At 54.7% G+C, this 57,671-nt stretch carries 51 protein-coding genes and 1 tRNA gene (2 of these 52 cut by a window edge); 23 read left to right on the top strand and 29 right to left on the bottom strand.

All coding sequences use genetic code 11. The annotated features are described in order from the left end of the window. The 4 genes from ACRZ95_RS12275 to ACRZ95_RS12260 form a co-directional block, all read left to right on the top strand. A protein-coding gene (locus tag ACRZ95_RS12275) for a chromosome segregation ATPase-like protein (protein WP_170486087.1) crosses the window boundary here: on the top strand, positions 1-1,776 show its 3' portion. The gene continues 225 nt to the left of window position 1, outside the view; the window shows 1,776 of its 2,001 coding nt (coding positions 226-2,001); its start codon lies beyond the left edge, outside the window; it ends in the stop codon at positions 1,774-1,776. Next, positions 1,773-3,272, top strand: coding sequence for a DUF2357 domain-containing protein (locus ACRZ95_RS12270; RefSeq protein WP_170486086.1), 1,500 nt, complete (start codon positions 1,773-1,775; stop codon positions 3,270-3,272). The genes ACRZ95_RS12275 and ACRZ95_RS12270 overlap by 4 nt, the downstream gene beginning before the upstream one ends. Positions 3,273-3,529: 257 nt before the next feature. Continuing rightward, positions 3,530-5,623, top strand: a complete 2,094-nt coding sequence (locus ACRZ95_RS12265) for a hypothetical protein (protein ID WP_170541099.1) — start codon at positions 3,530-3,532, stop codon at positions 5,621-5,623. Positions 5,624-5,722: 99 nt separating this feature from the next. After that, positions 5,723-6,172 (top strand): hypothetical protein, encoded by a 450-nt coding sequence (locus tag ACRZ95_RS12260; protein ID WP_170486084.1) that lies wholly within the window; start codon positions 5,723-5,725, stop codon positions 6,170-6,172. A gap of 54 nt (positions 6,173-6,226) precedes the next feature. Here the strand turns inward: ACRZ95_RS12260 and ACRZ95_RS12255 are convergent, their stop codons facing one another. Genes ACRZ95_RS12255 through ACRZ95_RS12245 form a run of 3 tightly spaced genes read right to left on the bottom strand, consistent with a single transcriptional unit; the run spans position 6,227 to position 10,680 of the window. Beyond that, positions 6,227-7,528: an McrC family protein gene (locus ACRZ95_RS12255; protein ID WP_170541096.1), complete on the bottom strand. Its 1,302-nt coding sequence runs from the start codon at positions 7,526-7,528 to the stop codon at positions 6,227-6,229. A gap of 6 nt (positions 7,529-7,534) precedes the next feature. Then, positions 7,535-9,958 carry an AAA family ATPase gene (locus ACRZ95_RS12250; protein WP_254435589.1) on the bottom strand — a complete coding sequence of 808 codons (2,424 nt, stop codon included), beginning with the start codon at positions 9,956-9,958 and terminating at the stop codon, positions 7,535-7,537. A 53-nt stretch (positions 9,959-10,011) separates the two neighbouring features. Continuing rightward, positions 10,012-10,680 carry a HEPN domain-containing protein gene (locus ACRZ95_RS12245; protein WP_170679160.1) on the bottom strand — a complete coding sequence of 223 codons (669 nt, stop codon included), beginning with the start codon at positions 10,678-10,680 and terminating at the stop codon, positions 10,012-10,014. Between the two features lie 1,362 nt (positions 10,681-12,042). On the opposite strand from ACRZ95_RS12245, the gene ACRZ95_RS12240 reads away from it, so the two are divergent. The 8 genes from ACRZ95_RS12240 (at position 12,043) to ACRZ95_RS12205 (ending at position 20,942) form a co-directional block, all read left to right on the top strand. Then, positions 12,043-13,656 (top strand): COG3904 family protein, encoded by a 1,614-nt coding sequence (locus ACRZ95_RS12240; protein WP_170679162.1) that lies wholly within the window; start codon positions 12,043-12,045, stop codon positions 13,654-13,656. Between the two features lie 118 nt (positions 13,657-13,774). Beyond that, positions 13,775-14,173, top strand: a complete 399-nt coding sequence (locus tag ACRZ95_RS12235) for a hypothetical protein (RefSeq protein ID WP_170679164.1) — start codon at positions 13,775-13,777, stop codon at positions 14,171-14,173. 165 nt (positions 14,174-14,338) lie between these two features. Continuing rightward, positions 14,339-15,340 (top strand): AraC family transcriptional regulator, encoded by a 1,002-nt coding sequence (locus ACRZ95_RS12230; RefSeq protein WP_170679166.1) that lies wholly within the window; start codon positions 14,339-14,341, stop codon positions 15,338-15,340. 412 nt (positions 15,341-15,752) lie between these two features. Next, complete coding sequence (locus ACRZ95_RS12225; protein WP_170494867.1) at positions 15,753-16,145, top strand: thermonuclease family protein; 393 nt, start codon at positions 15,753-15,755, stop codon at positions 16,143-16,145. A gap of 92 nt (positions 16,146-16,237) precedes the next feature. Continuing rightward, complete coding sequence (locus ACRZ95_RS12220) at positions 16,238-17,755, top strand: coiled-coil domain-containing protein (RefSeq protein ID WP_170679168.1); 1,518 nt, start codon at positions 16,238-16,240, stop codon at positions 17,753-17,755. Further along, on the top strand, positions 17,739-18,878 hold the full coding sequence (locus tag ACRZ95_RS12215; protein WP_170679170.1) for a Clp protease/crotonase-like domain-containing protein: 1,140 nt from the start codon (positions 17,739-17,741) through the stop codon (positions 18,876-18,878). The genes ACRZ95_RS12220 and ACRZ95_RS12215 overlap by 17 nt, the downstream gene beginning before the upstream one ends. Continuing rightward, complete coding sequence (locus ACRZ95_RS12210; RefSeq protein ID WP_170679172.1) at positions 18,875-19,627, top strand: helix-turn-helix domain-containing protein; 753 nt, start codon at positions 18,875-18,877, stop codon at positions 19,625-19,627. The genes ACRZ95_RS12215 and ACRZ95_RS12210 overlap by 4 nt, the downstream gene beginning before the upstream one ends. Beyond that, positions 19,620-20,942 carry a vWA domain-containing protein gene (locus ACRZ95_RS12205; RefSeq protein ID WP_170679174.1) on the top strand — a complete coding sequence of 441 codons (1,323 nt, stop codon included), beginning with the start codon at positions 19,620-19,622 and terminating at the stop codon, positions 20,940-20,942. The genes ACRZ95_RS12210 and ACRZ95_RS12205 overlap by 8 nt, the downstream gene beginning before the upstream one ends. A 236-nt stretch (positions 20,943-21,178) precedes the next feature. Here ACRZ95_RS12205 and ACRZ95_RS12200 read toward each other — a convergent pair whose 3' ends face one another. The 9 genes from ACRZ95_RS12200 to ACRZ95_RS12160 all read right to left on the bottom strand — a co-directional run bounded on the left by ACRZ95_RS12200 (position 21,179) and on the right by ACRZ95_RS12160 (position 24,444). After that, entirely contained in the window at positions 21,179-21,775 is a 597-nt protein-coding gene (locus ACRZ95_RS12200) for a hypothetical protein (RefSeq protein WP_170679176.1), read from the bottom strand. Between the two features lie 4 nt (positions 21,776-21,779). Continuing rightward, positions 21,780-21,968 carry a hypothetical protein gene (locus tag ACRZ95_RS12195; RefSeq protein WP_170679179.1) on the bottom strand — a complete coding sequence of 63 codons (189 nt, stop codon included), beginning with the start codon at positions 21,966-21,968 and terminating at the stop codon, positions 21,780-21,782. Further along, complete coding sequence (locus ACRZ95_RS12190; protein ID WP_170679181.1) at positions 21,968-22,282, bottom strand: hypothetical protein; 315 nt, start codon at positions 22,280-22,282, stop codon at positions 21,968-21,970. Before ACRZ95_RS12190 ends, ACRZ95_RS12195 begins: the two co-directional genes overlap by 1 nt. After that, positions 22,282-22,434, bottom strand: a complete 153-nt coding sequence (locus ACRZ95_RS12185; RefSeq protein ID WP_209940275.1) for a hypothetical protein — start codon at positions 22,432-22,434, stop codon at positions 22,282-22,284. Before ACRZ95_RS12185 ends, ACRZ95_RS12190 begins: the two co-directional genes overlap by 1 nt. Then, the gene (locus ACRZ95_RS12180) at positions 22,427-22,591 is read right to left on the bottom strand and encodes a hypothetical protein (protein WP_170334772.1); all 165 of its coding nucleotides are present in this window, start codon (positions 22,589-22,591) and stop codon (positions 22,427-22,429) included. Before ACRZ95_RS12180 ends, ACRZ95_RS12185 begins: the two co-directional genes overlap by 8 nt. Continuing rightward, the gene (locus ACRZ95_RS12175) at positions 22,584-23,642 is read right to left on the bottom strand and encodes a hypothetical protein (RefSeq protein ID WP_170679183.1); all 1,059 of its coding nucleotides are present in this window, start codon (positions 23,640-23,642) and stop codon (positions 22,584-22,586) included. The genes ACRZ95_RS12180 and ACRZ95_RS12175 overlap by 8 nt, the downstream gene beginning before the upstream one ends. Before the next feature lie 3 nt (positions 23,643-23,645). Next, positions 23,646-23,825, bottom strand: a complete 180-nt coding sequence (locus ACRZ95_RS12170) for a hypothetical protein (protein ID WP_170679185.1) — start codon at positions 23,823-23,825, stop codon at positions 23,646-23,648. Then, the gene (locus tag ACRZ95_RS12165) at positions 23,825-24,331 is read right to left on the bottom strand and encodes a hypothetical protein (RefSeq protein ID WP_170679187.1); all 507 of its coding nucleotides are present in this window, start codon (positions 24,329-24,331) and stop codon (positions 23,825-23,827) included. Before ACRZ95_RS12165 ends, ACRZ95_RS12170 begins: the two co-directional genes overlap by 1 nt. Before the next feature lie 19 nt (positions 24,332-24,350). Continuing rightward, a tRNA-OTHER gene (locus ACRZ95_RS12160) sits at positions 24,351-24,444 on the bottom strand. 462 nt (positions 24,445-24,906) lie between these two features. Here ACRZ95_RS12160 and ACRZ95_RS12155 point away from each other — a divergent pair. Continuing rightward, positions 24,907-25,884, top strand: coding sequence for an adenylate/guanylate cyclase domain-containing protein (locus tag ACRZ95_RS12155; RefSeq protein ID WP_348540132.1), 978 nt, complete (start codon positions 24,907-24,909; stop codon positions 25,882-25,884). 85 nt (positions 25,885-25,969) lie between these two features. On the opposite strand, the gene ACRZ95_RS12150 is transcribed toward ACRZ95_RS12155, so the two are convergent. From ACRZ95_RS12150 to ACRZ95_RS12135, 4 genes are all read right to left on the bottom strand, one after another. Further along, the gene (locus tag ACRZ95_RS12150; protein ID WP_170585298.1) at positions 25,970-27,442 is read right to left on the bottom strand and encodes a DUF2779 domain-containing protein; all 1,473 of its coding nucleotides are present in this window, start codon (positions 27,440-27,442) and stop codon (positions 25,970-25,972) included. A gap of 108 nt (positions 27,443-27,550) precedes the next feature. Then, positions 27,551-28,405 carry a fumarylacetoacetate hydrolase family protein gene (locus ACRZ95_RS12145; protein ID WP_170679191.1) on the bottom strand — a complete coding sequence of 285 codons (855 nt, stop codon included), beginning with the start codon at positions 28,403-28,405 and terminating at the stop codon, positions 27,551-27,553. A 226-nt stretch (positions 28,406-28,631) separates the two neighbouring features. After that, positions 28,632-29,423, bottom strand: coding sequence for a class I SAM-dependent methyltransferase (locus ACRZ95_RS12140; RefSeq protein ID WP_170458396.1), 792 nt, complete (start codon positions 29,421-29,423; stop codon positions 28,632-28,634). Between the two features lie 283 nt (positions 29,424-29,706). Further along, entirely contained in the window at positions 29,707-30,513 is an 807-nt protein-coding gene (locus tag ACRZ95_RS12135) for a class I SAM-dependent methyltransferase (RefSeq protein ID WP_170486082.1), read from the bottom strand. A 143-nt stretch (positions 30,514-30,656) separates the two neighbouring features. Here ACRZ95_RS12135 and ACRZ95_RS12130 point away from each other — a divergent pair, with 143 nt between their 5' ends. Beyond that, positions 30,657-31,364 carry a winged helix-turn-helix transcriptional regulator gene (locus ACRZ95_RS12130; protein ID WP_170486081.1) on the top strand — a complete coding sequence of 236 codons (708 nt, stop codon included), beginning with the start codon at positions 30,657-30,659 and terminating at the stop codon, positions 31,362-31,364. 723 nt (positions 31,365-32,087) lie between these two features. Here the strand turns inward: ACRZ95_RS12130 and gyrB are convergent. Together gyrB and ACRZ95_RS12120 are read right to left on the bottom strand one after the other, a co-directional pair. After that, on the bottom strand, positions 32,088-34,505 hold the full coding sequence (gyrB, locus tag ACRZ95_RS12125; protein WP_170643552.1) for a DNA topoisomerase (ATP-hydrolyzing) subunit B: 2,418 nt from the start codon (positions 34,503-34,505) through the stop codon (positions 32,088-32,090). A 102-nt stretch (positions 34,506-34,607) separates the two neighbouring features. Beyond that, positions 34,608-35,180, bottom strand: a complete 573-nt coding sequence (locus tag ACRZ95_RS12120; protein WP_170679194.1) for a TetR/AcrR family transcriptional regulator — start codon at positions 35,178-35,180, stop codon at positions 34,608-34,610. 100 nt (positions 35,181-35,280) lie between these two features. Between ACRZ95_RS12120 and ACRZ95_RS12115 the strand changes: the two genes are divergently transcribed. Further along, positions 35,281-35,847, top strand: a complete 567-nt coding sequence (locus tag ACRZ95_RS12115; RefSeq protein ID WP_170679196.1) for a carboxymuconolactone decarboxylase family protein — start codon at positions 35,281-35,283, stop codon at positions 35,845-35,847. Here the strand turns inward: ACRZ95_RS12115 and recF are convergent. The 6 genes from recF to mutM form a co-directional block, all read right to left on the bottom strand. Next, positions 35,844-36,941, bottom strand: coding sequence for a DNA replication/repair protein RecF (gene recF, locus ACRZ95_RS12110; protein ID WP_170679198.1), 1,098 nt, complete (start codon positions 36,939-36,941; stop codon positions 35,844-35,846). The two genes, ACRZ95_RS12115 and recF, sit on opposite strands and share 4 nt — an antisense overlap. 59 nt (positions 36,942-37,000) lie before the next feature. After that, a complete protein-coding gene (gene dnaN, locus ACRZ95_RS12105; RefSeq protein WP_170679200.1) occupies positions 37,001-38,122 on the bottom strand; it encodes a DNA polymerase III subunit beta in 1,122 nt (373 codons plus the stop codon). A 225-nt stretch (positions 38,123-38,347) separates the two neighbouring features. After that, positions 38,348-39,724, bottom strand: coding sequence for a chromosomal replication initiator protein DnaA (gene dnaA / locus ACRZ95_RS12100; RefSeq protein WP_425084193.1), 1,377 nt, complete (start codon positions 39,722-39,724; stop codon positions 38,348-38,350). Between the two features lie 530 nt (positions 39,725-40,254). After that, positions 40,255-40,518: a 30S ribosomal protein S20 gene (gene rpsT, locus ACRZ95_RS12095; protein ID WP_142638226.1), complete on the bottom strand. Its 264-nt coding sequence runs from the start codon at positions 40,516-40,518 to the stop codon at positions 40,255-40,257. A 227-nt stretch (positions 40,519-40,745) separates the two neighbouring features. Further along, the gene (locus ACRZ95_RS12090) at positions 40,746-41,522 is read right to left on the bottom strand and encodes an enoyl-CoA hydratase (RefSeq protein WP_170379984.1); all 777 of its coding nucleotides are present in this window, start codon (positions 41,520-41,522) and stop codon (positions 40,746-40,748) included. Between the two features lie 66 nt (positions 41,523-41,588). Then, complete coding sequence (gene mutM, locus ACRZ95_RS12085) at positions 41,589-42,440, bottom strand: bifunctional DNA-formamidopyrimidine glycosylase/DNA-(apurinic or apyrimidinic site) lyase (protein ID WP_170679202.1); 852 nt, start codon at positions 42,438-42,440, stop codon at positions 41,589-41,591. 86 nt (positions 42,441-42,526) lie between these two features. Here mutM and ubiE point away from each other — a divergent pair, with 86 nt between their 5' ends. Together ubiE and ubiB are read left to right on the top strand one after the other, a co-directional pair. Beyond that, positions 42,527-43,279, top strand: coding sequence for a bifunctional demethylmenaquinone methyltransferase/2-methoxy-6-polyprenyl-1,4-benzoquinol methylase UbiE (gene ubiE / locus ACRZ95_RS12080; protein ID WP_170679204.1), 753 nt, complete (start codon positions 42,527-42,529; stop codon positions 43,277-43,279). Then, positions 43,280-44,809 carry a 2-polyprenylphenol 6-hydroxylase gene (ubiB, locus tag ACRZ95_RS12075; RefSeq protein WP_170679206.1) on the top strand — a complete coding sequence of 510 codons (1,530 nt, stop codon included), beginning with the start codon at positions 43,280-43,282 and terminating at the stop codon, positions 44,807-44,809. A 97-nt stretch (positions 44,810-44,906) separates the two neighbouring features. On the opposite strand, the gene ACRZ95_RS12070 is transcribed toward ubiB, so the two are convergent. Beyond that, positions 44,907-46,082, bottom strand: a complete 1,176-nt coding sequence (locus ACRZ95_RS12070) for an acetyl-CoA C-acyltransferase family protein (RefSeq protein ID WP_170679208.1) — start codon at positions 46,080-46,082, stop codon at positions 44,907-44,909. 118 nt (positions 46,083-46,200) lie between these two features. Between ACRZ95_RS12070 and ACRZ95_RS12065 the strand changes: the two genes are divergently transcribed. The 6 genes from ACRZ95_RS12065 (at position 46,201) to ACRZ95_RS12040 (ending at position 51,973) form a co-directional block, all read left to right on the top strand. Then, positions 46,201-46,764, top strand: coding sequence for an XRE family transcriptional regulator (locus tag ACRZ95_RS12065; RefSeq protein ID WP_170550269.1), 564 nt, complete (start codon positions 46,201-46,203; stop codon positions 46,762-46,764). 259 nt (positions 46,765-47,023) lie between these two features. After that, positions 47,024-48,211: a glycine C-acetyltransferase gene (locus ACRZ95_RS12060; RefSeq protein WP_170679210.1), complete on the top strand. Its 1,188-nt coding sequence runs from the start codon at positions 47,024-47,026 to the stop codon at positions 48,209-48,211. Beyond that, entirely contained in the window at positions 48,208-49,158 is a 951-nt protein-coding gene (locus ACRZ95_RS12055) for a cysteine synthase family protein (protein WP_170679212.1), read from the top strand. The genes ACRZ95_RS12060 and ACRZ95_RS12055 overlap by 4 nt, the downstream gene beginning before the upstream one ends. A gap of 19 nt (positions 49,159-49,177) precedes the next feature. Then, positions 49,178-50,206, top strand: a complete 1,029-nt coding sequence (gene tdh / locus ACRZ95_RS12050; protein ID WP_170679330.1) for an L-threonine 3-dehydrogenase — start codon at positions 49,178-49,180, stop codon at positions 50,204-50,206. A 64-nt stretch (positions 50,207-50,270) separates the two neighbouring features. Continuing rightward, positions 50,271-51,146, top strand: coding sequence for a tryptophan 2,3-dioxygenase (locus tag ACRZ95_RS12045; RefSeq protein WP_170679213.1), 876 nt, complete (start codon positions 50,271-50,273; stop codon positions 51,144-51,146). Continuing rightward, a complete protein-coding gene (locus tag ACRZ95_RS12040) occupies positions 51,146-51,973 on the top strand; it encodes an alpha/beta hydrolase (protein WP_170679214.1) in 828 nt (275 codons plus the stop codon). Before ACRZ95_RS12045 ends, ACRZ95_RS12040 begins: the two co-directional genes overlap by 1 nt. A gap of 40 nt (positions 51,974-52,013) precedes the next feature. Here ACRZ95_RS12040 and ACRZ95_RS12035 read toward each other — a convergent pair whose 3' ends face one another. The 4 genes from ACRZ95_RS12035 to nusA all read right to left on the bottom strand — a co-directional run. Further along, on the bottom strand, positions 52,014-52,778 hold the full coding sequence (locus ACRZ95_RS12035) for a caspase family protein (RefSeq protein ID WP_170679217.1): 765 nt from the start codon (positions 52,776-52,778) through the stop codon (positions 52,014-52,016). A 260-nt stretch (positions 52,779-53,038) separates the two neighbouring features. Continuing rightward, the gene (gene infB / locus ACRZ95_RS12030; protein ID WP_170470980.1) at positions 53,039-55,513 is read right to left on the bottom strand and encodes a translation initiation factor IF-2; all 2,475 of its coding nucleotides are present in this window, start codon (positions 55,511-55,513) and stop codon (positions 53,039-53,041) included. 8 nt (positions 55,514-55,521) lie between these two features. After that, complete coding sequence (locus ACRZ95_RS12025; RefSeq protein WP_170679219.1) at positions 55,522-56,145, bottom strand: RNA-binding protein; 624 nt, start codon at positions 56,143-56,145, stop codon at positions 55,522-55,524. A gap of 23 nt (positions 56,146-56,168) precedes the next feature. After that, positions 56,169-57,671, bottom strand: partial view of a transcription termination factor NusA gene (nusA, locus tag ACRZ95_RS12020; RefSeq protein WP_170679221.1) — the 3' portion only. It continues 108 nt past the right edge of the window; 1,503 of the gene's 1,611 nt are visible here — the last part of the coding sequence; its start codon lies off the right edge, out of view; its stop codon occupies positions 56,169-56,171.

Raw genomic sequence — 57,671 nt, 5'->3', positions numbered from 1 at the left:
ATCCAAGCTGAAGTGGACAGTCTTTTACGTCAAAAGGACGAACTTCTTGCGGAATGGCAGCAGCTCGAAGAGCGACGCCAGGAAGTGCTCGCGATGCGGCAGGAAACTGAGGACGCCCAGTCTGCACTTGCAGAAGTGACTCGAGATTTATCCGAAAAGTCCAGTGAGCTTGAAAAGGTCGAGGCTAGGCTAAAACGAGCGGAAGAGCTGGTTGGTCAAATTTCGCAACTAGAAGAAGATCACAATCGCTTGGAGCAAACAGTTTCGAAGCTGCGAGAAGAGCTGGCCAATCTCCAAACACTCAAGGCCCGTGAAGAAGAGCTACGCGACAAAATTGAGAAATTGGAGCGAGATATTACACGCGTCGAGGCGGAAATTGAGGGCTTTGATCGGCGACGGGAAGAGGCTGAAGAGGCCGCTCGTATTGCAGAGTCGAGATTGGAAGAACTTAAAGCAGACTATACGGACGAGGCAGCTCGAGTTGCGTCGACTCAAACCGAATTGTCGCGAATGGAAGCGCAGCGTGCTGAACTTCTGGCACAAATTGAAACATACAAAGACAAAGCGGGAATTTCCGGAAGCAAAAAGGCTGCTGATCCGCTTTCTGAACTTAACGCACTGCCTCCTGTTCTGAAGGACTTGAATACTTGGGAAACGCATGCCCAAGAGCAAGAGAACGAAGCTCTGCATCGGGTTTCAAACCACATGAAAGCGCATGGGCTGGATTACCATACAAGGGTCATTCGGGCCTTCCACACAGCGATGAAAGTCAACGAGACTACGCAAATGGCAGTTTTGGCTGGGATTTCCGGGACCGGTAAAAGCCAATTGCCTCGTCGATATGCCCAAGCAATGGGCATTGGGTTTTTGCAAGTGCCAGTCCAACCGCGTTGGGATAGTCCGCAGGATCTAATGGGCTTCTACAACTACATCGAAGGTCAATTCCGACCTACCGATTTGGCGCGCGCTTTGTACCATCTGGATGCGTTTAACGGTCCAGCGGAGAGCAGTGACTTACAAGATCGGATGATGCTCGTTCTTTTGGATGAAATGAACCTAGCAAGGGTCGAGTACTACTTCTCAGACTTTTTGAGCCGGCTGGAAAGCCGACCCGGCATTGATGAGACATATAAGTCAGAGGCCCGGAAGGATGCCGAGCTTGAGCTAGACATTCCAATGCCCGAAGGTCAAACGACCCCAAGAATATTCCCTGGTTATAATGTTCTGTTTGCCGGAACGATGAACGAAGACGAGAGTACACAATCTCTGTCCGACAAAGTCGTGGACCGAGCAAATGTCATGCGATTTGCGGCCCCTAAATCGATTAAAGCAGGAACACCTCAGGGAAAACCGGCTGACTCTAAAGCTCTCACACGCACACAGTGGCGAAAGTGGGTGCGTGGTATCAACGCCCTTGCGGAGGACCAATCGCGGGTTGAAATGCATGTAGAGAAAATGGTCGAATACATGACTAAACTTGGTCGTCCGTTTGGCCATCGTCTGGGCCGCTCAATTATGGCTTATGCGGCGAATTACCCGGAGGACAACGGTAGAAGAGACATCCAAACAGCGCTGGCCGATCAGGTCGAAATGCGCCTTCTGCCCAAGTTGCGCGGCATAGAGATGGAAAATGCCAGCACAGAACTTCAAGAGCTATCCAACTATGTTGAGAGAGAACTAAGCGACCCAGTTTTGGCAGATGCAATCCGTCACTCGGCGGAAGTCGCAGAAGATGGGACGGGTCAGTTTACTTGGCGTGGGGTAACACGAGGATGAACCTTCTTCGCCGACCATGGTCATTGAAAGCAACTGATGCGCAAGAGGCTGTCCTCGGGCCGAGCGACTGTTTGCTTGGCGACGCAAAGGTCGGCGAAGGCGGACGTTCCCTACACGCTCCCTTGTTAAGTTGGGATGATAGAGAGCTTCGTCTATTTCCCTATCCAAAATCCGGAACAGCTGAAAATCCGGTGAAAGTCACCGGATTACCAGCCCGGCCAAAGATTGGGCTTGAGCCAAAAACACCGGCGGAGGAAATCTCCGTTGCTGCGTCAGAACGCATGCACAGGGTGCTAGCAAGGATTGAAGAATTAGAGGCGGCGCTCGATGATCCCGAAAACCTGTGGACCCGTTTGCAAGAAGCCTGGAATCGCGCGGAAGACGAAAGTGACCCTAGGATGGCCGAGATCGTCCGGCAATCCATCGGGGTGAAGCCTTACTTGCTGGAACTAGAAAAGAAGATACGGCGAGTACTGAGACGAAATCGTGAGTTGACTCCGTTGGACCGCGTCCAAGAGATGGATCGAGCTTCAATGCTCTGGATGGTTAGGCAGCCCGGAACAACGACCGCAGAAAGAGCGGGCGCAGATCAACGCATTCTGGCTATTGCACGCCACGAAAACTTCGACACTCTGGAAAATCGCGTTTTGCACGCGTACCTGCGTTTGGCTTCCCACTTTGCGAGGCAATGGATGCGGGAGCATCGTCGCGCCGAAAATAGTAAACGCTATAGGGATGTTGAAGCATACTCGAGGTTGTGCCGGCGTTTGTCGCGCGAATTAAACCAGCTTGGTGTCAGTGTCGCAGAACCAGGTGTTACGGCGAATTATGTTTTGCTGGAAAATCGAGCCTACAGAGCAGTGAACGAGGCGCGGCTTCGACTTCTCAGGCAAGACAAAGCCGAAGATGAACTGTGGGCCTGGCAAGCGCAAAGCTGGACAGACTTCTGTGTTCTTGCCGTGACACTGGCGCTGCACGGATTGAAGGAAACTAAGCTTCTCGCTCAAGCGCCCCTTGTGTGGTTGGATGAAGCAATACAGGGTCGTCGATTTCTACATGACAGACCTTTGGCGGTTTTCTGGCTGCAAGAAAGCGGGTTGATCGTGGAGGTCCAAGCCCGGCCCGAGGCTGTAACATCCATTCAATTTGGAGCTAAGGCGCACGTTTGGTTGAGAATTACCGATCTTAAATCAGATGAATTCGAGCGGCGCGTCCCCGTTTGGACGCCAAACCCATTTGAACGGATGTCACCAGGCGACGAGGCGAGGAATGCTGCAATTTTGATTGAAGCACTTCGAAAGAAAGCCAGCCAGGAGGTCATCCGGGAAGGCTTAATTTTGATGCCAGCCCATGGAGAGTTTGAGAACTCAGAAATCTCAATTGGTGCAAGCAGGGTCTGCGCGATTGCTCTCGACGCCCGTGGTGAAACACTGAAGGAAGGAAAAGCGGCTCTTGCTGACTTTGTCCGCTCGTGTTTTCAGGAGTCGCCAAATTGAGAAAGTTAGTCGGATATGACCTCAATGGGTGGAATGACTTCGGTGCTAAAAACTGGTTGGAAGTGCCGGGTCAAGAGACGATTGTAAACACAGAACAACTGGTTCGCGGCGGCGTCGGTGGTGTCGTCGTCAGGGTCGATGATGCGTCACCTGGAGCAGAAATTATCGGTGGTATGCAGGCTCTCAGATCGCCTCATGGACGTGGACCTGGTTGGGGAAAAGTCGGAAGTGCGGATCGGCGCCTCTCAGTAAGATCCATGATCGACAATGCACCAGAATTTGAGCTTGAATTGGCTGGGTCTTTGTCGGCCATGGCTTCCGCTCGAAAAGCTACGGTAGTTCTCGCAATTCCCGACCTGCCAAATCTCGACGAAGAAAAACAAGAAGCGCTTTTGTCCAGCCTTCGGAAGTTGAGACCGGGGCGCAGACTGTTGGTTTGGCGATCTGTCCTGGCCGTAATTGCTGGCTTAAGCGATGAGACGTCTCAAAGATGGACAGAAGGGCAAACCATTGGAGTGATTGGGCACCATGCAAAGGGCCTGTCAGTGCAAGTTTTAAAGTTAAGACGAGAGGAAAAATTTGCGCCAGAGCGTAAACGCGTTGGTGAGCTAATCGAGTGTGACTTAGGATTGGACTCACTGCTGGATCAAGCTTCCGCGTCCTTAACGGAAAAATGTGAGAACCCTCGCCGCTCGGATCATGTCGTTGCGTCCAACTTGCCATGTCAGCTTGCTGTTGAGGGAACTTGCGACGTTGAGCCCTTGAGGCTTTGGAACGGAAGATGGGAAATCATTGAACCTCCAAAGAGCTTTTTGCCAGCTACGGGAGACGTTCCTTCAAAACTGGTCCAAGCGCTGGCTGGATGCGATCACTTGTTGTTCGAAACTCCAACAACAGGACAAATTCGCAATCTTATTATTGGCAAAATACAAGACGCGTTAGGGCGCGAAGTCCAAGCTTTGAAACCCGAAGCGGTGGCTTTGGGAGCATTGGAAGCTGCCCGACGGTTGTCGGAAAACGACCCGGTTTATTACGACTTCCTGCCTCAGATTTCCACCATTGTTCAAAACGCGGATGGCGCAGCGAATTATGATCTCATTCCTCCGGATGCTCTGTTGCCGGCGGGGCAGTCATACCAAAGCGACAGGCCAGCTCGCCTTGGCTTAGTTGCAGGCACCGACGAGATCAAAGTACATTTGAAGAAACAAACGGATTCAACACCTCGTAGAGCCGTTGTTCCTCTTGCGATTCCACCACAGACAAACACACCTGTTGAGCTTCATTTGCAGCAAACGCCCGCTGCTGGCCGCGCAAGACTCACATTGGTCTCCGAGGCGTTTGCAAGCCCCTTGGTTGTTGACTGGGCGCATGCTCAGCAGCTTGATCAAACATGGGAGGAGGTTATCGAAAGCTTGGAGCCAGAGAAACCGTCGGTGCCCAACCGGCTGGTCCTACCGTGCGGTTCTGACAATTGGTTTGAGACTGAGCGTAGCTACGGCTTGATTGAGCTCCTTGAAGACAATTTGGATAAACGAATACCTGACTGGGAAACGCTAGCCAACAAAGTGTCGATGCGACCTTTCGGAAAGTATTCTGTTTCAAGCGACGGTGACCTTCCAAAGGGCATCCCCGACACAGCTCCAACTCTTCTCGACAAGGCTATAGAGCGTGCGGAACAAGATGTGCGTGCGCGTCTAAATGGCGACGGAACCGACGAAAACCAATCTCTGCGCTTTCTGACCTGGCTGTTCAAAAGATGCCCAGATTGGGTTGTTCCAAACTTACTAGAAGCTTTGGATTCTCCAGTTAGACAACACCCATTTATTCTTGCTCCCGGAAGCAGATCACTGATGCTTCAAGGAATTGGGCGAACTGCTACCAATCCTTTACATCAGCGGCAGGCTTTTGATTTTTTGCTATCACTTCCCAAGGAACGTTGGAAAAAAGACCAAATGGCCTGCGCTGCATTTTTACTGTCGAGAAATGACAACGCACCCATGCTTCTTGCTCGCAAAGAAGTGGACTTCATTGCGTCGGTTGCTGAGGCCAAGGTTCGTGAGGCCGTTGGTAAAGACTTTTCAACGGCTTATTCTTATGGTCCATTCCTGTTGGTCGGTCTGTTAAGATGGCGTCTGAAAGATCCATGGGCTTTGGTAGCAGGACGTGATCCGGTGGCCGATAACCTTCTTGCCGCAACGGAATTGCTCGCAGCGCATCTTAGCCAGCTCAAGAAAAGCGATCCACGCTTGGAAAAATACTTCGTAATTCTCACTCAAGTCTGTGAAGAACTGGAAGGCAAAGGCAGCAACCCAGACATTCTCGTTGATTTGCAGAGTTTCGCAGGAAGCTAGTTCGTACCGGGTCATTGGCAGCGTCTACCAAAAGAGTGTCAGCCATTAACAAACAGTCTGGCCATGTTGTTCCCATCTAGATGACAGGAGGAACAAATCATGTCGAAAACTTATTTTTCAATCTCAGTGGCACAACAGCGAGCGGAAGCGCGTGAACGTTACCTGCCCAATGCTGGTATGCCCTATGCACGCGCTATTATGGCCGACGCTTCTGAGCAATGCCTGCGAGAACATGGCGTGCTGATACCTTCTCGAAACTCTCGTGCCTACGAAGCTGTGCGGGAATGTTTGAAGATATTGGGGGAATATGAGCTTTCCGTGACTGAAAGTGGATTTGCTTCATACACTTGGCGGATGTTCATGTCCGGTGATTATGCTTCGGCCATTGATGTAATTGCTCATCAGGTTCAATTCGGAGGCTTCGACCCTGACGGAAAACTGTTCAACCTGAATACAATCTGGGAAACTGTCGTTGTTCGCTTTCCGGACGTATTTGACAGCAATGCGGTTGCATCCGCCCAAAGTCGACTTGGGAAATTGATACAGTAGAACAAGATCCAATGGGCAAAGACTTACAATGAAGCCAGGATCTAAATAGTCGTTTCAAATCGCCATCGTCTGCGTCTTGGAAGCTTCAGCAGGTGCGATTTTGCGAAAAAAATCTCGCCATTCAGTGGGAGAGCGACGTCGAGAGACGTCAACACTACAAATTGAGAGTGGCAACCCTGAGCCCGACAAAATCCAGTTTTTTAGAATTCCTTCATTTGTCCCCAGGTCGGAAGGATGTGGATACAACAAAACAAGTCGAGGCTTCGCACTGTCGTTCGAATAACCATGGCCATAGGCCAGCATTTGGTAAACATCAGATTGGGCAACACCGAGCTTCTTTTGATCTGTGATGTCCAAGCTTTTCCACTTTGTATCAACTATGACGGGCCCCGATGGATAGTCAAAAACCAGGTCCGGGATCATCCGAAAGAGCTTGTTCACAAGCACATGATGCTTCGCGTGCTGCTTGCGTACGATTTCGCTACCAATTGTTTGCTGAGCTCGTCGAGCAACGTATCTCTCAAAAAGTTCATTCATAGGAAACAAGAGAGATGTACCGGTTGTTTCGCCGGAAGTAGTACTCTGCCAATTCCCTGTCAAAAGGAGTCGTGCCAAAGGAACCAGGTCTTTGAATGCAGCCGTGCTTCGATCCAATTGCACAGGCTCATTCAGAGCATTTTCTGATTTTCCAACGTATCGAAGACCGTCCAATATTTGGTGCAGTTCTCTTTGAGTTTCTTGAGTTCTCGAAATCCCAAGTACAGCCGTTGAGGCAGCTTTTAATAGGCGATTCAGAGGTGTGTCCTCAGAAAGATCGTCGAATTGGCAGTACAGTTGCGTCGGCGCTACAGGTCTTTTCGTGAGCTGCTGCACAACTTTTAGTGTTCCGCGGACAAAAGGAAGCTCCTCGTCATTTGTCCGATACTGTCTTTGTAAACCTGCCTGCATAGCCTTTTTAAGTCGACGCACAAAGATCTGGATCAGTAACTCTAGCAAGTCATGTCTTTGGGTTGCGAGAAATGCGCTTTCGCTATCCGAAACATTCAGATCGTGAGCGACTGAAAGCATTCGAATTAGGGCGTGTTTACTTTCGGCACCAGATAGCCCTTCGATCTTCGGCAAGATTTCAACCGCTCGATCTTGCGTGCTGACTACACCGCAAACCTGTCCGGCTTTTAGACCATTCACAACCCTCGTGAGGACTGCACCTTCATGTAAGTGCAGACACCCGGCCGCTTTTTCAGCAGTTTTCTGCAAGCGGTCGACTTGCTCCTCGGAAAGTCCGTTTTCGCCAAGCCTGATCAAACCCCATTCTTTTGTAGTTAGGGTTTTTTGACGATAGCTAACACTATGCATCCAGCGTCATCCCTCTTGTTCTGTGGAGATACCCAAGAGTTCGTCATACGCCTCGGGGCCGTACTCGCCCAGCTCAAGATAGTTGTCTAAAAACCGATACCTGGGCTCTTCATAATCCACCTGCATTCCTGGTGGGGTTTGGATTCGTTCACGACGCAAAAAGCTGTCGCCGCCCCCCAAAATTGCGCGAACTCGCCCAAGATCTTCGTGGAAATATTCACGCAGTAAGGGAACCACCTTATTCCCAATTACACCGTCAAGGTCAGAGAGATCTTGGACATTTGTAAAATAGCCGTGGCCAATTAAATGATCGGCCCCCAAGAACCACTCCAGTCTTTGATTGATCGCTTTTAGCACTTGATCCAAGGGTATACCTTCGACGACCATGCCCTCTAGAACTTCGTATTTGGGAGGCAACTCTTCGAAGACAAAACGGCGCCTAAGTGCTGTGTCGAGCAAAGCAATAGATCTGTCAGCGGTGTTCATCGTACCAACGATGTGTAGATTAGATGGCAAGGAGAAGGCTTCACCTGAATATGGAAGCGAAACAGTCAATTCATTAAGAGCACCGATACGCTTGTCTTCTTCCAAAAGAGTAATGAGTTCTCCCAGCACCTTGGAGATATTAGCGCGATTGATCTCATCAATAATCAGTACGTGAGCAGGATGAAGATCAGAAGTTGCGTCGGGTTCAAGATAAGCCAACAAAGTTGGCCAGTTTATTCGCTTTGGATAGAGTTGATAAATCGATTGCTGTGAAAAGTTACTTTCATAGATGTCGCCAACTTCAAGCCCAATCTCGTCTTCTGACTGCCATCGCCACTCGACCTTTCTACGATGTGGGTAGCGTGCGTCTATTTCGAATTCATATTCGCCAGTTACTACACCGACGGCTCGAAAACGCCGATTTCCCTGACTGGCAACAACTATATCCCCCACCCGCAATTCGTTTCGTAGTTGGTTGATGAACTCTATGTTTGGGTTTTTACCTGTCGCTTCTGCTTCACCGGGTTCTTCTCGCCAGCGTTCAGCAATTGCGCGAAAGCTGCCGTAGGCGGCGTCAGACCAGTCTATTTCTCCTCCGTAGCCTAAAGAAATAATACCTTCCTCATAGGCTTCGGCGCGAATGTTGTCATCTTCCGGGTTCCAGGCCCGACCCAATGAAATCTTGAAAATCTTCTTGTCAGAATAGTCGCTTTGACTTGTCAACCTCGCGGGCCTTTGCTTCGCGCGTTCCGCGATCCGTTTTAGTACACCTGATCGAGGTGTCAGACGGAACCCCGCCGATTGAACCGCGTCGCTGTCTTCATCGCCAGTTTCCGGACGCAAACCTTCGACAAATTCTTCATAGCTGTAGTTTTGATGAAAAGTTACAAATTCAACGCGCTTTTCTGCCTGAAGCTCAGCATACCTTTTCATAAGCTTTGAACGTGTTGCCGGAACTTGTCCGTCGCATATGGCTACGGCCCGTCGTGCTGTTTCGTAGGTTTTGCCTGTACCCGGAGGGCCATAGAGGATTGTGTTCAGAGATTGCCGTTTATTACGAGCAACTGGCTCGACCGGCTCGTCATTCGATTCAACTGATACCGATGAACCTTGGAACGCTTGTGCAGTTTTTGATTTTTTTGTCTTTGTAGGTCGCCATTGCGCTACAAACTCATCCAAATAGAAATCCAATGGATCTGTTCGTTGTTTTTCGATCTCTTCCCGAAGCTCCAATAATTCATGATCCACACGTGATAGCTCCCACTTGTTGACTTCCCTTATCGGAACATCTCGGAGCGTAGAAACAATCATCTTTTTGTCTTTGAAGCTGCTAATGCGCTCGAAACTATCTGGGAAAACTAGGTGCGTCAGAATATGACGAAGCTGACGGTTTTCCCCATCTGCTACACTCAACAACCAGTCGTTAAATTTCCACGGTTCATTTGCAAGCTCACTTTTTTCTACTTGCGACTTTGATTTGAAATCACGCATTGCGTTGATGAAAAATACATACTCACGCCATCTGTGCGTGTTGTATGCCGTTCCTGTGTGACCGATTCCCCCCAGACACTCTTTGGTCAACAGGTGATGGCTCTCGTCCAAATCTTCATCCGACCAAGACCAGATTAGTTGGATATCTGATCTCTTCTTTTCAGGCGTGATCCGTGAAGCAAACAACAGCAGCAACCAAGTCACCTCAGCCATCAGCTGTTTGCCTTGCGATGAGCATCGCGAGAGTTGATCTTCAAGTTTCTCGTAGAAGTTTCCTTCTCCTTCGTCCAAGTTTTGCACAAAGTACAGATCAAGCTCGTCGAACAGTTCTTTTGTCCAACGGCTTTCGCCTGCCAAAAACAAGGACCCGTCCGTCTCAAGACAGTTCTGAACCCAAACACTTGCAGCTTCGTACACAGGCGCTGCGTGCTCATGCGGATTATATCGAGACATGCTACCTGGCTCCTCCGAGGACATTTTTGTTTTTCACACTGGTGGTAATGGGCCTAATTCTCAACCACAGGATAATATGGTTGTCCCCAATTCTCCCCGGGATGATCCATCATGATGTCAATGAATACAGGAACTAAAAAGGACAAGATGACCGCTCCGTCTCGGACTTGTTCCCGGTTTGCAGAACTTTTCCACGTAGATCCACCGTGAATCAGTTGGTTGCGTAAGACATAAAGCCGCTCAAACAACTTGCTTAAGACCTGAGCGCTGTCTTGCGCTTGTATTGCGTTCGTGAATGCGCGCGAGGACGTCACAAAGCGCCGCTCCCAATCTTCAAAACCTGGCTTACCGTTAAAGTGATGCCAAAAAGCGCTGAAGATGAATCTGTTGCTCATCAGGCTTCGTATTGGCCCTGAGAATTTTTTCCAGATCGCATCATAGATTCGCTGCTCATCATCCAGTGAAACCAGCTTTGAAAAAAATTCAGTGTATACCGTCCGCTCAGTGGCCGCATACTCATGGAACGCGTCTTCTCTAGCGTATGCGGCATTGAAAGCGATCCAAAGAAAAACAAACTGAGCATCGTTATCGTCGCTAAGCGTTTCGGCTCTCCCAAGCCAGCTTAGGGCTCTATGAACTCGCAAACCAAGGCCCTCAGGAAACCCATTTCGAATTTCCCTCTGCTTTGACTTCAAGTTGGTATGAGATAGATCCAAAGTCATTTTCCGACCTTTCGACACTTCGCTCGCACAGCAAGTCTGGCATTTAGCTCAGCATTTTTGTCACACTAATCAGCGTGCTGATACCTGGCGACTGCTAATTCAAAATGTACCAAAGTGACGAATTATTGTTCATGTATAGGCAGAAATTTGAAATTCCGCGATCTGGGCAAGATCCACTTTCTCATCGGTGTAGACTGGTGTGAATTGGAATACAATTACAGCACCGATAATACCTAGAACAAACTGTGTCAGAGCTTTATTCGCAAACATTTATTCATCCCTTATTTGGTTGACGAATGGTTCGAGTACCTTGATGGCTCGAACAGCAAGTCTTCACGTCTTCAAGTTGTGTTGCTCTTGAGATAAAACATTATATTGTGTGCCAGATTTTTTTTCCGTGCTGCCACTATTTGTGGCTCAGTTCATCTGATTTTTTGTAAATATATGAAAAAATGTCATATTTTAGGGGTTAAGGTGTTGATAAGACTTGCCGCAGAAAGCCAGCGGCTTTTTTGTGCAATTTAATATGTGCCAATCGTAATGATAGCGGTGGTATAAAATACATGCGAGCAGGCCATGAAATTTAGTCTCCGAACTCGAAGAGGCTTTGACCAAAGCGCAAATGCTCGCGCGGAAACATGAGAAAACTTCCAAGATTCACATCAATGAAATCAATGTTGAAAACGCAAGTTTGTAAGCGCCCCTACAACCTCGTAGGAATCCCCGCAAAATAGATTGAGCCCAATCATTTGGCAGCACTTTCACGTTCTCTGGCGTAGATTAAAAAGTTCGGTTGTGTCCCCATGACTAACTCAGCCTTGAAACAAGATAATTGATCGGAGGAAAAGATCGTGAAGAATTTGGTATTGATAGCAGCGGCACTGCCTTTAGTTGCGGCGTGTACAAATGTAGACGGAACTGCCGCGATTACGCGCATTGAAAGCCCGATTTGGCACAGCGCGACGCCTATGGAAACCAAACGCGCACATTTCACCAAGAAGTGCCAAAATTTTGGTTTTGTTCCGGGCACCCAAGAAATGACGCAGTGTGTAATGACCACTTGGCAGCAGTCAGAGGCAAATTCTGGGGCCGCTCAAACGGGTGCTGCTCTTATTGCGCTTGGCGCTGAAACATTGAATAGCCCGGCACCGGCCCCCCAAAGATCACATTGCACAGTGACTTCTACAGGCGCACGCTCAGGCGTTGTCGGGCACGTGAGTTGCTAGAAACGCCGCTACTCACCCACTGAGTTTATGTCCCTTCCTAGAAACTAACCGATGCTCAAAATATGACGCAATTCAGGGTTTACTTTGAGCAACGGTCTCTGCTCGAATTTAGGTGAAGTCGGCATAGGACAACTTGATGAAGCTAACTACTCGAATAGGGTTTCCAGCGGTGACCAGATCTGGTCGAGACGCAGGATTCGAGCAAATCAGCACGAAAGGGCCAAAGGTGCAGATCAAAGATCTTCTGGGGGTCCTAGCGCTGCTTGTGCTGCTTGTTCAGCCGGCTTGGTCAAAGGAAATGACCTTTGACATAATCTACGCGAACCACAGCAACTACGTGGTAGCTGATGGTGAGATAACTTCAGATACCCCTAATGTATTTCGAGAGTTTCTCAACTCAGAGCCATTTGATGGTTTCACCTTTTATATCGATTTGAACTCACGGGGTGGCAGCCTTTTTGGGGGCATGGCGCTCGGGAAAATGATACGGGAACAGGGGTTGATCGCGCGCGTTGTCTCGTATCGCCAGAGAACAGAAGGCGATGACTATTGGCGCCCCAAGGAAGAGCCCGGGATATGTATGTCGGCTTGTGCTCTCGCCTTCCTTGGAGGGGAAAGCAGGGAGTTAAGGGACGATTCAATTCTCGGTTTCCACCAGTTCAGCAGCGCGGCCAACGCAGCAGGCCAAGTAGCTGATGTCTATGAAACTGAAGTTATGACACAAACCCTTTCTGGAATTGTTCACAGCTACATTTCGTCTATGGGAATATCGCCAGACCTTTTCTCAAGAATGAGCATGACAATACCTGAGGAGATGTACATTCCGACATTTGAGGAGTTAACGTCGTTCAACATTCTGCCTGCCGATGCATTCAGCAATTTCACTTTGGAACCTTATGGTGAAGGTGTTTTTGCATACGCAACCTTCCCGGGAAATGTAGAAGGCAGAAATATCATCGGAAAAGTCTCTGTGTTCTGCCGAGCTGAAGTCCCATTTTTGCTTCTTTCGCTGCTTGAAGATCAGAAACAGATTGATGAACGCACAATGGGCCTCGCTCAAGAGATGGTTAGCGGTTTTTCCCTGTGGGCACCGCCCGGAAAACCAAAATTAGAGTATCCACCGCAGAACGTGCGTTTTTATAGTAACAGTCACGCCGTGGCGGAAATCCAAATTGACTCTCGCGGTGTAGATTTGCTGTCAGGTGAGGCGAAAGGCGTGGTTCGGTTACCCGGTGCACTTGGCATTAGCATGTATTTCCATCTTCGTCCGAATGAGTCGGACAAGCGCCTGATGAGGAGTGCGTTTCAGCTCTGCATTAGTGGAGAGCAACCCGAAGACGAGGGCCGTAGCAGCGTAAAAGATGATCTCGTCGACCGCTATAATGCGGAAGGAATTTACAAAAATTACCTCGCGGGTTGGTCGCTTCCTAACACGTCGGCGATGAGAGCAATGGAGAATGCCTACAGCTCAAAAATCGAATTTTACGGTAGTATGTTGAGTAAAACAGCGTTGTTAAAAGAAAAGCAAAAATTCGCTGAGCGTTGGCCAAATAGAGATTACACTGCCAGGGACGGAAGCTTCGATATTTCTTGTTCAGGGGACTTGTGCGTTGTCGCCGCAATGATCGACTGGTTTGCACATAGCCCTGACAGAGGGAAAACGGCGCGCGGTGTGGCTTGGTACGAATTAGGGTTCGACACAAAAACGGGGCAAATAGTCTTCGAGAACGGTGAAAGCAGGAAAGAGTAACGTTCAGGAAGCGAGTTTCATTTTGACGCCTGGAGTTAACTTTTTGGCAGAATCTATAAAGAAACCTTTCTCTCAAACCTTCATTTTATCAGAGGGTTAAAGAGGAAGGTTACTTGAAATGAATTATGAAACTCACATGGCGATTTCGAATTCTGTGCAAGGGGCAATGCTCCTGACATGGCTGGGATTTTTGATTTTTGGCATGACACGGAAAGCGTACGCACCAATTGATGGTTTGACGTTCTTTGGTTTTACTTTTGGTGTTCCACTTGTCTGGAAGGTGCTTGTTTCGTACGGAATTCCGTCGACCTTCAATACTTGGACCGAGGCGCATGCAGTCAACGCTCTGATGTTGATTGGGCAGGGCTATCTAGCCTACTTCGTCGGAACAGTCTTGGCGCGACGCGCTTCGATGCTAAACCGTGATTGGACCTGGGGCTTGTGGATTTTTTTGCCCTTCGCGGTGTTCATGCTGCCGTTCGTTGGTCCCAAGACACCAAACGTCAAATTTGCCTAATTCAAATTGGCCGGTTTGCTTTTCCAAGAGGGCGTGTTGATCAGCGTCCTCTGTTGCCTATACGCCAGTGCAAACCTGTAAATTCTGGACGCAGCCGACTAACATTTTGAAATCTGATCCCTCAGCAATAGGATTTTGGAAAATCGAATTCAAACTGGTGTGTTCATGGAAGTCGATGCCTCTAGGCTCACGCATTTAATCGGCGAGTTAGAAAAACTTTCTGGTGACAAAGGAATAGCTGAACGAGTGCTCAAGAAGAGTGGTTTGACGCGCAAGGACGCAGCGCCAAACGCCAAGCACTATGAGTACAAAAAAGAAGCTTTGTTTGTGAGGGAGGCCTGCGACGCTTTAGGCGACGTAACATTTGGAGCTCGGGCGGGTGCGACCTGGCGAGTTTCAAATAGCTTAACAGGCTACATCAGTAAGTATTCTAAGGACCTGCGAGCTGCTGTAGAAAACACCGCAAGGTTTCATGAGATCATCGATCCGGCTGTCCAATACATTCTGAAAGTATCCGGAAACGCTGCGTCTTTCGAAGTGACATGGAAGGATCCAAGCTACTCTAAATTCCATAGGCATACTGAATTTTTGTTGTTTGGAGTGTTGTCCAGAATGCGGGCGATTACGCAAACCAATTTCTTTCCGATAGAAATGCGGTTCGACCACGAGGTTAGAAAATCAGCTGAGAAGTTTCAAAAATTGGCGGGTTTCCCCGTCGTCTTTGGGTCGGAAAGTCTTGAAATCATTTTGCCGCTTTCCGCGCTAGACTTGGCGATACCGACCTATGATTTGAGACTGAGAGAGCATCTTTCTGAATATGGAGAGCGCCTACTGCGAGAGCAGGTTAACGGACATCAAACACTTCGATCCCGAATAGAAGGTTTGTTGACGACCTCACTCCCGGCGCGAATTCTGTCGGCAGATGAGGTTGCAGCCAGCCTCGGAATGAGCCCTAGGACTTTTGCGCGTCGTCTCAAAGAGGAGAGGCTCACATTCCGTTTAATTGTGGACGAACTTAGGTTTGATCTCGCAAAGACTTTTATGAAAGATGATATGGCGTTTTCTGAGATCGCATTTGCGCTCGGCTATGCCGACCAAGCCGCATTCTCCACAGCTTTCAAACGTTGGACCGGCGTTGCACCAAGGGGCTACTCACTGCTCAACTGATCCAGCTCTTTGATTGCGAGCTTAAATGGCGCGCGCAGGGGATGCTCGTTAGCACATCCTAAGAAGCCGAGTGCATCAACAGGCAAATTAGCCGATTGTGTTTCTGAAAACCCTTCTGTTGATTTCCTGTCTGAAGTCGTTGATGGCGCAGAAGTTCCTAGCTTTCAGTGAAAGTAGGAATTTGCCCGGAACTGGCATGACAAAAAAAGCTTTTGGCCGCATCTCGCAATTAATTCGGGAGAGAGTGGGTCAAATGCAGACCAGTTCCGCTGTATCGTCGAACAGGCGAAGCTCGACGGCGAGGAGTGCGGCGGGATCAGGGGGCGTGGCACGCAACAGAACACAAATGTCTGCGTAGCCCCCCCGCCGATCACCTGTGGTGTGCATTGTTCAACAAATGGAGAAGAAATAGATGCTGCGATTGGCATTCATAATTTGCTTCTTTTCGGCGAGTTCGCTTTCTGCGGGGAGCTTACAGGTTCGCGACGCTGATACCATCGTAGTGAACGGTACACCTGTCCGACTACAAGGTGTCGATGCACCCGAACTCGGCAGCGTCGCTGGTAGGGATGCGAAACGTTGGATGGTGATGTTTTTGAATGGCAAGACTGTTGAGTGCAAACTCAACGGAGAACGAACGTACGACCGGTATGTGGGCGTCTGTTATGCGGATGGGCAAGACGTTGGCGCCGCGGTTATATCTGCCGGCCATGCATTGGATTGCGCACGATACTCTGGTGGTCGCTACCGTCATCTGGAAACATCCGCGGCAAAATCTCGACTAAGACGCGCAAAGTACTGTTGAACGGCACAATTCCTCAAGCCTCTGGCAGGAAGTAAAAAGTCAATTCCTAGAGCGGACTTATGTAAATCAAAGGTTTACGTGAGGTCGCTGTTATGAAGGAAGAAGTAGAAAACTCTGGAACCGAAAACGTAGGCGGGCTCGCCTCGGATTTCGTGGGTCAATCTGACGTCAAAAGTCAAAACCTCGGGTACGCGCGGAAGCTCATCCGGCTTGCCTGGGGAATTGAGCTTATTCTAGTGTCTGTCGGTTTGGGAATTGCATTCGCACAGGCTTCAAGCATGCCAGAGGGCAGTGGATTTGCGCAGACGTTTCCAGTCTTCGGCGTTTTTGTTGTTCTTGCTGCCGTAGAGTTGGCGAAGATTCCGGCAGCGACTGTTGTTTTTCATTCAAGACGCTGGGCGCGTTTGTTCGCATCCGTTGGGCTATTGGTGGCTGCACTGATTTCTTTCGAGACAATTTTCAACGGATTCGAGAGGTTTGTTCACGTCACAACCACGCCAGTAGCAGAAGCCAAAGCGGAACTAAGGGAAATCAAAGGCGAAATCAAAGCTTTGTCGGAAGCCGCCTTGCAGGATGAACTTGATGGAACAAAGATCAAGGAAGCTGATGCTGAACAATTGGAGAGTCTTCGCACCTCGTTGGCCCTGCGAGAAGAGGCACTTCAGCGTGCAAAGCAAAGTCTTGAGAGCTTAGAGACAAGAGAACTTCGTTCTCAGCTAGAGCGCGTGATCCACCAGCAAACAGAAGCTGGCGATGCGGCCGCAGACGCATGGCAAAGCGAACAAGACAGCATCATGTCTCGCCTTAACGGATCAGCAATCGACCAGCAAACTCGGGCTCAATTGAATGCCCGTATGAGAAGCATGCCGGCCAAGCAGACAGTTATCGCAGAAGCCCGCGCACCATTTGATGCCGAGATCCAAAAGCTAAACACGGAAATCGAAGCGTCCATTACAGAACCTGATCCGCAGGCGCTGGCAGCGTTGAATGATGCTCAGACCGCAAGGAACCAAGCAGCCGAGCGGTTGTCAGAGCACGAAGCCGAAAGTGCAGTGCGGGCTGCGGAGCGAGTTGAAGCGCTTGCGAAAACTCAGATGCATGCTGCCGAACGTGGTGCCAAAATTGAGGTGTTGGAGGAAAAAGCGGTTACGAAATCCGCCGATGTCGAGGAGCTCTCCAACCAGTCTCAAATGCACCGTTGGGCGTCGTTTGTCTTTGGTGTTGAGCCGTACGAAGTTTCCGAAGACCAGGCCAAACAGATTGGTGCCGCGTTTGGGGTATTGCTTGGGGTCGTGGGCGCTTTGACCGGAGCAAGTGTTGCCCTCTATGCCGAGTGGTTTCGCGTACGTGGCGTGAAACCTGTCGTGCAACGCGTCGAGGTGCCGGTTGAAGTCACTGTGGAAAAAGAAATTGAAAAGCCAGTCGAAATCGAGGTGCCCGTAACGAAGTTTACCTACGTACCTGTTCCTGTCGGAGAAAACGTACAGGGCGCCTTGGATGCCATCCTCGAAGCCCTTCCTGAAGAAGCCGCAAACGAACTAAAAACTCAGCTCGCGGCTTCCCAAAAAGATTCTGATAGTGAGGAGATTAGCTATGCGCACGCTGCATGATACGCAGATGCTGGAATCCGTTGTTCGGTCCATGTCAGACAAGATCGCTGAACCAGCAAGACAAGTTCGCGAAGCATCTGCTCGTCTCACCAGAACAGTTGAAGCCGAAGCTCAAGTTAAAATCGAGCACGCCGCCGCACAGTCCAAGCGTCGTGTCCTTATTGCAGAGGGAATTCGGTCCTCACTGATTATGATTGCTGCCGCAGTTTTAGTTTTAGCGATTGGTTTTGCTGTCAGTTGGATAATGCAGTCAGAGTCCGAAGTCCAAGTAACAGAGGCCTCCGATGCGACTGCCACTGAAGTCAGCCCTTGGCCCGCTGTTGGAACTAATGAGAAGTCCGTTGATGGAGGAGTAATCACAACCGACTTTACTATTTTCAGGGAAACATCAGTCATGTTGGGAGGTACAGAATTTCCTGTGACCGCCGGGCATTCCTTCAAGCACGAAGAAGACAAGAACTTCGATACAGCCTGGTGCTATTCGAACATCTATGCGGACGGGTTGAATCTAAAAATTAGCCTCGGGAATCTCGATCCAGGTGGAACGCCGCAACAAGCTTTTGTGTCGAATGCTACCCTGTCAAAAGCCGGGATTTCCAAAGGTGAAGCAGAAAAGCTCTTCCGAAATTGTCCTTGGCTGAACGGCAATCCTAATACGGCTCAAATACCTGAAAGGGGCAAGAAATACAGTTTTTCCGGAGAGGTCACTGCGGAAAGCGTGGACGCTTTGATCAATGCAATTGGTCAAGGCGCGAACGTCATAGAGTTCTCATCTCCTGGAGGTTTAGTAGACGAGGCTATCCGCGGACATACGGTTCTTCGCGACGCAGACGTAAAAACCATTGCGACTGGTCCGTGTGCTAGCTCGTGCACTTTGCTTTTTCTGGGAGGCGCAGAAAGGGATGTGGTTGGAAGCGGTTCAATTGAAGTTCACCAATGGCGGACAGAAGTTGGTGTGTCGGATGAGGCCGACTCCCAACTAACCTCAGCCATTCTCGTTCACCTGTTTTCAGCGGCAGGGGTTTCAGAGGAGTTTTTTGTGGCTGGAGCGTCTACACCGGCCGACCAACTTTACAGGTTATCCCGAGCTGAGCTGGTAAATTGGGGCGTCGTGACACAGTGATCAACAGTAAAACGCAAGAAGTCGTCAACTTGACATGTCGAGATGTCAATATTATTCAGCTCGTCATGACAAATGGAATCACACTTGAAGAACTGAGCGAAAGAACTGGGGTGGAACCTCGAACATTGCGCTCATGGATAAGCGAAGGACTACTTTCCTCGCCAAGCAAATCGGGGAGAGGGGCAACCTACCCTGCAACAAATGTAGAGCGAGCCAAGGCAGTTTTGACGTTAAAAAACTTATACGGCATGACGCTGGCAGACATTGGACTCCGGTTCATGACGGCAACGGAAGAACAGATAGAAGAATGGGCCGAGGAGTTGCCGACCGCAACCAGATCGCGAGGTTCGGCGCGGGAATATCTCAGGAACATTGAGACACAAAAGGAGGTTCCGCTCGCGTACAAAATGGCACCGATGCCGCGCGCAAGATCTGATGGCCAGCACAGCGAAGAAAGCCGCGATCTGTTCGGTGACAAGAAACCGCGTTTCAGTGAACGGCGGGAAGCAAAGCGCCTTGAGAGAGAAGAGAGCCTTGCCAGTATCGAGCAACTGATCGTCAGTTTGGAAGAGCTTTTCGAGGGCCCAGCACCTCGGCGTGCCCGAGGCATGATCTGGAACCGGATCTCCATCACTCCAGACCTGGAGCTTTCGATCAGAGGAAAGCTTGAACCAAGAGAGCGCGCATTATTCGAACAACTCGCGGACCATCTCCGCGCAATACTAATAGGAGGCAAGAAACGTGACTGATAATAATATTGAACTGAAGTGCCAATTTGACCGTGAGCAGTTTTGGGAACGCGGCGACTCCGTTCGCTACTTGGTGGCCAAGGTAAGAGCCTCGGATTGCAACTCGTCTTCTAGACGCGAACGGGAACCCATGAACATTGCTTTGGCAATTGACGTCAGTGGCTCGATGTCAGGTGGAAAGCTTGAGGCAGCAAAACAGGCAGCGTTGGGCCTTGTGCCGAAGCTGTCAAGCCAAGATCGTTTGACGCTTGTTTCCTTTGGTTCGGACGTTGTTACTCACCTGGATGCTGTTTCGGTCGACAACAAAAATTTGCCAGAAATCGAGTTTGAGATTTCGCGCTTGCGGACGCGTGGATGTACAAACTTGAGCGGTGGGTGGTTCCAAGCTGTTGACCGTGCCGCCACCGTTTACGAGGCGGACTCCAGACTGCCGCCACGGGTCATTATCCTAAGCGATGGGCACGCCAACGAAGGCGTTACGGATCCTTTTGAACTCCGCCGGCATGCGAGCGAACTGCGCAAAAGAGGCGTAACAACTTCAGCACTCGGTATTGGAAATGGATACGATGAACAGCTGCTGCGGGGCATCTCTGAAAATGGAGGTGGAAGACTGCATGATGCCGAATTTGACACCGAGATTTCATCGGTTTTGCTCGGGGAGCTAGAAGACATCTTCTCTACCGTGGCCGACAACGTCGAAGTTTCAATTCAGTATCCAGCTGGGTTTCACGTAGAAATCCTCGGCAAATCCTCATCTCTTGGACACGCGGGACGCTTGAATGTCGATTTGGGGCCCCTTCAAAACGAAGTAGAACGCGCGGTGGTAGCAAAAGTAACTTGTCCGACGTCTGCTCATAAACAGCGATTTGAATTCACAGCGAGCGTTTCTGCCAGATCAGTGGGAGGCGGCGAGCCATTTCAACCGCAATTCAGTACAGCCCTACTTATGGCTGCGGACAGAGGAGAAAACGCAAGGTGTCCAAAATCATCGGAAATTGCGTCGATAGTCGCAACACATTGGCAGGCTCACGTATTGAACCGCGCGGGGCAAATGAACCGAGATCGAGCGTTTCGGGAGGCGGCCAACTACGTTGAAAGAGAGTTACGGTATTTTGAGGCATATGTTCGCGAATTGCCGGGAAGCCGGGAACTGGTGCGTGGCCTAAAAGTACTCGCACGGCACGTAGACCGTGATATTTCTCCAAGAATGCACAAAGAAATGACGCTCAGTTCAGAGCTTGCGTTTCATCGCCGTGCAGACCACCGTGGAACCGCAAAAAAATCCTGGGTGGATCGCATGGTCGGTGGTGATTAAAAAACTCTCTGAAAACCAGATATTCCGAGCTTTTTGCGCGTTGTTTATTGGCGCGCAAACTCGGCAGCATCGACGGCGAAATCCAAATGTGAGGCTTGCCATCGGTCACCCTCAAAACCTCGATCTCAATATAGAAAGATTGCCTTGGAAGGCGACGTTCCTCAGGTCGCAGATTAGGAAGTTGACGATGGGTTTCGGTAACTTGACGTATTCAAAAACGTCGACGGTAAGCTGTACTAGCAGTCTGGGTCTGTATCGAGTTTGCCCCAGAGATCATCAACCAGATCTGAGAATCCATCATTAGAGGCCTCCTTGGGCAGTAGACCAGCTCTTCGCCGGCATTCGACCTCGGCCATTAGTTCCTCCTCTGTTGCTGTCTCAACCACATCACATCGAAGAGCTCCAATCTCGTCCGCTGTCCACGACTCAAATTTGTCAGCGTAGAAGCCCAGGGAATACGGTTCGTCATCAGATATCTGCTTGATCACAGCATTCCAATCTTCGCTCTGGTTCGATTCCTTTTCGACCCTCTCATCTAGTTCGCGGACAGACTTGCGGATCATCGGCGGCAGCTCTGCCTCAACGCCTTCTTCGCCCGCGCCAGTCCCCGCAAGCCAAAGGTCTGCGATCTTGCGGACGAGCGCCCAGGCCGTCTGATTTCGAGGGTGGCCTTTAATCCGGCCGCCAAGGCCTTTTTCCTGAATGCCCAGCTGTTCAGCGGCCCGTTCGCTCATTCGAATATTGTAATCAGACACGTCCGCGAGCTCTGAATCGTTCTCAGCTACAGCTCGAGCAACTTCTTGATCACCGACGTAAACAACCACCTTCAACATCCCGCTAGCCCTTCCTTCGCAGGTTCATCACCCGGTCCACGTGGCTGCAGTCCAGATCTCGCATGATCTTCTTCACTCGCTCTGGATCGACTTCGCGATCTTTTCCAGCAGTGTGGACGATGTGTCTGACGTAGATCGTCAAAGCGACAATGATCACGGCGGATAAGATCAAGCTGAAATGCTCGGCCCCCATCACCAAGTCTTCTTCCTTGGGTCTTCGATCCCGAGGTCGTCGAACACGTTGCCGCTACCATCAGTGATCTCGACATCATGGTCGTCAGTCACTAGATCCCAGGTGTTCTCTTTGACCCATTCATCCCGCCATTTGGGCGCATCGGCCGGACGCTGTGCAAAATCGGCGATTTGCTCGAAAATCATTTTGCGCAATGCAAGCCAGACCTCCGGACCCTCTCTGCGACGAGCTTGCAACTCTGCGATCAAGGCATCCAGAGGAACATCCTGCAACGGGCGCCCGAAGATCTCTTCTTCTGAAAAATCATCTGTCATCACTCAACATCCTCGACACTGATCGCCAAGACTAAGATCTTGTTTGGTTTTACAGTGGTTTCTTTTCCTTCAATCGCTCGGAGTTGGCCGTTCACCAAAGTCTCGCAGATTACGAAAATTGGGATTTCCTCTCCTGAAGTCTCGTCACTCATCTGGCTTACCCTTCGGATCAGGCACCTTTCGCGACCGGATCTCATCCGAGGTAATCGGCTTGGTAAGTTTTGCTCGACCGGCCGCAATTTCAGCCTCCCGAAGCCTAAGCAAACGCAAGGTTTGTTCATCCAGCTCAACGTCGTCATCATCACCCATCAGACTTCTCCCGAGTACAGTAACAGTGAGAACAGAGCACTTGAGACCTGTCGGCTGTCCGAACGATGTCACCAACGTGGCCACACTCTTCACACGTCACACCGCATCGAAACTCCATCCAGTCAGCGTACTCCTGAATGAGATCGTGGTATCGACTGAAACCGATGGAAATCTGGCCATCCTGGCCTTTCTTAATATCCGAGATCTGAATAGTTCCAGGGTCCAGTGCCCTGAATTCCTGACTGAAGGAAAGCTTGTGGAGTGCTTGCGAAATCATGACGAGCCAGCCCTTTCCGACAGCAGGAACAAGAGATGCGCAATCCGGGGAAACGAGGTCCGGATAGTTTTCCACAACGTCCAGCCTCAGGCTGTCGGGCCAGGATTCTTCGGCGCCCTCAAAACGCCGCCTCAGAGCATCATTGTAGCACCAGCTGCAAAGCGTCGTCACAAACCCAACGATGTTCTGGCGTTGAGCAGAATTAGAACAACCTTCACAGGTTTGCTCAATCTGATCGACACGCCATTGAATCTCTTCACTCGTAGCCTGGTTGCAGCCCGGGCCCTCATAGACGCGCAAGCCTCCCCATTTCTGTTTGATCTGAACGATGGACGGGTGTTCATCACCAAACAGGTCGGGCTGCTCGTCGATCAACCTCTTCACTTTCTCAAGTGCAAGCGTAAGCTGCTCCGCCCACCCGGCACGATACTCACCAAGCTGCTTGAAGACGCTTCCATGAATATCATTCCAGTCGACAACACTGCTCATCACTGACCTCCGGGCGCGCGCCTCTTTGAGATCGTGTGAAACCTGCGCCATAGCAGTCATCATATGGTCGACCACTTCGCGGTCATCACACTCGACATGCAGACCCTCGGTCGACCATGTGACGTCAGGGACGTGCGGAGCTGGGTAGTTGTGCGCCATCACCAAACGCATCTCTTCGGCGTACCAGGCGTCAAATGAGCGGAGATCAGCCGGCGCTCCATGGTCCTCGATCACACCTCGGACCTTTTCCCGGAATTCCTTCCAGCTCTTTTCGACATCACCCATCAGTTACACTCTCCAGAACTTGGTCTTGTTGAGATGGAAGACCCCTCTCGAGATCTGGCAAAGGGCAATCGGCGGGACATGACCGGTGGCCAGCGAGCTCGTATTCATGAGCTTCCGGGGGTAGTCCTCATCATCGTAGTCTTCCATAATCTTATTGAAGATCACTTGTTGTTCGGCGGTCATCACCAGTCCTTCTTCACGCACGCGGGGCACCGATTACGGTCATCCGTTCGGTCAATCTGGCCGTAATATCCGCAGACACCGCAGGTCATTCGATCTCGAACACGCTTTTTTCGAACGCCAAATAGCCGGTGCCGTTTCGGATGGCGCTTGGTCGCGACATCATGCGCGCACCAACAACACAATGTCGTGTACCAGCCGTCCAACAGCTGGGTCTCGGCAGCGTTTGAGCAGCGCTCACAGGTACGATTTGCTCGTGCAATCGTGGCGATGATCATCGACTGGATGTGTCGATCATCACACCTGTGGTAGATGCGGAGCTCTCCCAGCTTCCCCTTGATCTGGAGGACAAAGGGGTAGGTGGCACCCTTCAGATCGCAGTATTCCTTAACCTCTGTGAAGAGCGCGGTGACCAAGCCGGACCAGCCTTCGGGTGTGCGTCCGAGGCTCTCCTCGACCGATTGCTTGATATCGTTGAAATCAATTGTGTTCGTGACGTCGTCCGCCATGTCGGACACCTCCTAAGGATGGTAGGAGGCGTCGGAATCGAACCGACTCGTGCACTCTAATCTGGAGCAATTACAAGGATATAAGCCTCGCCCGCATACCAATGCTGCCTCCCGCGGATTTCGCGTGGGTTATCGACTTCAGGCCGATATTCGATGGCAGTGGATGCGTGTGAACGTCATGACCGCAAGCTGAACCAGTTCGCATAACCATGTCAAGACGGAGCGTGCTGCACTTCGAAATTCACCGCGTAGTTCTGGGAACCTTCTAGCTTAGCGTGTGCCAAAAAGAATGAAGCATCCTATTTTGCGGGCCAGTACAGCGTCGAGTAGTTCTCAGACAGCGAAGCGATTCGATGCCCTGTGATCCAGACTCGAGCTCAGAAACTCCGTCGATAGTTCGCTCTGAACCGACGCGCGTCTTTTGATCTGCGTCTGACGCGCTGTGTTCTGGAGAAATACAAAAGTCTTGATCTGACCAAACGTCAGCGGCAGCATTGACCTGCATCTTTCGAAAAATGGAGATCCCGGTTGCAAGACCTTGTAAGCCTCATTCCATTTAGCGTCTCGAGTCATTTGTGACGATACGTTCCTCACCTGAGCTGCTGGCGGTTTCGAGGCGTTGGTATGAAATACTCAGAACCAAAAAGAATACTGACGAGTTGCAGGATTTTCTGTCGCAAGCAGATGAACTAAGGTTCGTTGGCACAGGCGAAGGTGAGTTTTGGAGCGGGCAAGCAGTTCGCGATGGGGTTAGCGGATTTTTTGCGGAGATCCCGGCACCCGTCGTTTTCGAAGAAGTTGAAGCTGAGGCCTTCGAAAACGGAGAAACGGGATGGTCATCCTTCGTCCATAAGATTCAGTTTGTCGGCTTTGATGAAGCCGTCTTTTACCGCACCGTTCTGATTTTTGTCTTGGAGGGTGCGGCCTGGAAGATCATCAATCGCCACGCTTCAGTACCCACTCCAAATATTGAACTCGTGGGTAAAGAACAGCTGGCCATCCAAAAACTGGTGGATGCTGCGCGTGAAGATGGACCCGAGCTGGTCCAAACCGAAGGTTTGGCTTCGGTACTTTTCACTGATGTGGAGGGCAGCACAACGTTGGCGGAGGCGTTGGGCGATCAGCGTTGGTCGGTGCTGATCGAAAACCACTTCCAAGTCTTGGCGGCGATCATCGAAAAGTATCATGGCCAGTTCGTGAAATCCCTTGGAGACGGAACGTTGTCCGTCTTTCCGTCCGCGAAAGAAGCACTAACGGCCGCTATCAAGATTCAGGGGGCCATTGCATCGGCTTCCGAGGAGCCATCTTTCGGTGTCCGGATTGGGATTCATACTGGTGATGTCGTGCAATCTCGTGGAGATTTTTTTGGCACTGTGGTCAACAAAGCGTCACGCATAACGACCGTTGGTGCGGCGGGCGAGATACTCGTTTCAGATGCGACTCGTGCCATGGTCGGAGGACGAACCGATTTCTCTTTTTCTGAAATAGAACCCAGACTCCTTAAAGGTCTACGCGGTCACCACGTCTTGTATCGGTTGGAGTGGCAAGATTAAGTCTTGGGGGCGCCGTAACTCCGGTAATTCGCCTAGTCTCCTTGGGGAGCAGCACCGCAAGTTGTTTTGAGGTTCGCAGCACACCTCACATCGCCAGCAGTTCCCGGTGAATTGCGACCATCGCCCAGGTGTCGCGCGTGCAATACGCCACAAGATCAGAATAGACCTTCTCGCGCTCTGGATCATCCGGTTCGGTCAGTGTTACGTCCTTCCAAAGGCGAGACGCGCTCGCTCCCTCTTTGATGTCCAGATCATCGTATGAAAGTTCTGGCAAAAGCGCTGGAAGAACGGCCTTGATGGAGGCGCTTCCCTTGAACGCGGGATCGTTGATCACTTCATCCGCAAACGGCTTCATCAGATCAACTACGCGGGCGTTTAAGTCTTCCAGAAACCCAGCGTGCTCTGGATAGGTTTCCGCCATTTCCGTATTGCGCGATTTCTCGAACGGCGCATACCAAACCACTAAAGAGCCAACGTCTCCTATGTCCTCACGAAGCCTTTTCAGCAAGGCTGGCATCGGGTTACTGGCGTCTCGGTGGAGATACTCCCTGTGCTCAATTTCTCCGCCAGGCTCACGCTGGATATGCAAGGAATACTGGAAAGCCACTTGCTGATAGGGACGCGTTCCGTCCCAAGGTGGCAGCAAACTCTGAGACGTCTCGTAGTCAAAAAAATAAACCGGATAGACAATCTCGCTCAGAAACCTGCTCAACTCCTGATGGTCGATTGTGCGTGCACCGTTTGCCACTGCTCTCAAGTAGCGCTGTGTTGACTTGCCCAACACAGATGGATCACTGATCTCGTCAATCTTTGTGATCCCGTCTGCGATGAGTGCGGAGGCTTTTTCCGCGTTCATGAACGGAAGGCGGTGGATGCTGTCTTGCGCGATTGGAGGGTCGAGCTTCTCGCGGATCTCCAGCCATTCACCGTAGGATTTAAGGCGCGCACGTTCGGGGGACGGATCAGGCATCGTACCGCTGGCAACGACGCTCAATGCCTGATCGATACGCGTGCGTGTTTTTTCGAGCTGCTCAGTCACCGCATCCGTGATGTCAGTGATGCTGACAAGCTCTCGCGGATTGATTTCGCCGTTTCTGACGTAGTCACGGTTCACATGTGCCACTTCGCAGCGCGCAATGGGGAACCCGGCTGCCTCAAGCACGACACGCTGGAATGCGAGATCAAAAGTGTGCTCGGGCTTTGCAGAAGTCCCGCTCTTGATCTCTGTCAGAACGTACCCATCGTCACTGCGGCTCACGATGTCGGAGATGCAAGTTATGGTTCCATCTTCATAACGTCCCTGCGCCACTGCGTTTGCACCGTTTCTCCAAGCCTCCAAAGTACGCGCGGGCAGAGCCTGGTATTCTGAAAAATCTGAAAAACCGAGGTGAACGAGATCACCAAATAGCTCCTCAGCAAAAGGCTCAAACGCGTGCCCCTCGTCAAAGCGCGCTTGCAATGAGGGGTCAATCGGCGGCAACAGATGCCTGGCGTGTTTCTTGATCCATAGCCAGGCTGGGTGCCTAAGAAACATCATGTAATCTGATTTGGATAGCATCGTTTAATTTGCATCCCAGAATTGATGAAACCAGTGGAAGACCATCATGGTCAGCTATTGAGAGCAACATTTCTTTGGTGCAGTCGGCGTCACCACTCTACCAAAGCCTCATGTAAATCGTACCGAGAGCTCGGTGTCCATCACGCCACCAAAACCAGCTGACCATTCTTCACCCGGAGACACTGGCCATGCGTCTGTCAAAGTACCGGTTGTAACCAGCTCGCCTCCCTGAAGCTGGTCGGCTTCGGAGAGCAGAGACACAAGATGAGCCAGGACTTCAATTGGGCCTCCAAGCGCGTTTTCACCTTTGCCGGACCCGATGGCCTTGGTGCCCTTGAACAATGCTAGTGGCACTTCGGCCAAGCCGATCAAAACATCATGCGTCGCCGCGACTTTGTCGCCAAGAACAAGGCAGCCGTGCAATCCTTGTGCTGCGATTGAATCTTCGACTGAGAATTTCCAGTCGGGATAAATCGATTGCACGATTTCAAACCCTGGAGCGACCCACTCCACGCAACCTGCCAACTGTTCATTGTTCATTTCAGCCGTCGGGGCATAGCCAAGGCCTAGTACGATTTCTGGTTCGATTCTCGGTTCTGAATAACTTGCCAAGTTTACCGGCTGATCAGTCGAAAACAGCCCATCTGCGTGGACCTCTCCCCAAATGGGTTGATCCACACCGTAAACAGGCCAAATCGTGCGGTTCGTGAAGCCGACTTTTCGGCCGACTCTCTTTTTGCCCTGAAGCTCTCGGACGCGACTTGCAAGCGAATAAGCGTCATCCAGTGTTAGCTTTCCTGCCTCTGAAGACAGTTTGGGTATCTGCTGGCCAGAGGTCAGGGCATGAGCGATTTTCTGAGCGTTAGCTTCAAGATCTCTTGTCATATTCGTACTATACTCGCCGACGGCTGGATTGCGATACAAGCAAGGTTCTGAAGGACCAGAGTAATGATTTTCGCCCAAGTCTAGCTCCAAGACCTACAAAGTGTCTTTAACTTATACGGCAGTTTCGTACCAACGGCAGATGTTCGACATAGTCGGGGCAACGACTGAGTTGCGGACAAAGTGAGTTTTCGCTGCAGTTGCGCAAAAGGCCGCTTCCGGAATCCTTGCATGGCCCAAAACGGTCGTTTTCACCGATGACATAAACGCATGAGCTTTGGCTAAGAACCGGACCTTGGAGGCATCTCTATCTGTACCCAACCGCCACATGCACGGCGTCTGGGTAAACCAGCCGATCCCCTTGCACGTAGTCTGAGAGGGCTTCCGTAACCTCGTCGATCAGTGCTTTCTGGGCCGTTTCAGTAAGTCCAGCAAACGCACCTGCAATAGGCATTGACGCTAGATGTAAAGGTACAAACTCCGGCGCGAGCGGCACGTCAATCATGAGCTCTTGTCGATGAACTGCCACATTGGTGAACCCTTGGGCACTCAACTGATCTCTGAGCTCTTCTAAAGACGGTGTTTGTCGTTGTGCGCGTTGCTTACCCGCAATCTCAGCTGAAATGTGATGCTCGACTGCAGCGCAGATTGCATTTGTATATGGGCTATGCCCGTCCCAGATTGAGAAAGCCATACGTCCGCCTGGAACAAGTAGCCGCAAAAACTCTGAGAGAGCTTGCGGCTTGTCGGGGAAGTAGTGATAGCCGTGCTGCGACAGGATGACATCGTAAGTCCCGGGCGGTAGACCGCTGTCGCAGACATCGCTCTCGATCCAGTTGATGTTGAGGCCATCCGCCAGTTCTTTGGCCGTTGCAAGCATTGGCCCGTTAATATCGAGGCCGTCTACCCTTCCATTCGGCCCGACTTTTTTCTTTGCCATCCGCGTCGTCACGCCTGTTCCGCATGCAACATCCAAAACATTTTCGGACTTTTGAAGCGATACCAGATCAATCAGCGCCTCGGCCCACCGACCAAACCAAAGGGGCACCATGACCTCTTCGTAGATTTGTGGGCCATTGCCCACCAGCTGGAATGTCACGGCATTCATCCTTTCTGGCTGCACGGATTGGAGCACGATACACAGCAGCGAACTCGGCGGTCAAATTTCTAAGAAGCCCGTGACAATAACCCGATGACAGAACCCTCTGGTCAAAAACGGTCGTTTGTGAGCGCTAACGTTCGATCAACCAAACCGCGAGCACTTACGTCGAGTTGATCATACGACAAGCGCGCGTGTCTAGGTCGGCAGTGCAGACAAAGCGGCCATTGCTCTGGAGGCCTGCAACGGCCGCATTTTAGGACTAAGTCTTTCGCATCAAGTGCTATTCGGTTGATAACCTGGCAAGCACCACCTTGAAAGCGGCGCCGAACTCGATCCGACCATCTGCCTTGCGGTATGGAGCGATGGCCGAACGATGCGCTTCATCCACCGCATCCTTGCCTGCCAAGCTTATTGCTTTGGCAGCTACGCCAGATGCGGCAAGACCCGCGATTGCAGCCGGTTCATCGGGATAAGACCAAGGACTGTCGACATCGAATACATCGAATGCTTCGAACCCGCCGTTCTCAACGAACTGACGCAGAACTTCGTCATCAGACAAAGCGAACGGGCCCGGTGCGTTGGGTGGCGGCGGCGGCAATAGCGGCTTCAAAACTGTCACTACCTCAGCTGCTTCCATGCCGTCCGGGTTGCCCCAGGTCGCGATAGCTATTGTGCCACCAGGTGCAAGGACGCGTTTCACCTCTGAAAGAGCCTCGGCGACATCCCCGGCATATTGGATGGCGTTGAAACTTGTCACCAGATCAAAGCTGCCATCTGCAAACGGGAGTTCCTGCAAATCCCCTACGTGAAAGGCCGCTGCCGGTAACCGGGACTGGGCAATGTCGATCAATGCACTTGATGCATCGAGACCAGTAACCACCGCTCCCAGCGCGCTGGCTTTTGCGGCCGCCATTCCTGCCCCGCAGCCGATATCAAGATATCTTGTCCCCTCGCTCACGCCAGTATGGTCGAGAACCGCGTCAAATACAGGTGCAATGGAGGCCTCCTGATACTTGGCCCAATCCTGCGCCCGATGGCCCCACATCTCTCCGTTAGCGACCCCTGTCATAGGGCTGTTCTGTGTCATCGTTTTCTCCTCACTATGTGATGACCAACTCAACCATGGTGGAGTTCTGCTAGAGTAGTGCGTGGGAGGTACTGATGCCGGTACTTCAGACGTACTAGCCCAAGTGGCTTTGCTGGCTATGATGTGGGGGTGAGGAGTTTTTCATGAACGTTAAACCATACGGTCTTCTGTGCCCAATTTCCCGTGCCAGCCAGTTGCTGGAACCAAGATGGACTATTCCAATCCTGACTGAGATTTGGGCCGGAGCCACCAGGTTCAACACATTACGAAGACGCCTCGGCAGCATCTCCCCCGGCGTACTTTCACGGCGACTTTCGGAGATGGAGCACAATGGTCTAGTTGAGCGTGTCGAAGACAAAGCAACGGGTGCCGTGGACTATTTCCGTACGCCGAAGTCCGAAGCGTTGGAACCTGTCATCAAAGCGCTCGGGGTCTGGGCACAGCAGAACATTGAGGCAGAGGTCGCGCTCGCTGGAACACTTGCCTCACCTATGATGTGGAAGTGTCAAAGCGTGCTCCAGGTAGATGCTCTGCCTGACAAGCGATCCGTGATCCGCTTTCATTTCAGGGATGAGCCAACGGACTACGACACATTTTGGTTTTTGGCCCAGCGGGGAATGCCTCCTGAACTTTGCGTCCACGATCCTGATCTCGACGTTGACCTATATGTTGAAACAACATTGGTCGCGATGGGCGGCATCATCATGGGGCGAACGACGTTGGCAAAGGAGACGGAGCTGGGGTCATTCTTCCTTAGTGGTGATCCGCGACTGGCGCGGACATTTCAGAACTGGCTGCCTCCCGCACCCTACGCGAAGGTTCCTGACATCCTCCCACTGCGACCGGAGTGAGAAACCCGGACACTCGCTGAGCCCGGAGCATTTGGGAGGTTTGGGCACGCAGCAGCCGACCGAGCCATAAACCTCTCAGCAACTTCTGGGTGCACGTGGCTCCGGTGTGAGTTCCAAAAACGGTCGTTTTTGGCACATCGTCCTGCCCTAACGTAAGATCAACGGCTTAGCCGTGTCACAAACCCCGTCCAAAACCTCAGAGGTTTTGGCAGGTTTTTGCCCGCAGCCTGAGAAGCCGCCTTTCGAGCATAGCGCAGCATCAGTCTTTTTGGGCTCAGAGCGGCCGTTCGCATTCATTGTCGCGGAGTCCGCATCCAGCCCAAAGCAGACCCACAGGCCGGAGAAGTCTTTGAGATCCATGTGGCATTTCTCCTGCGCGAATAAATTTGCGCTGATGCGCGTTTGTTTGCTGTTGTTGTCCAGGCATCTCATAACTGACGCGTTTGCGGTTTATCGCCTGCGTGCGAGTGAAGTACTTTGATCGGTCAAAAGTTGAAGACTGCCAATCAAAGCGCACTTATGATTGAAGGGCAGTGCTCTAAAGTTGTAGGACCCGTACAGGAACTATCTTAAATTGAGCGCGTACTTTGGAACGCGCAAACTTATGGGCAAATCGTGCAAAGTTATGCGCAAGTACCGCGCAGAGTTTTGGGCAAAGCTCCAAGATTTTCTTTAACGAAATCAATGTAAACAATGCAGCGTTATGAGCGCACCTACAAGTTCTCAGAAATCCAGATTCTCAACGCTCAGAGCATTCTGCTGAATGAATTCACGGCGTGGCTCCACCACGTCACCCATCAGTTTGGTGAAGAGATCATCCGCTTCAACCATGTCATCCACACGTACCTGCAAAAGGGTGCGTGCGTCCGGGTCCAGCGTGGTTTCCCATAGTTGATCGGGGTTCATCTCGCCCAAGCCCTTGTAGCGCTGAAGCGACAGGCCCTTTTCGCCCTCTTCCAGAATTGCGCGCAAAAGGTCCAGCGGGCCGTGGATCGCCTGCATCCGGTCTCGGCGGATCAGGGTAGCTGGGGTGTTGTAGACCTCTTGCAGGCTTTGTGTGAAGCTGCCGGTCTTGCGAGCCTCGCCCGAGCGCAACATGGGGCCGTCCAGTGTGCGTACCTCTTCAACTCCGCGAAGGATACGGGCGAGGCGGATGCCGTGATCTTGCGTAATGCGGCCCTGCCAACCGCGTTCATATTCCAGCGCGATCAGGTCGAGACGGGCGGCAACCTTGTCGGCAACGCCTTGCAGGTCGGCATCGACGGCACCGGGGACAAAGGCACCGGCCACAGCAGCCTGTTCCAGAATGTGGCGCGGGTAGTGGGTTGGGAAGGCATCCAGAACGCGTTTCAACTGGCGCGCTTCGTCGACGACGCGGGTCAGGTCCTGACCGACGATTTCCTCGCCCGAGCCTAGCTTCAGAACAGCACCCTCGACCCCCTGGTTGATCAGATAGTCATCCAGCGCGGCCTGATCTTTCAGGTAAACCTCTGATTTACCACGTGAAACTTTATAGAGCGGTGGCTGCGCGATATAGAGATAGCCACCTTCAATCAATTCCGGCATCTGACGGTAGAAGAAGGTCAGCAGCAGGGTTCTGATGTGCGCGCCATCGACATCCGCATCGGTCATGATGACGATCTTGTGGTAGCGCAGCTTTTCGATGTTGAACTCATCGCGGCCGATGCCGGTGCCTAGCGCCATGACGAGGTTCCCGATCTCCTGTGACGACAGCATCCGGTCAAACCGAGCGCGTTCGACGTTCAGGATTTTCCCGCGCAGGGGCAGAACGGCCTGAGTCAGACGGTCGCGACCGGTCTGGGCAGAGCCGCCCGCCGAGTCACCCTCCACCAGGAAAACTTCAGTCTTGGACGGGTCTTTCTCGGAACAATCTTTCAGCTTCCCGGCCAGATAGTTCACATCCATCGCCGTTTTGCGGCGGGTCAGCTCACGCGCCTTTCGGGCGGCCTCACGGGCCAATGCGGCCTCGATGATCTTGCCGACGATCCCTTTGGCTTCGTTGGGGTTTTCTTCGAACCACTCGGCCAGCTTTTCGTTCATCAGGCCTTCGACTGCAGGGCGGACTTCGGACGACACCAGCTTGTCTTTGGTCTGCGACGAGAATTTCGGGTCCGGCACTTTCACCGACAACACGCAGGTCAGACCTTCGCGCGCGTCATCGCCGGTAAAGCTGACCTTTTCCTTCTTCGCGATCCCGCTGGATTGCGCGTAGTTGTTGATCGTCCGGGTCAGAGCGCCCCGGAAACCGGCCACGTGCGTGCCACCGTCTCGCTGTGGGATGTTGTTGGTGAAGGGCAGAACCGTCTCGTGGTAGCTGTCGTTCCACCACATCGCGATTTCGACACCGATATCGTCCCGCTCCCCCTTGATATAAATCGGCTCAGGCATCGCGGGCGATTTGGAGCGGTCCAGGTATTTGACGAACTCCTTGACGCCACCCTCATAGAATAGCTCGGTCTCCAAACGTTCTGCAGGGCGCTCATCAATCAGGATGATCCGCACGCCCGAGTTCAGAAAGGCCAGCTCACGCAGGCGTTTCTCCAGCGTCTCAAACGAGTATTCGAGGTTCGAGAACGTATCGGTCGAGGCCAGAAAGCGCACTTCGGTCCCGGTGCGATCGCCGCATTCGCCGACGACTTTCAGATGCTCAGCGGTCTCGCCACGCTCAAAACGCGCTACGTGCTCTTTGCCCGCGCGCCAGATGCGCAGCTCGAGCCATTCGGACAGAGCATTTACAACCGAAACGCCCACGCCGTGCAGACCGCCAGACACCTTGTACGAGTTGCTGTCGAACTTACCGCCCGCATGCAACTGGGTCATGATGACCTCGGCCGCCGAGACGCCCTCTTCGGGGTGAATATCGACCGGGATACCACGGCCATTGTCACTGACCGACACGCTGGAATCGGCGTGAATTTTCACGGTCACATGGTCGGCATGACCGGCCAAAGCCTCATCAATTCCGTTGTCAACGACCTCATACACCATATGGTGCAGACCCGAGCCATCGTCCGTATCCCCGATATACATACCGGGACGTTTGCGAACCGCCTCTAAGCCTTTGAGAACTTTGATGGAATCTGCGCCGTATTCCTGGGGTGCCTGTGCGTCTTCGGACATGCCGTTAGTACCTATATTATTTTGGTAACTTATACGTTTTCTGGTGGGGAATGTCACGCGCTCCCCCAAGATTTTGTGGTTGAGATCCGATTTATCTGCGGATCAAAGCCGATCGAGGTCTGCCGCGATATCAGCTGCAATTTCGGCGGCGTTGACGTCGTCCCGTTCGGCCGTCAATCGCAGGCCCAGAAGGTCCGACTGATAGCGCGCAGCAAGGCGTTCGGGATCGTGATCAGGGCTTATCTCTCCGGCCTTTTGGGCGCGGCGAAACAGGTCTGCGAAACAGGATTTCATTGCGATCATATGCGCGCCTGCCTGACCGGCCAGATCGTGATCCTTTGCCTGCAACTCGGCATAGGTCTTGGCCAGCATACAAGCTTTAGTCGGCAGATCAGAGGCAGTAATCACGCGATAGGGCTGCGCCTTGAGCGCCCCGAGCGGCCCCAGCTCCTCAGCCAAGGCCAACATGCTCGCAACCCCGTCCTGCGCGTAGCGCTCCAGCGCCAGCGCATAGAGGGCATCTTTCGAGCCAAACGCCGCATAGAAACTGCCCGGCTTCAGTTTCAGTTCACGCTCAAGGTCCTTCAGCGACGTCCCCGCCCAGCCGTGACGCCAGAAGATATCACGCGCCTGCGCGATCAGCGCGTCTCGGTCATATGCGGGTTTGCGGGGCATTGGACCACCAATTCTTGAGCATTTGCTCAAATATATACTTGAGTGATCGCTCAAGAAACCCTAAATACGACTCATCGCGCCAGAAATCAGGAGTTTTGACATGGCCAACTTCCCGTCTCACGACCTCGAATCCGCCCCTGAAGAATCCAAACCGCTGCTGGAGAAATCACAAGCCGCCTTTGGCCGCCTGCCCGGTCTGCACAAGGTGATGGCGGAAAGCCCGCAGCATCTTGAGGCCTATCAGGTTCTGCACGGCCTCTTCCTGCAAACCGATTTCGACAATGATGAGAAAACCGTAGTTTGGCAGACCATAAACGTCGAAAACGAATGCCATTACTGTGTCCCCGCCCATACCGGAATCGCCAAGATGATGAAGGTCTCGGACGAGATCACCGAGGCTCTGCGCAACGAAACCCCGCTGCCGACTGCCAAGCTAGAGGCCCTGCGCACCTTCACCCTGCAAGTGATGGAAACCCGCGGTAACCCGACCGAAGAACAGCTGCAGGCGTTCTTTGACGCAGGCTATTCCCACCGCGCCGTTCTTGATGTTGTTCTGGGTCTGGCGCAGAAAACCATGTCGAACTACGTCAACCACATGGCCAAAACACCGGTCGATCAGGTCATGCGCGGCTTCCTGTGGGAACGCAAAGTGGGCGAACCGGCCTAAGCCGACACGACCGAGCCCTCATCGCCTTCGGTAACAACCAGCGTTTGGGCCCGGTCGCCCAATTCCGCAAACAGCTCAGGCCCGGTGCCCGTCATCCAGGCCTGAGCGCCTAGCGCACAGATCTCATCATAGAGCGCTGCGCGTCGCCCGGCATCCAGATGCGCAGCCACCTCATCCAGCAACACGATCGGCGGCGCGCCAACCATTCCCGCCAGAGCCCGTGCGTTCGACAGGATCAGGGACACCAGCAGCGCCTTCTGCTCACCCGTGGAACAATCTTTGGCCGGAACCCCTTTGGCAGCGAACACCCCATACAGGTCCGAGCGATGCGGCCCGACCAGAGTCCGCCCTGCTGCAAGATCACGGAAACGGCTTTCGCTCAACGCCTCCCGCAGATCATCCGCTGTCTCGGGCATCGCACCTTCTGTTTGGATCAACTCCAATTCGGCTGAAGGAAACGCCGTTTCGGCCTTTTCCTGTGCGGCACGCAAATGATCCAATGCTGCAAGACGCGCCGCATGGATCCTATACCCTGCCTCGGCCATCTGACCTTCCAAAGCCGTGTACCAATGGGCGTCCCGGACCTGATCTTTCAATAGCCGGTTCCGCTCACGCATAGCCTTTTCGTAGGTCAGCGAAGCCTCGGCATGCGTGGGATCAAAGCTCAGCGCGATGCGGTCCAGAAATCGCCGCCGCCCCTCAGCCCCTTCGATCCACAGCCGATCCATCGACGGGATCAACCACACCACGCGCGCGAGCTTGCCCAGATCAATCTGACTGGCAGCCTTGCCATCAATCCGAACCTGACGTGCCGCGCCGCCTTCGGACCATGTCTCGATCTCATATCGCCCGCCCTGCGCGCTCAGCAGGACGGACAGTTTCCAGCCCAAGGCCTCAGGCCGCCGGGTCATCTCAGCCGCACTGGCCCGCCGCATCCCGCGACCAGGCGAGAACAGAGACACCGCTTCAAGGATATTGGTCTTCCCGGCCCCGTTCGGCCCATGGATCGCAACCGGACGCCCATCCAAAGACAAACGCGCCAGCTTATGAGACCGAAAATGCGAGACCGTAAGTTCGGTCAGGGCCAATCCCATGACCCCTCCCTTCTTCTGTTCAAAAATACCTCCGCCGGAGGCATCGCGCGCCAGCGCGATCAGACACGCATCGGCATGACAACATAGACCGCGCTCAGATCATTACCTTCGCGCATCAAAGTCGGGTCACCGGCCGAGTTAAACAGGAACACCGCGTTCTCACGATCCACCTGCGATGCAATCTCGAGGAGGTATTTCGCGTTGAACCCAATCTCGAGACGTTCGTCACCGTAAGCGACGGCCAGCTCTTCTTCAGCCGCGCCGCTATCGGGTGCATTGACCGACAGCACCAACTTATCCGCATCCAGTTGCAGCTTCACGGCGCGCGAACGCTCTGACGAAACGGTCGCAACCCGGTCCACGGCTTGCGCAAACTCGGCCGCATCCACTTCCAGTTTGCGCGTATTGCCCTGCGGAATAACGCGTGTGTAGTCGGGAAAGGTGCCATCAATGACCTTCGAGGTCAGCGTGATATCCGGCGTGGCAAAGCGCACTTTGGTTTCGCTGACAGACACTGCGATATCCATCTCGTCATCATCCAGCAGTTTGCGCAGCTCACCCACGGTTTTACGGGGCACGATCACACCGGGCATGTCCGCAGCACCATCCGGCAGGTCCGCATCAATCCGCGCCAGGCGGTGACCATCGGTGGCCACACAGCGCAGGACCTTGCCGCCTTCGGACCCGTCCGCGACATGCATGTAGACACCGTTCAGATAGTACCGCGTCTCTTCGGTCGAGATGGCGAATTTCGATTTGTCGAACAACCGACGCAGCAACGCCGCCGACGCGGTGAAATTTGACTGATATTCCGAGGACGCCATGACCGGGAAATCCTCTTTCGGCAAGGTCGCCAGAGAGAAGTTCGACCGGCCCGCCTCAACCGTCAAACGACCTGCGGCGCTGTCGGCCGTCAGGGTGACCAGCGCGCCATCCGGCAGTTTACGCACAATTTCATGAAGGGTCGTAGCGGCCACGGTCGTCGCACCGGCCTTTTCGACCTGCGCAGGCGCTTTGTCGACAACCTCGATATCCAGATCAGTGGCTCGGAACAGGGCTTGGTCGCCTTCGGCCTCGATTAGCACATTGGCAAGGATCGGGATCGTGTTGCGACGTTCCACAACGGATTGGGCCTGGGAAACGGCCTTGAGAAGGGTGCCGCGTTCGATGCTGATCTTCATACCCTCTGTTCCTCTGACTTGCGTGCCGAAAATGGGCGGGACTGGCACGTTAGCGTCTCAGCCCTGAGGCACAAGGATTTTTTACCGATTTCTGGGTGGGAATACCCCGGTGGTCAAGAGGTACACGCGCGAAACGCGTCCATTCCTCCGCAACCGTGGAGATTAGCGCACAAGAAAACGCCCCGGACGCACTGACCCGGGGCATTTACTGACAATGGGTGCGGTTCAGGCCTCCAGCGAGCGGCGCAGCATTTCCACGTCTTCTGCGATCTGACCATCAGTCGTCTTCAGCTCTTCGATGCGCTTGACCCCGTGCATGACGGTTGTGTGGTCGCGCCCTCCGAACCGACGGCCGATCTCTGGTAGAGAGCGGCTGGTTAGTTGCTTGCACAGATACATGGCTACCTGACGCGGACGAGCATAGGACCGCAGGCGCTTGGGGCCGATAATGTCGGACAGGCGAATGTTGTAGTAGTCCGACACTTTGCGCTGGATCTCCTCGACGGTGATTTTGCGCTCTGAGGCGCGCAGCACATCCGCCAGACAGTCCTGAGTCAGCTCCATGTCGATCTCACGCCCCACTAGCGAGGCAAAGGCGAACAGACGGGTCAGAGCGCCTTCGAGAACACGCACATTGGTCGAGATGCGATGCGCCAGGAACTCCAGCACGCCATCGGCGATAACAAGATCGGGATAGGTGGCGATGTGTTGCTGGACCTTGTTTTGCAAAATGCCCAGACGCAATTCGTAGTCGGTGGGATGCAGATCGACGACCAGACCACATTGCAGGCGGGATTTTACGCGATCTTCCAGATCCTTGATCTCACCCGGTGCGCGGTCCGCCGAGATGATGATCTGTTTGTTCTGGTCCACCAGAGCGTTGAAGGTGTGAAAGAACTCTTCTTGGGTCGAGTCCTTGCCCGCGATGAACTGCACATCGTCCACCATCAGCACATCGACCGAGCGGAACAGATGTTTGAAATCCATCATCCGGCGTTCGCGGAGAGCTTGAACAAAGCGATACATGAACTGTTCCGCCGACAGGTAAAGCACGTTCAGCTCGGGGCTTTTGGTTTTCAGCTCCCACGCGATCGCGTGCATCAGGTGCGTTTTACCCAACCCAACACCGCCGTAGAGAACCAGCGGATTGAACGTGACCGGGCCACCTTCAGCTACGCGGCGCGCGGCGGCATGGGCCAATTCGTTGGGTTTGCCGACAACAAAGCTGTCGAAGGTAAAACGCGTATCCAAGGGTGCGGCCTGTAGATCCTCGAGCGCCGCATTGGCAGATTCCGCAACTGGTGCAGCAGCTGCGGTCAACTTGGGTTCATCCGTGACAACTGCCGGTCGGGTGGTCGAATTGGCTGCCGCCTTGAACGCAAGACGTTGGACGGTCTCACCCGCGGTATTCAGTTCATACAGAATCAAATCTGCGAAATTCTGGCTGACGTAATTCCCCATGAAGTTGGTTGGCACTGAGAACACGGCTACACCATCCTGCAGCTCCTGGAATTCCAGAGGCTCAATCCAGGTGGTGAAGTTGTTCTTGCCAACGGCCTTCAATAGTTTGTTACGCAGTTGTCCCCATTTCTCTTGTGTCATCAAGCGCCTCACGCATCCCATTTTTTTTGACCTGTCGGTCTTATCAATCGTCGCCGGTTTCCCGGTCATTTACGTTCACGCACAAGGGTACCCTGCGCCGGACTGTCCCATCCGGCGGGTAAATGAATACTCAGCATGCACAAATCGTATCCCGCAGCAGGATCCCGGAAAACCGGGGCACGCGTAGTAACCCAATTGTTTGACAGGGCTGAGATCATCGGAAAACCCGAGACCCAGAGCAGATCGTTTCACCGGCCAAGGCCGGTTTTCGAACGCTGGTTCCTGCTGTCTGACTGATGCCCGTCAGTCAGATGGCTGGAACAGCCTGTCCCCCCAAGCGAGTGAATCGCTGACTCAGTGGTAGCAAGATGTTGCCTGTCGCGGCAACGAAACTCTGATATTGACTCGGAGTTCAGGGCGAAAGAATCTCTCGACTTCGTGAGGTCGCGGCTTTCTGGCAACAAACAAGAAAGGCGCCGCAATGCGCGACGCCTTTACGTAGGAAAACGCTTGACGTGTTCCAGCGGGAATCAACCCAGCGCTTTAACGCGTGCCGACAGGCGCGACATTTTACGCGATGCGGTGTTCTTGTGGAAAACGCCTTTGGTGACGCCACGCATCAGTTCAGGCTGAGCTGCGCGCAGAGCTGCGGTTGCAGCGTCTTTGTCGCCCGATGCGATCGCTTCTTCAACTTTGCGCAGGTAGGTGCGGATGCGCGAACGGCGCGCTTTGTTTACGGCGAAACGCTTTTCGTTCTGACGAGCGCGTTTCTTTGCTTGGGGCGAATTTGCCATGTGTCTCTGACCTTTGTTCGGTACGATTGTCTAGGGTTGCGCGCAACGGAAGTATCCGCACCGGATCAGAAATCACGAGTGTGAGTCGGGCCAAGCGGGCCGCACGCGCATGTATGACGGCGGTCTCTACCCAAGTTTTACAGGTTTGCCAAGCCGATTCTTGCCTCATATGTCCAACAAAAAAAGGCAGGCCACCGCCTGCCCTTCCGGAATTCTTTGTCGCGACGCTACTTGTCGCGGAATTGCGCGGCGCGTTTTTCAAGAAACGCCGCCATGCCCTCTTTCTGGTCTTCGGTCGCGAACATCGAATGAAAGACGCGACGCTCGAACAGAAGACCTTCGCTAAGCGGTAGCTCATAGCTGCGATTCACTGCCTCTTTGGCGGCTGCCGCCGTTAGCAGAGACTTCTCAGCAATCTTATGGGCTGCACCCACAGCTTCTTCGATCAGCTTTTTCGCAGGAACCACGCGGCTGACAAGACCCGCGCGCTCGGCTTCTTCTGCGTCCATGAAGCGACCGGTCAGGTTCATGTCCATCGCTTTGGACTTACCAACAAAGCGCGTCAGGCGCTGAGTGCCGCCGATACCGGCTATAACGCCCAGATTGATCTCGGGCTGGCCGAACTTGGCGGTATCTGCGGCGATGATGAAATCGCATATCATGGCCAATTCGCAGCCGCCGCCCAGCGCGTAGCCCGCAACCGCCGCGATTATGGGTTTGCGAATGGCCGAGACGCGCTCGTTAACCGAGGCAAACAGGTCGGTGCTGAAAACGTCGACAAAGCTCATCTCGGACATTTCCTTGATGTCCGCACCCGCGGCAAAAGCCTTGTCCGAGCCGGTCAGCACGATGCAGCGCACCTTGTCGTTCTGATCCGCCTCTTCCAACGCATCGCAAAGCTCACCCACCAATTGGGTGTTCAGCGCATTCATCGCATCTGGTCTGTCGAGTTTGATAAGGGCGACGTGGTCTTCGATTTCGACGATGATCGTCTCAAAAGCCATGAGGTATAAGCTTCCGGTTGTTCCGTTCAGGTACGATTCCTTAACACGCGATTTCGCTGGATCAAGCTATCTTTGGCATTGCGCACAGTAGAAGGATGAGCGACCGGACTGGGTGATTCTCTTGATTTCGGCACCGCAACCCTGGGTTCGGCAGGATTCGCCTTCGCGGCCGTAAACATCAAAGCTGTGCTGAAAATATCCAAGTTCTCCATCGGCTTGACGGAAATCTTTCAGTGACGATCCCCCTGCTTCGATCGCGTCCTGCAACACCTGCCGGATGATCGGCACAAGGGCTGCGACACGCGCCGCAGAAATTTGTCCGGCTTTGCGACGTGGCGACACCTTGCCGCGATAAAGCGCCTCGCAAACGTAAATATTCCCCAACCCGGCAACGATTCCCTGATCCAGAAGCGCCGATTTGACCGGCGTGTTCTTGCCCTTGAACGCATCAATCAGGTGCTGTTCGTGAAAATCATTGCCCAATGGCTCTGGCCCCAGAACGGACAGCAGCTTGTGGTCTTCTGCGGTTGCGGTTGGCAGCAAATCCATGGCCCCGAACCGGCGCGGATCGTTGAACGTCACGCGGGCACCATTGGCCATGTGAAACACGACATGGTCATGCTTTTCGGGCATTGGATGGTCATGGACGAACTGCCCCAGCGGGTCACCTGATACCGTCATACGCCCCGACATACCCAAGTGAATCAACAACGTCTCGCCACTGCTGAGATCAGCCAGAATGTATTTTGAGCGCCGCCGCAGGCGCTGAACCGTCTGCCCGGTCAACCGCTCGGCCATACGCTCCGGGAAGGGCCAGCGCAGATCGGGGCGGTTCACATCTGCACGCTCGATCACCACCCCCTCCATCGCAGGGGTCAGGCCGCGTCTTACTGTCTCGACCTCGGGCAATTCGGGCATTAGTTGGCTCCTATTCCAAAGGGCCGCATTGTGCCCGCCTCTGATGGCCCTATAACAGAAGCGAAATTCGACAAACGGCAAGGCAAATGTCCGACAACAGCGACAAGACGACTCATTTCGGGTTCGAAACCGTGCGCGAGGCCGACAAGGCCGGGCGCGTACAGGGCGTTTTCAACTCGGTGGCCTCGAAATACGACGTGATGAATGATGTCATGTCGATGGGCATCCATCGGGTCTGGAAAGACGCGATGATGGACTGGCTTGCCCCGCACCCCGGTCAGCGCCTGCTGGACGTCGCAGGCGGCACCGGAGACATCTCGTTCCGCTTTCTCAAACGCGCGGGCTACGGTCACGCAACCGTCCTGGACCTGACCGAGCCGATGCTGGTCGAGGGCCGCCAACGGGCTGAGGCCGATCAGATGTCGGACAGCCTGAACTGGGTCGTCGGCGATGCGATGTCCCTGCCGTTCGAGGACAACACCTTCGACGTCTACACAATCTCCTTCGGGATCAGGAACGTCACCCGCCCGCAAGAAGCGCTGAACGAGGCCTATCGCGTTTTGAAACCCGGCGGCCGCCTGATGGTGCTGGAGTTCAGCCAGTTGCCAAATGACGGTCTGCAAAAGCTCTATGATCTCTACAGCTTCAACGTCATCCCGCGCATGGGCAAGCTGATCGCCAATGACTACGACAGCTACCAGTACCTTGTGGAATCGATCCGCAAGTTCCCCGATCAGGAGAAATTCCTGGGCATGGTTCGTACCGCCGGTTTTGAGAACGCCAAGTACCGCAATCTAAGCATGGGAATCGCCGCGCTGCATTCCGGCTGGAAGATCTAAATGCGCGGCCCTCACAACATCATACGCCTGATCCGCACAGGCGCCACGCTAGAGCGCACGGGCGCCATGAATGTCGTGCTGGACGCGTTCGAAGCCCCCCGCGCGGTCTGCTTTGTTGCCCACGCGCTCGGCAAACCGTTTCAATGGCTTGGGTACAAGGGCGACCCCGAGATGCCCCCTGCCACACGCGCCCTGACGGCGCTGGGTCCGGCGTATATCAAATTCGGACAGGTCCTGTCGACCCGACCCGACGTGGTTGGCAACGAACTGGCCGAGCAACTGCGCGTATTGCAGGACAAGCTGCCCCCATTCCCGAAGGCCGAGGCCATGGCTGAGGTCGAGAAGGAGCTGGGCCAGCCGATCTCGGACATGTTCAGCGAGTTCAGCGAACCGATCGCTGCAGCCTCGATCGCTCAGGTTCACAAGGCCAAGCTGGCGACCACAGGCGAAGACGTCGCCGTCAAAGTCCTGCGTCCGGGAATCGAGCGCGCTTTCCGCAAGGATGTCGACGCGTTCTATTTCGCCGCCCGCATGGTACAACTCTGCGCCCCCGGCGCGCGCCGCCTCCGTCCTATGGAGGTAATCGAACATTTCGACGGCGTGGTTCGGGGTGAGCTGGACTTGCGTCTGGAAAGCTCGGCAGCCTCGGAATATGCCGCCAACACCAAGGATGATGCCGGGTTCTGGTTGCCTCCGGTCGTGTGGTCGCTGTCCGCGCGCCGGGTGATGACGCTCAGCTGGGCGGATGGCATCCCGCTTGGCGACAACGACGCCCTGGACGCCGCAGGCCATAACCGCCGCGATCTGGGCGAGCGTGTCCTGCGCCTGTTCCTGCTGCACGCCCTGCGCGATGGCTACTTTCACGCCGACATGCACCAGGGCAACCTGAAGGTCGCCGCCAACAGCGATATCATCGCCTATGACTACGGCATCATGGGCCATATCGACGAATACACCCGCCGGGTTTATGCCGAGATCCTCTTTGGCTTCATCCGCCGCGACTACAAACGCGTGGCCGAGGTGCATTTCGAGGCCGGATACGTCCCCGCCAATCAGGACGTCGACGAATTCGCCCGCGCCCTGCGCGCTGTGGGCGAGCCCATCTTCGGCATGGACGCCACCCATATCTCGATGGGCCGCCTGCTGAACTACCTGTTCGAAGTCACCGAACGCTTCGGCATGGAAACCCGGACCGAGCTGATCCTGCTGCAGCGCACCATGGTTGTGGTCGAAGGCGTCGCCCGCTCACTCGATCCGCATATCAATATATGGGAGGTCGCCCGTCCAGTCGTCGAGGATTACATCAAGAAATCCATCGGCCCCCGCGCGGCGCTCCGCGACTTTGGCAAAACCGCTCTGGTTCTGGCCCGGTTCGGCCCGCGCCTGCCCGCGCTGGTGGAAAACGCCCTGATCGCTCAAACCCAGAAAGACGATCAGACCAACTCCCGCCTGTGGTCCAAAGCCCTTCCCGCCACGCTCGGAGCCGTGGCAGGCGCTGCTTTGGTTTTGCTACTAACAGCGCTCAGCTAGGCGCCAGCCGCCTGCTTCATCTGGCTGAAAATATCCTCGGGGGGAATTGCGCTCAAGGCGCGATGGGGGGCAGACAGCCCCCCTGCCCAACTCGAAGTCAGAGCCGCTCTATGGCAATCGCAATACCCTGACCACCGCCGATACACATGGTGATCAGACCTTTGGAACCTCCAATTCGCTCCAACTCATACAAAGCCTTCAGCGTGATGATCGCACCTGTCGCACCCACCGGGTGACCCAAGGCAATCGCACCACCGTTCGGGTTTACCTTGTCGGCATCCAGACCCAGCTCTTTGTTCACAGCCAGAGCCTGCGAAGCAAAGGCTTCGTTGCTTTCGATCACGTCGAAGTCTTCCACCGTCAGGCCGGTCTTGGCCAGCAGGTTTTGCACAGCAGGCACCGGACCGATGCCCATCACCTCGGGGCGGACACCGGCGTGGCCGTAACCCAGAATACGCGCTTTCGGCTTCAGACCAGCCTTCTCGGCCGCGCCTGCCGTGGCCAGAACCATCGCTGCCGCGCCATCATTGATGCCAGAGGCGTTGCCCGCCGTTACCCGGCCATCCTTCTTGAACGCCGGACGCAGACCCGCCAGCGCCTCAATCGAGGTCGCCTTGGGATGCTCGTCGACCATGAAATCAACCATGTCGCGCTTAACCTTGACCTGAACTGGCGCGATCTGGCTCTGGAAAAACCCTGCCTCAATGGCCGCCGCGGCACGGGTCTGGCTGGTTAGAGCAAACTCATCCATCTGCTCGCGTGTGACCTGATGCTCATCGGCGACGTTCTCAGCCGTCACACCCATATGGCCGGTGCCAAAGGGGCAGTTCAGCGCACCCAGCATCATGTCGAGCGATTTGATATCGCCCATCTTGGCACCCCAGCGCGCCTGCTGCAGGATATAGGGGCTCCGCGACATGCTCTCAGCCCCACCAGCCACAGCAAATTCGGCATCACCCAGCATCAGCGACTGTACCGCCGACACAATCGCCTGCGCCCCTGAACCGCACAGACGGTTCACGTTCATCGCGGGGGTTTCGACCGGGATACCTGCCTGTTTGGCCGCCGCACGCGACAGATACATGTCGCGCGGTTCGGTGTTGATCACATGACCAAACACAACGTTGCCAATCTGGCCGCCTTCGACGCCCGATTTCTCCATCGCGGCTTCGGTCACAACGGTCGCCAGGTCAATCGGTGCGGTCGAGGCCAGAGCGCCCCCAAACGTTCCAACCGCCGTACGGGCCCCATCCAGAATGACGATATCTTTCATGTCTCTTCTCCTCTTGGACTTGGCGGCACTATTACGCCCAGTTGGCGCGTTGTCCTATACGACGTACCGTCACAAGCAGAATTGACAACCCATCGGGAAAAGCGCATCAGATTCCGTCATGACGGAAAACACAGACGATATCCTGACCCTTCTGCCCGCCCGCCTGAAAGAGGCGCGTCGCGCCAAGGGCCTGTCGCTGGAAGCTGTTGCCAATCTCAGCGGCGTATCTCGATCAATGGTCAGTCAGATCGAACGGGGCGAAAGCAGCCCGACCATCTCAACCCTGTGGAACCTGACGCGGGCCTTGCAGGTGGATTTCGCAGGGCTGCTGGAAGAGACCAAGACCTCAGATCAGATCGAGGTTCTGCGCCAGGCCGAGGTGCCCAGCATCGACAACATGGGCACAAACTGTCGGATCCGCATCCTGTCCCCCCCGGAAGAGGCCGGAGGGCATGAGGTCTACGACATCCGCTTTGACCACGACGGGACACTGAACAGCCAGCCGCATGCCCGCGGCACACGCGAACAGTTGACGGTTCTGGAGGGCGCGGTGCGCGTCACCTCGGGCACTGCGATATCTGAGATGCAACAGGGCGACACCGCCCGCTATGCGGCTGATGTGACCCATTCCATTGCCTCAATAGGCCCCGCGCGGGTTTTTCTGATCGTCAAGAACGCCTAAAACGTTTTGCGTTTTACCCGAGGCAAGTCCATCGAAATGCGCGTTCGCCTCTCGTCGCTCGCATGAGCGACTGTCGGCAACACATCGCGACCGCGATGTGTGAGAGACCGCAGCAAGAGGCAGCGTATTTCGTTTCAAATCAAACCCAAGACGACATATATTCCACCTTCACGGAAATTTTTCCCGTATAGCGTAATTCTCCTATTTGGGAATTACATCCGCTATGTTAGACATCCGACTCAGATGAACGGAGGTCGCCATGGCAGATGCATTCCTGTCCCATATCACGGACACCCTCGCGCAGATCGAATCCGAAGGTCTGTATAAACGCGAACGCATGATTACATCGCCTCAGGGCGGCGAGATTACGGTGGGCGACAAACAGGTCATCAACCTGTGCGCCAACAACTATCTCGGTCTGGCCGATCATCCCGCGTTGATCGACGCGGCCACAACTGCGATGGGGCCCAAAGGGTTCGGCATGGCCTCGGTCCGGTTTATCTGCGGCACGCAAGACATTCACCGCGAGTTGGAACAGAAGCTGGCCGAGTTCCTGAACAAGGATGACTCGATCCTGTTCGCCGCCTGTTTCGACGCGAACGGGGGGCTGTTCGAACCCCTTCTCGGCCCCGAGGACGCAATCATCTCGGACAGTCTGAACCACGCCTCGATCATCGACGGGGTGCGGCTGTGTAAAGCCAAGCGCTATCGCTATCTGAACAACGACATGAACGACCTCGAAGCCTGGCTGAAGCAGGCGCGTGAGGACGGGGCGCGGCATATCATGATCGCGACTGATGGCGTGTTTTCAATGGATGGCTACCTCGCCAACCTGCCGAAAATCCGTGAGTTGGCCGATAAATACGACGCCATCGTCATGGTCGATGATTGCCACGCTACCGGGTTTATGGGACCGAACGGCGCGGGCACGCCGGATCATTTCGGTGTCGATGTCGACATCCTGACGGGAACCTTGGGAAAAGCACTTGGGGGGGCAATCGGCGGTTATATCGCCGGGCCGCAGCCAGTGATCGACCTGCTGCGGCAGCGGGCGCGGCCCTATCTGTTCTCGAACTCGCTGCCGCCATCCATCGTCGCCGCCGGGATTGAGGCCATCCGTCTGGTCCAACAAGGCGACATGCTGCGCGCGCAGCTGTTCGGCAATGCCAAATACTGGCGGGCGGGGCTGGAGAAGCTGGGTTTTGACCTTTTGCCCGGTGAACACCCGATCATTCCCGTCATGCTGGGCGATGCGACATTGGCGCAGGGCATGGCGGCTCGATTGTTTGATGAAGGTGTCTATGTATCGGGCTTTTTCTTCCCTGTGGTTCCGCGCGGGCAGGCCCGGATCAGAACCCAGATGAACGCCGCACTGACACGGCAGGAGCTTGACCAGGCGCTTGCCGCTTTTGAGAAAGTCGGCAAAGAGCTTGGAGTCATCAAATGACCTTTGCCTCTGTCATCGACGCCATCAGCGATACCCCTTTGGTGGACTTGTCGCGCATCTGCCAGCAGCTTCAGCTGGACGGTCGCATTCTGGCCAAGCTGGATTATCTGTTGCCTGGCTTCTCGAAAAAAGACCGCGCGGCCAAATCCATCATCGAAATGGCCCGCACCGACGGAACGCTTACACCGGGCCAAACTGTGGTCGAGCTGACCTCGGGCAATATGGGAACCGGTCTGGCGATTGTCTGCGGGATCATGGGCCATCCCTTTGTCGCAGTGATGAGCGCCGGAAACTCGGTCGAGCGCGCGCGCATGATGCGGGCGTTGGGGGCTGAGGTGATCATCGTACCTCAGGCCCCGGGCAGCAAACCGGGTGAGGTTTCGGGCGCTGATCTGGCGCTGGTGGATGAGGCGGCGCAGACGGTTACTGCAGAACGCGGCGCGTTTCGCGCAGATCAGTTCGGTCATTCGGGTAACCCAATAGCGCATTCAACAGGGACCGGGCCGGAAATCTGGGAGCAGTCTGGCGGTGCGGTAACGGCCTTCTGTGATTTCGCCGGTTCAGGCGGCACCTTGGCCGGAGCAGCGGCATTCTTCGCGCCGCATGGCGTGCGGTGTTACGCCATCGAACCCGAAGGCGCACGGGCCTTGGCTGGTGAAGTCGTCGACACGCCCGACCATCCGATACAGGGCGGCGGCTATGCCATGGCTGACCTGACCCATATGAACGGCGTCCCCCTCGCCGGGCACCTTTCGGTATCTTGCAACACGGCCCGTGATTGCGCCCGGCTGCTCGCACGCAGCGAAGGGATCTTTTCCGGATACTCAGCCGGCGCGAACCTAGCTGGTGCGATCGATTTGCTGCGCGGCCCAGAACGTGGCGGCTGCGTCGCGATCGTCATTTGTGACAGCGGCCTGAAATACCTGTCCACCGATTTGTGGGAGTAGTGCAATGCGTCCCAATACAATGAAAGCACTGGAAAAATCCGAACCCAAGGAAGGCCTGTGGATGGTACAGGCCCCGGTGCCCGAGATCGGCCCGGATGAGGTGCTGATCCGGATCAACAAGACCGGCATCTGCGGGACCGACATTCATATCTGGAACTGGGACGACTGGGCCGCAGCAACCGTTCCCGTTCCGATGATCACCGGCCATGAATTCGCGGGTGAGATCGTCGAGATCGGCCGCAACGTAACCGGGCTTGAGATCGGGCAGCGCTGCTCGGGCGAGGGGCACCTGATCGGAACAGACAGCCGTCAGAGCCGCGCAGGCAAGTTCCACCTCGACCCCGGAACGCGCGGCATAGGCGTCAACGAACAAGGCGCGTTTGCGCAATACCTGAAACTGCCGGCCTTCAATGTCGTCCCCCTGCCCGACGACGTGCCTGACGAAATCGGAGCCATTCTCGACCCGCTGGGAAACGCCGTTCACACCGCGCTCAGCTTTGATCTGCTAGGGGAGGATGTGCTGATCACAGGCGCTGGACCGATTGGCATCATGGCCGCAGCCGTCGCCCGCCACGCAGGTGCCCGCAATGTGGTCATCACCGACATCAACCCCGACCGCCTGAAACTGGCCGAACATGTGGTGCCAACGGTTCGCGCAGTCGATGTCTCCAAAGAGGACCTGCAGGATGTTATCGCCGAGCTGGGATTGAAGGAAGGTTTCGATGTGGGGCTGGAAATGTCCGGCTCGCAAGTCGCGCTGGACCAAATGGTCGAGGCATTGGTTATGGGTGGCAAGATTGCCCTGCTGGGTATTCCGCCCGGCAAGTCCCCGGTCGATTGGTCCCGCATCGTGTTCAAGGCCATCACCATCAAGGGCGTGTACGGGCGCGAGATGTTCGAGACCTGGTACAAGATGATCGCCATGCTGCAAAACGGCCTGGATGTTAGCCGCGTGATCACCCATCAGATGAAAGTCGACGATTTTGCCGAAGGGTTTGCGGCCATGAAATCTGGTCAATCCGGCAAGGTGGTTCTCGACTGGACCTGACCCTCTGGCGCTGCGCGGGCTGACCCCTTACACATCGGGTAACCTCAGGCGTTTGGAGGAGCAAATGAGCGACACTGACAGGTATCTGGAACGCGGGATCGAAGACTCTCTGGTCACCGATTTCACCGAGACCCATCGCAAAAGCTATGGCGATTTTCTGCAACTCAAGACGCTGCTGAACCTGCAGAAGACGTTTCAGGACCCCGCCCAGCCCGACGAGATGTTGTTCATCATCATCCATCAGGTCAGCGAGCTGTGGCTGAAACTGATGCACCATCAACTGGTCGAGGTACGCCGATTCCTGCAGCAGGACGCGTTTGGTCCGGCGATGAAAAACCTCGACCGCATCAAAGCCATTCAACATCAGCTGATCGCGGCCTGGGAAACCCTGCTGACTATGACGCCCGCCGACTACATGACCTTTCGGCAGGCGCTTGGCAGTTCCTCCGGGTTCCAAAGCTATGGCTACCGCCAGATCGAGTTCATTCTGGGCAACAAGGATCCTTCGACACTGAAGGTTCACGCCCATGATCCCGAAGTGATGGAAATGCTGAACGCAGCCCTTACCAAGCCGTCGCTCTATGACGAGGTACTGCACATGCTGGCCCGCCAAGGTTTTGACGTGCCACAGGACCTGCTGGAACGGGACTATGCGCAGCCCTACTCCGGCGATCCTCGGGTGGTCAAAATCTGGGTTCAGGTCTTTCGGGAGACCGAAAAACACTGGGAGCTTTACGCGCTGGCAGAGAAGCTGATGGATGTGGAATGCCTGTTCCAACGGTGGCGGTTCGATCACGCGACCGCCGTTGAACGTGTCATCGGGATGCAACCGGGAACAGGAGGCTCCAGCGGCGTCGGCTTCTTACGCAAAGCATTGGAATTGCGCTTCTTCCACGATTTGTATGATATGCGCACAGAACTGATCTATGCGGGGGACTGATGCTGTATCGCGGGTTTTCACAGGCTGAACTGGAACAGGAATATTCGCCGAGATCTATGATCGGCGGTGATCTGACGCCTTACATTGCCAGCTATAGTGCCCTCAGCGCTCAGGCGCGGGGCAGTTTGACGGTTCAGGAAAATCTGACCTATGGTGCAGGCCCCGCACAGGTTCTGGATTATTTCCCAGCGGCCGAGGCAGGCGCGCCGCTGCATGTGTTTATCCATGGCGGCTATTGGCAGGCCCTTAGCCAGCGCGAGTCCGCCATGATGGCACCGGCGCTGATTGAAGCGGGTCAGGCTTTTGCGACACTGAACTATACTCTGGCCCCTGATGCCCGCATCGCGGACATGATCGACGAGTGCCGCGATGCGCTGCTCTGGCTAGCGTCGCAGGCTAAGTCCCTGGGGTTTGATCCGACCCGGATCACCTTGTCAGGGCACAGCGCCGGTGCGCAATTGGCCAGCATGGTTATGGCGCAGTCTGCAAACGCTCTGGCCCGCGCCGGCTTGAGGGTGCGCGACGTGATCCTGATCAGCGGCGTCTACGATCTGGAACCGATCAGCCTGACCTCGGTCAACGATCCGCTGCAACTGACACCGGTTGAGGTCAACGACCTTTCCCCCATACGCCACGTGCCACGACCCGGACCGCGCTACCACGTGACCGTGGCCGAGAGGGACACCCCGGAATTCATCCGTCAAAGCCGCGACTACGCCGAGCACCTGCGCAAGGCCGGACATTCTGTCAGCTTCGATCTGAAAAAGGGGATGCAGCATTTCGACATCATCATGCATCCCGGGACGTTCACATCTTCAAAGCAGTAGGGAACGCCCTAGTCTTCGCAATGCCCAGTGCTGGCCCCTGTCAATTCAAACTCGGGTCCTTGATGCCAATCCGTATGTTCAGGGATGACCGGGCCCAAGGGGATTGCACTCCGTCCGTTTCGCCGATCACATCCGTGCGCACCTGATCAAACATCTGCTCAAGGGTGAGACCTCTGGTCCCGATCGCACGTGCGATGGCTGCTGTGTAGGGGCTGTTGGTTCCGGTCCCGTCCAGTGCGACGTCGCCGGGTCCGGTGGCATAAGCGATCAGGTTGTTGGTGCGGGCTGTCATACGCGCAAGCCCGTCGCCGACATCCAGTGCACCGTCCGTTTCACTTCCAAAAGGATTGTCGCGGCACGCGTCCAGAATCATGACACTCACGGCCTGAGGTGTGTGAATGCGATCCAGAACCCACTCGGCCGGGACAGCCTGATCCGCAATATCAGCCTCGGACTGGATGTTCACGCCGAGCGGAAGCAGGTAGTTGAAATCATCACTGCGCACCCCGTGCCCGGCAAAATAGAACACTGCCAAAGCCTCGGACCCCGCTGCGCGCACGGTGCTGGCAAAAGCTTCGACCTCCTGCTCCATCTCTGCGCGGCTTGCATCCGTCAGTGTCGTGACCGCAAATCCTGCACCGCGCAGCTCTTCGCTCATCAAGCGCGCGTCGTTCACAGGGTTGTCGAGGGCCGGGACAGTTGTGTACCCAGCATTCCCGATCACGAGGGCAAACCGTTCATGTGCCAATGCGGGCCCGGCGATCAGGGTGATGACAAAGCAGAGTGCTGTAAAAATACGTGTCAAATCTATCTCCAAATCCGGTCGAACGAGAAAAGCAGGTCTCTTCGTTTGGCCCTTAAGTGCTGCGGGTCCGTTCAATCCCGACCAACAGTAAATCAAGACCGGGCCTCGAAAGTCCATATACGAACTTGTTAAAGCCCCCTGCATAGCTTGAATGTAACGAGGAACACGTTGAACCAAAAAATAGACGTAGATCGCGATGTGCCAAAAAAAACAGCGGCCCAAGTCGAGCCGCTGTTTTCAAACTTACGTGCAGAACCGGATCAGTCCAGCGTGCGGGTGACTTCTTCGCGCTCGAAGATTTCGATCACGTCGCCTGCGCGGATATCGTCGTAGTTCTCGAACGCCATACCGCATTCCTGACCCGACTGAACCTCGGCCACTTCGTCCTTGAAGCGCTTCAGCGTCTTCAGCGTGCCTTCGTGGATCACCACGTTGTCGCGCAGCAGACGGACGCCTGCGGAGCGGCGGGCAACGCCTTCGGTGACCAGACAGCCAGCAACCTTGCCGACGCCAGTGACCTTGAAGACTTCGCGGATCTCGGCGTAACCGATGAACTTCTCGCGGATCTCGGCGCTCAGCAGGCCGGATGCGGCCGCTTTCACGTCATCCACGAGGTCATAGATCACCGAGTAATAGCGGATCTCGACACCCTTCTGGTTCGCGGTGTTCCGCGCCGATGCGTTGGCACGGACGTTGAACCCGAAGATCGGTGCGCCGGAGGCTTCGGCCAGACCGACATCCGTCTCGGTGATCGCACCCACGCCCGAGTGCAGAACGCGCACGCGCACTTCGTCGTTGCCGATCTTCTCCATCGCCTGAACGATGGCTTCGGCCGAACCTTGTACGTCCGCCTTCATCAGAATCGGCAGCTCGGTGACGTTTTCGTCTTCCTTGGCTTTCTGCATCAGCTGCTCAAGGGTGGTCGCGGCACCGGCGGCGGCGCGTTTGTCCTTGGCGGCTTGCTCGCGATAGGCAGCAATCTCACGGGCTTGCGCTTCGGTCTCGGTCACGTTCAGAACGTCACCCGCCTCGGGCGTACCGTTGAGACCCAGAACCTCAACCGGAACCGAGGGGCCGGCTTCCTTGACGCGGTCGCCCTTGTCGTTGATCAGCGCACGGACCTTACCGTATTGCTCACCCACAACGAAGATATCGCCCTGACGCAGCGTGCCGTTCTGAACCAGAACGGTGGCCACAGGGCCGCGACCCACATCCAGCTGCGCCTCGATCACAGCGCCTTGGGCGGCGCGGTCGGGGTTGGCTTTCAGTTCCAGAATTTCGGCCTGCAGTGCGATGGCTTCCAGCAGTTCGTCCAGACCCTGACCGGTGATGGCAGAGACTTCAACGTCCTGAACATCACCCGACATTTTCTCGACGATTACTTCATGCTGCAGCAGATCGGTCCGTACCTTGTCCGGGTTTGCATCGGGCTTGTCGACCTTGTTGATCGCCACGATCATCGGCACTCCGGCCGCTTTGGCGTGGTTGATCGCCTCGATCGTCTGCGGCATCACGGCGTCGTCTGCCGCCACAACCAGAACCACGATATCCGTGACTTGAGCACCGCGCGAACGCATCGAGGTAAACGCCGCGTGGCCCGGGGTATCCAGGAAGGTCAACGTGGTGCCGCCATCGGTTTTCACCTGATAGGCGCCGATGTGCTGGGTGATGCCACCGGCCTCACCTGCCACAACGCGCGCGTCGCGGATTGCATCCAGCAGCGAAGTCTTACCGTGGTCAACGTGACCCATGATGGTGATGACCGGCGGACGCGGCTGCAGATCGTCTTCGCTGTCTTCGACCTCTTTGATGACGTCTTCAACATCCGAATCGGAGACACGTGTGACCTTGTGGCCAAACTCTTCGATGATCAGTTCCGCAGTGTCAGCGTCGATGGTCTGGTTCTGAGTAACCATCATGCCCATCTGCATCAGCGACTTAACAACATCAGCCACACGTTCGGCCATACGGTTGGCGAGCTCTGAGACCATGATGGCCTCGGGCAGCTGAACGTCACGAATGACCTTTTCGCGTTCGACCGAACCGCCCATAGCTTTCTGACGCGCACGCTCTTGCTTGCGCTTCATCGCGGCCATCGAGCGTTGGCGGTTGCCTTCGCCACCAGTGGCCTGACCCAGTGTCAGCTTGCCCGAACGGCGGTTGTCGTCGCGGCCTTTGCCACGACCGCGCTGTTCACGCTCACGATCCTGTTTGCGCGGAGCAGCCGCAGGTGCAGGCTTGCTGGCCGGGCTACGGGCCGCTTTGGGCTCTTCCGGGGCCGGGGCGGCAGCAGCGCGTTTGGCAGCTTCTTCCGCCTCTTGGCGCTTGCGCTCTTCTTCTTCGGCCTTGGCGCGGGCTTTCTCTTCGGCCTCACGCTGTTCGCGTTCCTTGGCCTCTTGTTCCGCACGGCGACGGGCGCGTTCTTCTTCACGCGCCTTTTCAGCTGCCTCACGAGCGGCGGCCTCTTCGACCTCGCGCGCTTTGGCGGCTTGCAATGCCTTCATCCGGCGGGCCATTTCCGCGTCGGAGATCCCGGCAGGACGGCGCGACGGATCACCCGAGGGCGTTGCTCCGCCACCCGGCTTTCCGGCACCCGGCTTGGGGACCACCACGCGTTTGCGTTTGGTTTCCACCACGACATTCTTGGTGCGTCCGTGGCTGAAACTCTGTTTCACATTTCCGGGGCGTGCCCCGCCACGAAGACCCAATGTCTTTTTGCCGTCATTATCGCTCATAAAGCTTCTTACCCTTCCGCGCGGCCCCTGCCGCCGTCATCCGTTTCGCGCAAGCCACGCAGGCGCTGCGCTTCCTCTACAACACGTTTGGCGAGTCCGCCAGAGGCCAGCGCCGCATGAATCACGGTTTGGCGCCCAAATGCCGCCCCTAACTCGTCCGCCGTGAGCCATCCGATGTATTTTCCGAAGTGCGGCGTGCTGAGTTTCGACTTACCGCGCCCCGATCCATCGCTGGCCTGAATCAGTACCTGAGCCTCTTCCCGGTCCAGCCACGTCTTGACCTTTTCGTATCCGGCGACCGCATCGCCGGACTTGCGCGCCAGGCTGAGAAGCTCAACCACACGACGCGCGACTTGTTTTTCGACCTCATCGGCCAGGTCGGCTTGGGCCGTGACCTGCGCCTTGAACCCGCGTGAGAACAGCTTTTTGCTGACCGCCTTGTCCAAGGCCGCGCGATCTGCCGCCACATAGACCCCGCGCCCCGGCAATTTCGCCGCGACATCGGGATAGACCTGACCATCCGGCCCCGTCACAAAGCGGATCAGCCCGTATTTGGGCAGAACCTCGCCCGTGGCGATGCACTTGCGCTCAGGTCCGTCGGACCGATCCTTATGGACGCCACCGCGACCCATCTCAGCCACCCGAGGCCCTGAGATCAGGCCTCGGCCTCCTCTTCGGCTTCGACGTCTTCTTCTGCCTGCTCCAGCTCGTCCGGATCAACCCAGCCCAACATGATACGAGCAGTCATGACCAGATCCTGCGCCTCTTCCAGCGTTACGCCGAACGGCTCAAGCACACCGTCATCCTTGATACGCTCACCATCGACCGTGGTCCAGCCACCGGCCAGTTCCCAGTCGGCACAGGTTGCGAAGTCTTCGAGCGTCTTCACATCATCCTTGGCCAGCGCTTCGACCATCTGGGGTGTCAGGCCTTCGAATTCAATAAGGCTGTCCTCGGCACCCAGAGCGCGCGCGGCATCCAGCGCGGCCTTGGCCTGCGCCTCAAGGAAATCGCGGGCACGCGCCTGCAGTTCCTGGGCGGTGCCTTCGTCAACGCCGTCGATGACCAGCAGTTCGTCCAGCTCAACATAGGCAACCTCTTCGAGGTTGGTGAAGCCTTCGGAAACCAGCAGCTGGGCAAAGAACTCGTCCAGATCCAGGCTGTCCATGAACAGCTGGGTGCGAGCTTCGAATTCTTTCTGACGACGCGCCGATTCCTCGGCCTCGGTCATGATGTCGATGTCCAGGTTGGTCAGCTGGCTGGCCAGACGCACGTTTTGACCACGGCGACCGATAGCGAGGGACAGCTGTTCTTCGGGCACCACAACTTCGATCTTGCCGGCTTCTTCGTCCAGAACCACCTTGGAGACCTCGGCGGGCTGCAGCGCGTTCACCAGGAAGGTCGGCTGATCTTCGTTCCACGGGATGATGTCGATCTTTTCGCCCTGCAGCTCGTTCACAACGGCCTGCACACGGCTACCGCGCATACCAACGCAGGCGCCTACAGGGTCGATCGAACCATCATACGAGATCACGGCGATCTTGGCGCGCGAGCCGGGGTCACGGGCCACGGCCTTGACCTCGATGATGCCGTCATAGATTTCCGGCACTTCCATCTTGAACAGCTCGGCCATGAATTCCGGCGCGGTGCGCGACAGGAAGATCTGGTGGCCACGAACCTCGCGGCGGACCTCCTTGATATAGGCACGCACACGGTCATTCGGGCGATAGCTTTCGCGGCCGATCTTGTCATTGCGGCGCAGAACAGCCTCGGCACCGCCCAGATCAACGATGACGTTACCAAATTCTTCGCGCTTGACCGCACCGTTGATAATGGTGCCAGCACGATCCTTAAATTCTTCGTACTGACGGTCACGCTCGGCCTCGCGAACCTTCTGCAGGATCACTTGCTTGGCGGACTGAGCAGCAATACGGCCCATTTCAACCGGCGGCACTTCTTCCACGAAGACGTCGCCAACCTCGGGCGATTCCATGTACTGACGTGCCTGCTCGACGGTCATCTCGGCCTGGTAGTTTTCCAGTTCCTCTTCCTCGACCACGGTGCGGACGCGGGTAAAGGTCGCCTTGCCGGTCTTGCGATCGATGGAGACACGAATGTCCATTTCCGCGCCGTAACGGCTCTTGGCGGCACGGGCGAG

Source organism: Ruegeria sp. AI3 (assembly GCF_056541245.1).
Note: the sequence above shows the minus strand (reverse complement) of the source record. Positions and strands in the feature narration are given on the sequence as shown.

What these genes read in the sequence shown, in the direction of transcription:
- ACRZ95_RS12245 (WP_170679160.1), bottom strand. Translation starts at nt 10,680, where the DNA reads ATGACTTTGGATCTATCTCATACCAACTTGAAGTCAAAGCAGAGGGAA.
- dnaA (WP_425084193.1), bottom strand. Translation starts at nt 39,724, where the DNA reads ATGACACAAGAGAAATGGGGACAACTGCGTAACAAACTATTGAAGGCC.
- ACRZ95_RS12200 (WP_170679176.1), bottom strand. Translation starts at nt 21,775, where the DNA reads ATGTTGAAGGTGGTTGTTTACGTCGGTGATCAAGAAGTTGCTCGAGCT.
- ubiB (WP_170679206.1), top strand. Translation starts at nt 43,280, where the DNA reads ATGCGCGGCCCTCACAACATCATACGCCTGATCCGCACAGGCGCCACG.
- ubiE (WP_170679204.1), top strand. Translation starts at nt 42,527, where the DNA reads ATGTCCGACAACAGCGACAAGACGACTCATTTCGGGTTCGAAACCGTG.
- recF (WP_170679198.1), bottom strand. Translation starts at nt 36,941, where the DNA reads ATGGGATTGGCCCTGACCGAACTTACGGTCTCGCATTTTCGGTCTCAT.
- ACRZ95_RS12065 (WP_170550269.1), top strand. Translation starts at nt 46,201, where the DNA reads ATGACGGAAAACACAGACGATATCCTGACCCTTCTGCCCGCCCGCCTG.
- ACRZ95_RS12150 (WP_170585298.1), bottom strand. Translation starts at nt 27,442, where the DNA reads ATGCTATCCAAATCAGATTACATGATGTTTCTTAGGCACCCAGCCTGG.
- ACRZ95_RS12230 (WP_170679166.1), top strand. Translation starts at nt 14,339, where the DNA reads ATGGAAGTCGATGCCTCTAGGCTCACGCATTTAATCGGCGAGTTAGAA.
- mutM (WP_170679202.1), bottom strand. Translation starts at nt 42,440, where the DNA reads ATGCCCGAATTGCCCGAGGTCGAGACAGTAAGACGCGGCCTGACCCCT.
- ACRZ95_RS12135 (WP_170486082.1), bottom strand. Translation starts at nt 30,513, where the DNA reads ATGACACAGAACAGCCCTATGACAGGGGTCGCTAACGGAGAGATGTGG.
- ACRZ95_RS12220 (WP_170679168.1), top strand. Translation starts at nt 16,238, where the DNA reads ATGAAGGAAGAAGTAGAAAACTCTGGAACCGAAAACGTAGGCGGGCTC.
- ACRZ95_RS12040 (WP_170679214.1), top strand. Translation starts at nt 51,146, where the DNA reads ATGCTGTATCGCGGGTTTTCACAGGCTGAACTGGAACAGGAATATTCG.
- ACRZ95_RS12180 (WP_170334772.1), bottom strand. Translation starts at nt 22,591, where the DNA reads ATGGGTGATGATGACGACGTTGAGCTGGATGAACAAACCTTGCGTTTG.
- ACRZ95_RS12175 (WP_170679183.1), bottom strand. Translation starts at nt 23,642, where the DNA reads ATGGGTGATGTCGAAAAGAGCTGGAAGGAATTCCGGGAAAAGGTCCGA.
- ACRZ95_RS12120 (WP_170679194.1), bottom strand. Translation starts at nt 35,180, where the DNA reads ATGCCCCGCAAACCCGCATATGACCGAGACGCGCTGATCGCGCAGGCG.
- rpsT (WP_142638226.1), bottom strand. Translation starts at nt 40,518, where the DNA reads ATGGCAAATTCGCCCCAAGCAAAGAAACGCGCTCGTCAGAACGAAAAG.
- ACRZ95_RS12195 (WP_170679179.1), bottom strand. Translation starts at nt 21,968, where the DNA reads ATGGGGGCCGAGCATTTCAGCTTGATCTTATCCGCCGTGATCATTGTC.
- infB (WP_170470980.1), bottom strand. Translation starts at nt 55,513, where the DNA reads ATGAGCGATAATGACGGCAAAAAGACATTGGGTCTTCGTGGCGGGGCA.
- ACRZ95_RS12115 (WP_170679196.1), top strand. Translation starts at nt 35,281, where the DNA reads ATGGCCAACTTCCCGTCTCACGACCTCGAATCCGCCCCTGAAGAATCC.
- ACRZ95_RS12260 (WP_170486084.1), top strand. Translation starts at nt 5,723, where the DNA reads ATGTCGAAAACTTATTTTTCAATCTCAGTGGCACAACAGCGAGCGGAA.
- ACRZ95_RS12270 (WP_170486086.1), top strand. Translation starts at nt 1,773, where the DNA reads ATGAACCTTCTTCGCCGACCATGGTCATTGAAAGCAACTGATGCGCAA.
- ACRZ95_RS12265 (WP_170541099.1), top strand. Translation starts at nt 3,530, where the DNA reads ATGATCGACAATGCACCAGAATTTGAGCTTGAATTGGCTGGGTCTTTG.
- tdh (WP_170679330.1), top strand. Translation starts at nt 49,178, where the DNA reads ATGAAAGCACTGGAAAAATCCGAACCCAAGGAAGGCCTGTGGATGGTA.
- ACRZ95_RS12170 (WP_170679185.1), bottom strand. Translation starts at nt 23,825, where the DNA reads ATGACCGCCGAACAACAAGTGATCTTCAATAAGATTATGGAAGACTAC.
- ACRZ95_RS12215 (WP_170679170.1), top strand. Translation starts at nt 17,739, where the DNA reads ATGCGCACGCTGCATGATACGCAGATGCTGGAATCCGTTGTTCGGTCC.
- ACRZ95_RS12250 (WP_254435589.1), bottom strand. Translation starts at nt 9,958, where the DNA reads ATGTCTCGATATAATCCGCATGAGCACGCAGCGCCTGTGTACGAAGCT.
- ACRZ95_RS12130 (WP_170486081.1), top strand. Translation starts at nt 30,657, where the DNA reads ATGAACGTTAAACCATACGGTCTTCTGTGCCCAATTTCCCGTGCCAGC.
- ACRZ95_RS12190 (WP_170679181.1), bottom strand. Translation starts at nt 22,282, where the DNA reads ATGACAGATGATTTTTCAGAAGAAGAGATCTTCGGGCGCCCGTTGCAG.
- ACRZ95_RS12055 (WP_170679212.1), top strand. Translation starts at nt 48,208, where the DNA reads ATGACCTTTGCCTCTGTCATCGACGCCATCAGCGATACCCCTTTGGTG.
- ACRZ95_RS12165 (WP_170679187.1), bottom strand. Translation starts at nt 24,331, where the DNA reads ATGGCGGACGACGTCACGAACACAATTGATTTCAACGATATCAAGCAA.
- ACRZ95_RS12185 (WP_209940275.1), bottom strand. Translation starts at nt 22,434, where the DNA reads ATGAGTGACGAGACTTCAGGAGAGGAAATCCCAATTTTCGTAATCTGC.
- ACRZ95_RS12235 (WP_170679164.1), top strand. Translation starts at nt 13,775, where the DNA reads ATGAATTATGAAACTCACATGGCGATTTCGAATTCTGTGCAAGGGGCA.
- gyrB (WP_170643552.1), bottom strand. Translation starts at nt 34,505, where the DNA reads ATGTCCGAAGACGCACAGGCACCCCAGGAATACGGCGCAGATTCCATC.
- ACRZ95_RS12060 (WP_170679210.1), top strand. Translation starts at nt 47,024, where the DNA reads ATGGCAGATGCATTCCTGTCCCATATCACGGACACCCTCGCGCAGATC.
- ACRZ95_RS12045 (WP_170679213.1), top strand. Translation starts at nt 50,271, where the DNA reads ATGAGCGACACTGACAGGTATCTGGAACGCGGGATCGAAGACTCTCTG.
- ACRZ95_RS12090 (WP_170379984.1), bottom strand. Translation starts at nt 41,522, where the DNA reads ATGGCTTTTGAGACGATCATCGTCGAAATCGAAGACCACGTCGCCCTT.
- ACRZ95_RS12070 (WP_170679208.1), bottom strand. Translation starts at nt 46,082, where the DNA reads ATGAAAGATATCGTCATTCTGGATGGGGCCCGTACGGCGGTTGGAACG.
- ACRZ95_RS12240 (WP_170679162.1), top strand. Translation starts at nt 12,043, where the DNA reads ATGAAGCTAACTACTCGAATAGGGTTTCCAGCGGTGACCAGATCTGGT.
- ACRZ95_RS12025 (WP_170679219.1), bottom strand. Translation starts at nt 56,145, where the DNA reads ATGGGTCGCGGTGGCGTCCATAAGGATCGGTCCGACGGACCTGAGCGC.
- ACRZ95_RS12255 (WP_170541096.1), bottom strand. Translation starts at nt 7,528, where the DNA reads ATGCATAGTGTTAGCTATCGTCAAAAAACCCTAACTACAAAAGAATGG.
- ACRZ95_RS12225 (WP_170494867.1), top strand. Translation starts at nt 15,753, where the DNA reads ATGCTGCGATTGGCATTCATAATTTGCTTCTTTTCGGCGAGTTCGCTT.
- dnaN (WP_170679200.1), bottom strand. Translation starts at nt 38,122, where the DNA reads ATGAAGATCAGCATCGAACGCGGCACCCTTCTCAAGGCCGTTTCCCAG.